Genomic DNA, 44205 nt, shown 5'->3' on the forward strand with positions numbered 1-44205 from the left:
AGACTGTGCCAGCTGCGGAGCCGTCGTCCACGAGCGCCGGATACGCCTTCACCGGCTGGCCCGCCCGCCGCGTCTCGAAGACGCGGCTGAGGGAGCCGATGGACCAGTCCGTGAGGCCCGTCCGCTCCACCGCCGAGCCGCCCGTGCGCTCGGCGGTCGCCGCGGCGGCCTGGGAGAGCGCCTTGCGGGCCTTCGGGCGGAGCTGGAGCTTCAGCGCCTCCAGGTCCTTGTCCTCGGCGAGGTTCTTGCGCCGCTCGTCGGTGATCCGGAAGGTGATCTTCAGGTGGTCCGGTACGCGGGTGAGGTCGAAGTCGTCCGGTGAGACCGGCACCCCCACCATCCGCTGGAGCTCGCGGGCCAGCGTCACGTGCAGCGGCTCCTGAAGAGGCACCGCCCGCTCCAGGAACGCCTTCGCGTAGTTGGGGGCGGGCACGTAATGCCGGCGGACGGGCTTCGGCAGGGAGCGGATCAGTTCGATCACGACCTCCTCGCGCAGGCCCGGGATCTGCCAGTCGAAGCCGTCCGCCGTGACCTGGTTGAGGACCTGCAGCGGGATGTGGACCGTGACGCCGTCCGCGTCCGCGCCCGGCTCGAACTGGTACGTCACCCTGAACTTGAGCGGCCCCTGCCGCCACGTGTCGGGGTAGTCGTCCTTGGAGACGTCCCCCGCCTTCTCGTTGATCAGCATCGACCGCTCGAAGTCGAGCAGCTCCGGTTCTTCGCGCTGCTGCTTCTTCCACCACGAGTCGAAGTGCGCGCCCGACACGACGTCCTCGGGCACCCGCTGGTCGTAGAAGTCGAAGAGCGTCTCGTCGTCGACGAGGATGTCGCGGCGCCGGGCCCGGTGCTCCAGCTCCTCGACCTCGGTGAGGAGCTTGCGGTTGGCGGCGAAGAACTTGTGGTGCGTGCGCCAGTCGCCCTCGACGAGCGCGTTGCGGATGAACAGGTCGCGGGAGACCTCGGCGTCGATGCGGCCGTAGTTCACCTTGCGCTGGGCGATGATCGGGACGCCGTACAGCGTGACCTTCTCGTACGCCATCACGGCCGCCGCGTCCTTCTCCCAGTGCGGCTCGCTGTACGTGCGCTTGAGCAGATGCTGGGCGAGCGGCTCGACCCACTCGGGCTCGATCTTCGCGTTGACGCGGGCCCAGAGCCGAGAGGTCTCCACGAGCTCGGCCGACATGATGAAGCGCGGCGGCTTCTTGAAGAGCGCGGAGCCGGGGAAGACCGCGAACTTCGCCGAACGGGCGCCCAGATACTCGTTCTTCGCGCCCTCCTTCACGTCCTTCATCCCGATGTGGGAGAGCAGACCGGCGAGGAGGGAGATGTGCACCTGCTGCTCGGGAGCGTCGTCCTCGTTGAGCTGGATGTCCATCTGCTTGGCGACCGTACGCAGCTGCGTGTAGATGTCCTGCCACTCGCGGATCCGCAGGAAGTTGAGGTACTCCGACTTGCACATCCGGCGGAACGAGGACGAGCCGCGCTCCTTCTGCTGCTCGCGGATGTAGCGCCACATGTTGAGGAAGGCCAGGAAGTCGGAGGTCTCGTCCTTGAAGCGGGCGTGCTGCTGGTCCGCCTGCGTCTGCTTCTCGGCGGGGCGCTCGCGCGGGTCCTGGATGGAGAGCGCCGCGGCGATCACCATCACCTCGCGTACGCAGCCGTTCTTGTCGGCCTCCAGGACCATGCGGGCAAGCCGCGGGTCGACCGGCAGCTGGGCCAGCTTTCGGCCCTGCGGGGTGAGGCGCTTCTTCGGGTCCTTCTGCGCGGGGTCCAGCGCCCCGAGTTCCTGGAGGAGCTGGACGCCGTCGCGGATGTTGCGGTGGTCCGGCGGGTCGATGAAGGGGAACTTCTCGATGTCGCCGAGACCGGCCGCCGTCATCTGCAGGATGACCGAGGCGAGGTTCGTGCGCAGGATCTCCGGGTCCGTGAACTCGGGGCGTGCGACGAAGTCGTCCTCGCTGTACAGGCGGATGCAGATGCCGTCCGACGTACGGCCGCAGCGGCCCTTGCGCTGGTTGGCGCTGGCCTGGCTGATCGCCTCGATGGGCAGCCGCTGCACCTTCGTACGGTGGCTGTAGCGGGAGATACGGGCGGTGCCCGGGTCGATGACGTACTTGATGCCCGGGACGGTCAGGGAGGTCTCCGCGACGTTCGTCGCGAGGACGATCCGTCTTGCTGTTCCCGCATCGGGCCGCTGGAATACGCGGTGCTGCTCGGCATGCGAGAGGCGGGCGTAGAGGGGGAGGACTTCCGTGAAGCGATAGTTCTTCTTGTTCAGCGCGTCCGCCGTGTCCCGGATCTCGCGCTCTCCGGAGAGGAAGACGAGGATGTCGCCCTTGCCCTCGCCCTGGAGCTCCTCGACGGCGTCCGTGATCGCGGTGATCTGGTCGCGGTCGATGTCTTCCGAGTCCTCTTCCAGGAGCGGGCGATAGCGCACCTCGACCGGATACGTACGGCCGCTGACCTCGACGATCGGGGCGTCCCCGAAGTGCCGGGAGAACCGCTCGGGGTCGATGGTCGCCGAGGTGATGACGACCTTCAGGTCCGGGCGCTTGGGCAGCAGCTGGGCGAGATAGCCGAGCAGGAAGTCGATGTTGAGCGACCGCTCGTGGGCCTCGTCGATGATGATCGTGTCGTACGCGCGCAGCTCGCGGTCCGTCTGGATCTCGGCCAGCAGGATGCCGTCCGTCATCAGCTTCACGTACGTGTCCTGGCCGACCTGGTCGGTGAAGCGGACCTTCCAGCCGACGGCCTCGCCGAGCGGGGTGTTCAGCTCGTCGGCCACGCGTTCGGCGACCGTGCGGGCGGCGATACGGCGGGGCTGCGTGTGCCCGATCATGCCGCGGAGGCCACGGCCGAGCTCCATGCAGATCTTGGGGATCTGCGTCGTCTTGCCGGAGCCCGTCTCGCCCGCGACGATCACGACCTGGTGGTCGCGGATCGCCGCGGCGATGTCGTCCCTCTTCTGGCTGACCGGAAGCTCTTGGGGATACGTGATCTTGGGCAGACGGCTGCCCCGCTCGGCCATCCGCGCCGAGGCCTTGTCGACGTCCGCCGCGATTTCGGCGAGGACGGCGGCCCGGGCCTCGGGCTTGCGGATCCGGCGGGCACCCTCAAGGCGGCGTCCGATCCGGTGCTCGTCGCGGAGCGAGAGCTCGGAGAGCCGGGGGGCGAGGGTGTCGAGGGTGAGGGCAGGCTGCGTAGACATACGGCGTCCAGGATCTCACCCGGCGCTCGGAGGTGGCGAACCGATTTATCCGGCGGGGCGCCCGGGCACGTACGATTCCGGGCATGTTGTCCCGTGCGCGCCTGTCGTGGTGCCCCTTCCTTGGGGTACTGCTCGTCGTGCTCGGGGCGTTCTGCGGACCGGCGGTGGCCGCGGAGCCGGTGGCCAAGCCCGCGGTGTCGGTGCAGGCCGAGGCGTCCGCCGGGGTGCCCGGCTGCGGCCAGGGCGGTCGCCTTGACGCCGCCGGTCAGGCTCCCGCGGCCCCGCCGCGCTCCGCTTCCGCATGCGAGCTGCTGCCCGCCCTGCATCAGGCCCATGCCGCTTCCGGTGCGTGGGGCGTCGGCCGGACGGTGCCGTCCCTGACGCCGGAGCGCGGGCCGCCTCCGCTCGTGTCGCCGTCCCCCGTGGATCTCTCGGTCCTGCGCGTTTAGGAAGCCCCTCTCTTCGGGGCCCCACAACGACGTACAGGAACAGAGAGAACTCCCTGATGCCCAAGAACAACAACAAAAAGAAGAACATCGCCATCGGGGCCGGAGTGGCCCTCGCCGCGCTGCTGCTCGGCGCCGCTTCCTACAGCGCCACCAAGCCCGACGAGCCCTCCTCCGTCACCGCGAAGGAGGAGTCCCCGTCCGACGTCTCCGCCGACCCGCAGGCCGGCGTCTACCCGGAGCTGGCCAAGCTCGCCAGGCGCGACGCCAAGGACCCCCTTTCCCAGGGCCGCAAGGACGCGCCCGTCGTGCTCATCGAGTACGCCGACTTCAAGTGCGGCTACTGCGGCAAGTTCGCCCGCGACACCGAGCCGGGCCTCGTGAAGAAGTACGTCGACGACGGCACCCTGCGCATCGAGTGGCGCAACTTCCCGATCTTCGGCGCGGACTCCGAGTCGGCCGCGCGGGGCGCGTGGGCCGCCGGGCGGCAGGGACGCTTCTGGCAGTTCCATGAGGCCGCCTACGCCGAGGGCTCCAAGGAGAAGGGCTTCGGCGGCGAGCGGCTGAAGGAGCTCGCGAAGGAGGCCGGGGTCAAGGACATCGGCCGCTTCTCGGACGACGCGGGGAGCGCCTCGGCCAAGGCGGCGGTGAAGAAGGACCAGGAGGAGGCGTACGGCCTGGGGGCCACGTCGACTCCGTCCTTCCTGGTCAACGGGCGGCCCATTTCGGGTGCGCAGCCCGATGAGGTGTTCGACCAGGCGATCGAGCAGGCGGCGAAGAGCGCCGGTGCGGGGGACAAGTGACCGCCGATGTCGGGTACTTCGCGGCGTTCCTCGGTGGTCTCCTCGCCCTGATCAGCCCCTGCAGCGCGCTGCTTCTGCCCGCTTTCTTCGCGTACTCGATCGACTCGACGTCACGGCTGCTCGCGCGGACCGGCATCTTCTACGCGGGCCTCGCGACGACACTCGTGCCGCTGGGCGCCGCGGGGTCGGTGGCCGGGCGGTTCTTCTTCGGCCACCGGGACCAGCTGGTGCTGGCCGCCGGGTGGCTGATCATCGCGCTCGGTGTGCTCCAGGTGGTGGGCATGGGGTTCGCCTCGCGGAAGATGTCCGAGCTCTCGGGGCGGATCCGGCCCACGACAGCGGTCTCCGTGTACGCCCTTGGCGCGGTGTACGGACTCGCCGGCTTCTGTGCGGGGCCGATCCTGGGGAGCGTCCTGACGGTGGCGGCGGTGAGCGGAAGCCCCGTCTACGGCGGGCTGCTGCTGGCCGTCTACGCGCTGGGGATGGCGGTGCCGCTGTTCGTGCTCGCGCTGCTCTGGGAGCGGTTCGACCTGGGGCGCCGGCGCTGGTTGCGGGGGCGTACGTTCCGTATCGGCCGCTTCGAGCTCCATACGACCTCGCTCCTCTCCGGGGCCTTCTTCGTGGCCCTCGGCGCGCTCTTCCTCGCGTACGACGGGACCACCGCGCTGCCGGGGCTCCTTGACGTGGACGACTCGTTCGCCGTGGAGCGGTGGGCCGGGGGCGTGGGGCGTGCCGTGCCGGACTCCGTACTGCTGGCCGGTGTGGTGGCGCTGGTGGGGGTGGGGTTCGCGGTGCGGCGGTGGCGGAGGCGGGCGCGTGGGCGTGGCCGTGGTGGGCCGGTCGAGGCCGAGCAGGGGTGAGTCCGTTTTGGGTGGTTTAGCGTATTCGTATGTCTGACGACCCTGAGCAGGGGCCCGAGCGGCCTGAGCGGCCTGAGCCTGCGGAGCATCAGCACGGCGCCCATGCGAGGACTCCTACCCGGGGTGAGCACTGGTCGGCGTTCAAGGAGTCGCCGTTCCTGCCCGCGGTCGTGCTGGTGTTCATCCTGGCGGCGGCCGCGGGCCTCTTCGCGGGCTCGTACACGTACTCCATGGCGAATCCGACGCCGCACCGCATCCCCACGGCGGTGGTCGGCGCGCAGGACGCGCCGCGGGGCAAGGCGTTCCTCGACGGCATGGAGAAGGCGCTGAACGCCTCCGTGGAGGTGCACGAGTACGGCAGTGTCGCCGCGGCGCGGGACGGGGTGGCGGAACAGAAGGTCTTCGCGATCCTCGCGGTGGCCCGCGGGGGCGGCGACAGGGTGACCTTCGACGTCTCGGGGGCGTCGGGCGCCTCGGTCGCGCAGGTGCTCGCGGAGACGGCGCCGAAGGTGGGCAAGAAGGTGGGGGTGCCGGTGACCGTGAAGGACATCAAGCCCCTCCAGGAGGGCGACCCGCGGGGCCTCGCGATCTTCTACATCTCGCTGGCGGCGGTCATCATCGGCTTCGTCGGGGCGATTCAGCTGAGCGTGCACGCGCGGGGGCTGAATCCGGCGGAGCGGATCGCCTTCACCGTCCTCTACGCGCTGCTCGGCGGGTTCGTGATCGCGGCGGTGGTGGACTGGTGGCTGGGGGCGCTGGATCTGCCGTTCGTGGAGTCGTGGCTGATCCTGGCGCTGACGATGTTCGCCTCGGGCATGGTCTTCACGATGTTCAACACGTTGTTCGGGCGCTGGGCGATGCTTCCGACGTGGGGCCTGATGGTGCTCCTGGGCAACCCGTCGTCGGGCGGGGCGGTTTCGTGGCCCCTGCTTCCCTCGGTGCTTGGCCACATCGGGAGGTGGCTGCCGCCGGGCGCGTCGGTGAACGCGCAGCACACGGCGGTGTACTTCGGCGCCGATCAGCACGCGTTCCCGTTCCTGGTGCTCGCGGGGTGGGCGGTCCTTGCGTCGGCGGTGTTCTGGGTGTGGCGCCATCGGCATCCGGGAGGGCGGGAGAGGGCGGGGGCGCATGCGGGGGTTCCGGCGGCGGGGTAGCGATGTCGCCCCCAGGAACGGCGAAGGCCCCGTCCAGGGGACGGGGCCTTCGAAGAGGTGGCTGGGGCCGGGATCGAACCGGCGACCTATCGCTTTTCAGGCGATCGCTCGTACCAACTGAGCTACCCAGCCACGCGATTCAGAGAATCGCAAGCGGTCCTGACGGGATTTGAACCCGCGGCCTCCACCTTGACAGGGTGGCGAGCACTCCAAACTGCTCCACAGGACCAAGCATTGTGCGAGCACCAGTCTCGCACAAGGTGTTGCGTGCCCCCAACGGGATTCGAACCCGTGCTACCGCCTTGAAAGGGCGGCGTCCTGGGCCACTAGACGATGAGGGCTAAGGGCCCACCTGGGCGCTTTGCAGCGCGTCGGGGACGTGAGAAGCATATGGGATGCGGGGAGCTATCGCCAAAACGGTTATCGGGGGGTCGGCGTACCGCGTCCCGATGACTGGCCCGGAGGGGGCGGCGAGGGCGTCGCGCCCGGGGCGTTCTCCTTGGGCAGATGGCGGCTGACCTCCGCCTTCGTCAGGCCGAGCCCGCCCAGCCTGATCTCGTCCCAGGCCTGGAGCCGCCGGGAGTCCCGGTCCAGGTAGAGGACCGACGCCTCCACCGGATCGGGGTACTTGCCCTCCACCGCGCGCAGCCCGCTGCCGCCCGTCGAGCCCTCGATGCGAAGCCGCGTACCGCCGTCCATGACCTCCATCTCCTGGTGGTGGACATGCCCCGCGAGGACCAGCGGCACCTCCCCGTCCGTCTCCCGCGCCGCATCCGGGTTGTGCGCGACGGCGATGTCCACAGGGGTGCCCGCCGCCCGCTGGTCGCGCAGGGCGGCGGCCAGGAGGCTGCCCGCCATCTCCTCCTCGGGCTTGCCCTCCGCCGCCACCGAGCGGTCCGGGGTGTACTGCGGGTCGCCCGTGCCCGCGAACCGCAGGCCCGCGACCGACACGGCCTTGCCCTCGTCCAGGACGTGGACGTTCTTCATGCGCTCCAGGTAGCGCTGGGTGGTGTGCGAGTCGTGGTTGCCCCTGACCCAGACGTACGGGGCGCCCAGGTCCTCGACCGGGTCGAGGAAGGCGTTCTCGGCGGCGCTGCCGTGGTCCATGGTGTCGCCGGAATCGACGATGACGTTGATCTCGTACTGCTCGACGAGCGAAGAAATGATCTTCCAGCTCGCCGGGTTGAGGTGGATGTCGGAGACGTGCAGGACGCGGATGGTGGACGGGTCCGGCTGGTAGGCCGGGAGCGTCGACGTCACGTCGTACAGCTTCGTCACGTTGGTGACCAGGCGCGCCAACTCCCGCTGGTATACGTCGAATTCGCTCACGATGCTGCGCGCGTTGCCGACCACCGACGGCGCGCTGCTGAGGAGGCCCGAGAACTTGGGTTCCAGGACCGACTTGGGGTTCCACGTCGCGTACGCCGCCGTGCCCGACGCGGCGAGCAGGGCCAGGGCGAGCCCGCCCGCCGCCAGTGCCCTGCGTGGGCGCCGGTAGACCGCGAGGCCCAGCGCGGTGGCGCCCGCGACGACGGCGGCGCAGGAACGTACGGCCAGGTCGAGCGTCCCGTGCTCCACGTCCTTCGCCACCTCGTCCTGGAGGCCCGCGATCCGCTCCGGGTGGTCGACCAGGGCCTGGGCGCGGACCGGGTCCAGGCGGTTCACGTCCACGTCCAGGCGGATGGGGGCGGTGTGCGAGCGCAGTTCGAGGGCGCCGAGCGGTGACACGTCGATCTTCGTGCCGCCGGTGAGCGAGGGGCGCAGCGTCATGCGGGTGTCCATCGGGCCCACCGGCGCGTGCACGCTGCCGACGACCAGCAGCCCGAGCCAGGCGCCGAACAGGACGACCGCGACCAGGCCCACGGCACGGCCGTAGGGGTGCGGAGGGCTCGTGAGCTCGCCGACCGGGTGCGGGTGACGTGAGCGGTAGTGGCGTACGAGGGCGGCTAGCGCACGGAAGTCGCGGGCCATTGGGCCCGTATGCCCATGGGGAGGGGCGGCTATGCGGGGCCGTGGCCGACAATGGGGGTGTGCTGGAGATGACGCGGGAAGAGTTCGAGGAACTGGTCGCCGAGGCGCTTGACCGGATTCCTCCCGAGTTGACGCGGTTGATGGACAACGTGGCGGTGTTCGTGGAGGACGAACCGCCGGCCGAGGACCCGGAGCTGCTCGGGCTCTACGAAGGCACTCCCCTGACGGACCGGGGCGAGTGGTACGCGGGCGTGCTGCCCGACCGGATCACCATCTACCGCGGGCCGACCCTGCGCATGTGCGAGTCGCGTGAGGACGTGGTCGCCGAGACCGAGATCACCGTGGTGCACGAGGTCGCACATCACTTCGGGATCGACGACCAGCGCCTGCACGCCCTGGGATACGGCTGACATGCCCCTGGGTCACGGCTGAGGGCCGGTGCCAGGAGCGCCGCGGTCCGTGTCCTCTTGCGGGGCAAGGGAGTTGGGTAGGACGTCCCGCTTCTCAGCGCCTCGGAGGTGCTCGGCCGTGCGCCAGTTGTACGTTCCTGTCCGGTGGGCCGCGGCGGCCGTGGCCGTCATGGCGACCGCGGGCTGCATGAGCATCGGCGACGACGGCGGCGGCGAGCCCGGCCCCGCGCGGTCCGCGGGGGAGCGCAGCGCGGCGGCCGCTCCCGACGGCGGTGGCGACACGACGGGCGGTGGCTCGGCCGGCGGCGGTGACGGCGAGCGTGGCGACGCCAAGGGCGGCAAGGGCAAGAAGAAGGGCCACGGCAAGGGCAAGGGGCGGGAGGCCGGGCGTGGCAAGGCCGGCTCCGGGGCGGCCCAGGCTTCGGCCGCCGCCACCGGGGGCGGTGACGACCCCGTACCGCCCACGAAGGGCGGGCCCTCGCCTACGCGCAGCAAGCCGGACCAGCCGCGCCCCACGCCGCCGCCCGATCCTCCGAAGCCGACCCCGACGCCGACTCCGGAGCCCACGCCGGAGCCTTCGTCATCGGCCCATGAGGAGCCGAAGCCGGACACGCAGCTGGGGGAGCGGTCGCAGGGGCTGCGGTCGAGGGAGCCTTCACCGGAGGCGGGGCCCGCGTAGATGTCCTGGGACAGGGACGGATTTCCCGGGTTTCCAGCCCTGTCGGAAACCCGCTTCGTCGCAGGTGAGGCGGGCTGGAAGGGGTGGAATCAAAGGTGCCCCGGACGGTGTGGTTTGCCTTCTGGGGGGTTGGGTGAGTATGGTGGTAGATCGTTTGATCCCATTTGCCCGGCGCCGAAAAAGAAGAGCGCCGCGTGGCGCGTACTCTCCCTTGCCGTGGCTGACCGCATAGAGGCGGTCCATTGCGAAATCACGGAGTTGACGGGCGCGTGCCGAGACTCCGGAAGGTTTCGCATTTCGCATGTCCATTTCTCATTCTGACCACGCCGTCCTGCCCGAGAACGAGACGAACGACGAGCTGACGGTGGACGCCGTCGTAGAGGCCGTCGAGACCGTTCAGGCCGCCGACGTCGCGGACGTCACTGACGTCACCGCTGTCACGGACGTCACTGACGTCACCGACATCGCCGACATCGCCGATGTCGTGAAGGCCGCCGAGCAGGTCGTCGAGGAGACCGAGGCTGCCGCCGAGGTCGACGAAGACGCCGAGACCGGCCCGACCTTCAGTGACCTCGGTCTGCCCGACGGCATCGTCCGCAAGCTCGCCGCGAACGGCGTGACCTCGCCCTTCCCGATCCAGGCCGCGACCATCCCGGACGCCCTGGCCGGCAAGGACATCCTCGGCCGTGGCCGTACGGGTTCCGGCAAGACCCTCTCCTTCGGTCTGCCCCTCCTGGCCACGCTGGCCGGCGGGCACACCGAGAAGAAGAAGCCCCGCGGCGTCATCCTCACGCCGACGCGTGAGCTCGCGATGCAGGTCGCGGACGCGCTCCAGCCGTACGGCGATGTCCTCGGCCTGAAGATGAAGGTCGTCTGCGGCGGTACGTCCATGGGCAACCAGATCTACGCCCTCGAGCGCGGTGTCGACGTCCTCGTCGCCACGCCGGGCCGTCTGCGCGACATCATCAGCCGCGGCGCCTGCTCGCTTGAGAACACCCAGATCGCGGTGCTCGACGAGGCCGACCAGATGTCCGACCTGGGCTTCCTGCCCGAGGTCACCGAACTGCTCGACCAGGTTCCGTCCGACGGCCAGCGCATGCTGTTCTCGGCCACGATGGAGAACGAGATCTCCACGCTGGTCAAGCGCTACCTGACCAACCCGGTGACGCACGAGGTCGACAGCGCCCAGGGCAACGTCACGACCATGTCGCACCACATCCTGATCGTGAAGCCCCGCGACAAGGCGCCCGTCACGGCCGCCATCGCCGCGCGCAAGGGCCGCACGATCATCTTCGTCCGCACCCAGCTGGGCGCCGACCGCATCGCCGAGCAGCTCTGCGAGTCCGGTGTGAAGGCCGACGCGCTGCACGGCGGCATGACGCAGGGCGCTCGTACGCGCGTTCTTGAGGACTTCAAGAAGGGCTACGTCAACGCGCTCGTCGCGACCGACGTCGCCGCGCGCGGCATCCACGTGGACGACATCGACCTGGTCCTGAACGTGGACCCGGCCGGCGACCACAAGGACTACCTGCACCGCTCCGGCCGTACCGCTCGCGCGGGCCGCTCCGGCACGGTCGTGTCCCTCTCCCTGCCGCACCAGCGCCGCCAGATCTTCCGTCTGATGGAGGACGCGGGCGTCGACGCCGGGCGTCACATCATCAACGGTGGTGGCACCTTCGACCCGGAGGTCGCCGAGATCACCGGCGCCCGTTCGATGACCGAGGTGCAGGCCGACTCCGCGGGCAACGCCGCGACCCAGGCCGAGCGTGAGGTCAAGGACCTCACCAAGGAGCTGGAGCGCGCGACCCGCCGCGCGACGGAGCTGCGCGAGGAGGCCTCGCGTCTCACCGCGCGTGCCGCCCGCGAGCGTGGCGACGACCCGGAGACCGCGGTCGCCGAGGCCGCAGCCGCTGCCGAGGCCGCGATCGAGGCCGAGGCCGCCGTCTCCGTCCCGGAGCAGCCCGCGGCCGTTCGCGAGGAGCGCCGCCCGCAGCGCGACGAGCGCGGCAACTACGAGCGTGACCGTGGCAACGACCGCGGTGGCCGTTCCTTCGAGCGTCGTGACGACCGTGCGTCGGGTGGTTTCCGTGGCGGCGACCGTCGCGAGGGTGGCGACCGTGGCGGCTTCAACCGTGACCGTGGCAACGACCGTGGCGGCCGTTCCTTCGAGCGTCGTGACGACAACCGTGGCGGTGGCTCCGGCTTCCGCGGTGGCGACCGTCCCTCGGGCGGCGGCTTCAACCGTGACCGCAACGACCGCGGTGGCTCCGGCTTCCGCCGCGACGACCGTCCCTCGGGCGGCTTCCGCGGCGGCGACCGTCCCTCGGGCGGCGACCGTCCGTCGGGTGGCGGCTTCAACCGTGACCGCAACGACCGTGGCGGCTCCGGCTTCCGTCGTGACGACCGTCCCTCGGGCGGCGACCGTGGCGGTTTCCGTGGCGGCGACCGCCGTGACGACAACCGCGGCGGTTCGAGCTTCCGTCGCGACGACCGTCCCTCGGGCGGCCACCGTGGCAGCGACCGTCCGTTCAACCGTGACCGCCGCGACGACCGCCCCGCCGGCGGCGCCCGCTCCGGTGGCCACGACCGCCCGGCGTTCAACCGCGACCGCTCCGGGACCGGCACCGGTTCCTTCGGCCGCCGCGACGACAAGCCGCGCTGGAAGCGCAACGGCTGACGCCTGCTGAACAGCTGACGCCTGCTGAACAACTGAACAGCTGAACCGAAGGGCCCACCCCGTTCGTACGGGGTGGGCCCTTCGGCGTATCCGTGTCGGTGCCCGCTGTTACCTTCATGCCTGATCGGAAGGACGGTCCGGTGGGGAGCCGGACCGCAAGGGAGGGGAACCCGTGGTTCGTCATGCTTTCGTACGTGATCATCGAGCGAGACGCATCGGCATCGCCGTAGCCGTCTCCGCCGCCGTCGCGGCAGGGCTCAGCCCGCTGCTGCCGTCGGCCTCCGCCGCGCCGACCGCCGAGGCCGTGGTGCCCGCCACCGAGCGCTCCAGCGAGCTGGCTGTTTCTCTGTTCGGCCCGGAGCAGCTGAAGGGAGCGGATGGAGCAGGCGCCAAGGGTGTCTTCCACCGTATGGAGAGCGCGGAGGACCCGCAGGCAGACCGTCTCGTCTGGACGCGTTACACGGACGGGAAGACCTTCCCCGTCCCCGAGGCCATGACGTCGATCGCCGCGAACCCCACGGGAAGCGACACCCTTGCCAGGCGGCCCGGCGACGGCACGGTGGAGCTGTGGGACGCCGTGGAGCGTACGTCGCGCACGGTGCGGGTGCCGGAAGGACAGAACCACCTGGTGACCTACGGGTCCACGGTCGTCACCAACGTGAAGACGACCGCCGACGACGGGACCGTCGTCAACACCCTGCATCTGCTGGCCCCGGAAACGGACGGTGCGACGCGTGACGTGACCGTACGCGGGCTGCCGACCGGCGCTGTGTTCGGTATACCGCTGGGCGGCGACGAGACGTCCGTGTTCTTCCTGGGCAAGGTGGACGGAACCGCCCGGGTCATCGACGCCGACGCGCGGACCGGTCAGGTCCGGGGCTGGTCGGCCGCTTTGCCGGCCGGCTACAACATGGCCGCTGTCTCGGCCGACCGCGTGGCGATGTACAACCGCTCCGCCGCGGACGTCCTGGTCCTCGACCGCGCCCACCTGTCCGCCGCTCCCGTGAGCGCCCGCCTCGACGGGGGTGCCGTCCAGCCGCGCGAGGACCTCGCGGTGGTCGGTGACTGGCTGGTGTACCGCCCCCGCACCGGTGGTTCCGCCGGTGCGGTGAAGGCGGCGCCGATCGCGGGCGGTGACCCGGTGACGCTCCTCGCGAAAATGAACCGGCCCGGCATCTCCGCCGGGCCCGGCGGCACGGCGGTCGTCATCGGCGCGGCCGACGGAGGGCAGGCCATCCAGCGCATCTCCGCCGACAGCACCGGACGGCCGGCCGTCGCCGTCGCCAAGCCGCTGCCCCGGCCGAAGTCCGAGATCCGCGGAGTGGCGCTCGCCCAGGGAAGGCTGCTGGTCACCGACACATCGAGCGGCCGCCGTGAGGACTACGCCCGCACGGTCAGCGCCCAGTCCACGACCGACACCCCGTACTTCGGCGAGCGCTCGGCGTTCACACCGCGAACGGACGTGCTGATCGGCAGCGACTGCCCGGCGAAGGACGTCGCCTGCTCCCAGATCCACGGCACCACCGACGGCCGGATGGCCTGGCTGGAGCACCAGCAGATGGACGACCGGATTCGCGTGAATGGGCCGGGCCCGACCGACCTCGACGAGATCACCGTCCCGTCGGGCGGGACCATCACCGACATCTCCGGTGACTATGTGATCCACACGACGGACACCAAGCAGAACGTCTACCGTCTCGACAACCACCCGTCACCCACGCTGACCCGCGCTCCCAGCGCCGCGACCCTCTGGGGCGACCTCCTGTGGACACCGGGCAGCACTCCGGGCACGCTCACGGGCTACGACCTGACGGCGAAGAAGACGGTGCACGAGGTCTCCACCGGAGCCTCCTGCGACCCCGCCGAGCTGCAGGCCTTCGGACGCTGGCTGTACTGGAGCTGCGGTGCCGACGGCCCGGCGGGGGTGTACGACCGTACGGAGAAGAAGGCGGCCTCCGTACCCACGGGCGAGGCGCTGCTCGGTGACGGCTATGTGGTCACCCACGACAAGAAGGCCGGGAAGCTCGCGCTGACCACCGTCTCGGGCGCCACCCGTGACATCGGGGAGCTGCCCGATACGGGTGTCTCCCAGCGCCATGTGCGCTGGACCGTCGACGAGTCCGGCGGCAACGTCGCCTACGTCGACGCGCAGGAGCGCGTGCACCTCGTGCCGTCGGGCCAGCCGACGCAGCCGCTGGCGCTGATGGGCCCGGCCGACAACGCCACGTCGGTCCGTGCCACGACGTGGGACGCCGTACCGGACACGCTCACCACGCTGCTGCTCTCCAAGCCCGCGGCGGGCTGGAAGCTGACCGTCCGAGCCCGGAGCACCGGTGCGGTCGTGGACACCGAGGAAGGGGGCGCCGACCGGGGCGAACTGGCCGTGGGCTGGCACGGAGCCGACCCCTCGGCCGTGGGCGACAAGTTCTTCCCCAACGGCACGTACGACTGGACGCTGGCCGTGCGCCCCGCGGATGGACCGGGAGCACCCCTGGAGGTGCGGGGCACGGTCGGGCTGCGCAGGGCGGACGCCGTGCGCCACGACCACGTGGGGGCGTCCGCCGACCCCGACGGGACGGGCGACCTGCTCACCCTCAACTCCTCGGGCGGGCTGACCTTCCAGCAGGGCGACGGCAAGGGCGCGTTCTCCGGGAAGGTGTCGGCGAGCGGCTGGTCCACGAAGACGCTCGCCGTGCCCTTCGGCGACCTGAACAAGGACCGCTGCAACGACGTCCTGGTCCGTATGACCGACGGCTCCCTGCGCGGATACCGGCCGGAGTGCGGGCAGCCGCCGGCCCCGTCGGCGCCGTACACCGGGCTCGGCACCGGCTGGAACGCCTACGACGTCCTCACCTCGCCCGGCGATCTGACTGGTGACGGCCGCGCCGACCTCGTCGCCCGCAAGGCCTCGACCGGCGACATCCATGTCTTCGCCGCCAAGAGCGACGGCACGCTCGCGGCGGGCAAGAAGATCCGCTCCGCCTGGACGACGTACACGCAGATCGTCGGGGCCGGTGACCTGAACGGCGACGGGATCGGGGACGTCCTGGCCCGGCGCGAGGACGGGACGCTGTTCCGGTACGAGGGCAAGGGCGACGGCACCCTTGAGGACCGGGCCACGGTCTTCACCGACTGGGGCGCCTCGTACAACGCCGTGGTCGGCGTCGGCGACATCACCGGTGACGGCAAGGCCGACCTGGTCACGCGCGACACGTCCGGGAACCTCTACCGCAACGACGGCAAGGGGAACGGCTCGTTCACCGCGCGGACGAAGATCGCAAGCGGGTGGGGCAGCTACAAGGGCCTTTACTAGCCCGTGAGTTGAGCGCTTTTTGGCCAGCGCAGGCGCATGTCGTGCCCCCGGCGAGGGAATCGCTGGGGGCATGACAAGTGACCCCAGAGAGCGGAAGCAGTCACCACCAGTCGCACCCGCCGCCGGCTCCGACGAGGAACGCCTCGCTCAGCTCGGCTACACCCAGGTCCTGGCGCGCCGCATGTCGGCGTTCTCCAACTACGCGGTCTCGTTCACGATCATCTCGGTCCTGTCCGGCTGCCTCACCATGTATCTGTTCGGCATGAACACCGGCGGTCCCGCCCTCATCACCTGGGGCTGGGTCGGGGTCGGGCTCATGACGCTGTTCGTCGGCCTCGCGATGGCGGAGATCTGTTCCGCCTACCCGACGTCCGCCGGGCTCTACTTCTGGGCGTACCGCCTCGCGCCCACCCGTACGGCGGCGGCCTGGGCCTGGTTCACGGGGTGGTTCAACGTGCTCGGGCAGGTCGCCGTCACCGCCGGGATCGACTTCGGTGCCGCGTCGTTCCTGGGGGCGTACCTCAATCTGCAGTTCGACTTCCGCGTCACCGAGGAGCGCACGATCCTGCTCTTCGCCGCGATCCTCGTACTGCACGGCCTGCTCAACACCTTCGGCGTACGCATCGTCGGGCTGCTCAACAGCGTCAGCGTGTGGTGGCATGTCGTCGGGGTCGCCGTCATCGTCGGCGCGCTGGCCTTCTCGCCGGACTCGCATCAGTCGGCGTCCTTCGTCTTCACCGAGTTCGTGAACAACACCGGGTGGGGCAGCGGGCTGTACGTGGCCCTCATCGGCCTCCTGATGGCCCAGTACACCTTCACCGGGTACGACGCCTCCGCGCACATGACGGAGGAGACCCACGACGCCTCCACGGCCGGGCCGCGCGGCATCGTCCGGTCGATCTGGACGTCCTGGATCGCGGGCTTCGTGCTGCTTCTGGGTTTCACGTTCGCCATCCAGTCGTACGACGGGGCACGTGAGTCGGCGACGGGGGCGCCGCCCGCACAGATTCTTCTCGACGCGCTCGGCGCGACCACGGGCAAGCTGCTCCTGCTCGTCGTCATCGGCGCACAGCTCTTCTGCGGCATGGCGTCCGTCACCGCCAACTCCCGCATGATCTACGCCTTCTCGCGGGACGGAGCGCTGCCGTTCTCGCACATCTGGCACTCGGTCAACCCGCGTACGCGCACACCCGTCGCGGCGGTCTGGCTCGCCGCCCTCGGCGCGCTCGTCCTCGGTCTGCCCTACCTGATCAATGTCACGGCGTACGCGGCCGTCACGTCGATCGCCGTCATCGGCCTCTACATCGCCTACGTCATCCCGACCCTCCTGCGGCTGCGCAAGGGCGAGGAGTTTGAGCGCGGGCCCTGGCACCTGGGCCGCTGGTCACGCCCGATCGGCATCGTCGCGGTGGCCTGGGTCGGCGTGATCACGGTCCTGTTCATGCTGCCGCAGGTCTCGCCGCTCACCTGGGAGACCTTCAACTACGCCCCGATCGCGGTCCTTGCCGTCCTCGGCTTCGCCGCGACCTGGTGGCTCGTGTCGGCCAGGCACTGGTTCCTCAACCCGGACCACGAGCGCACGGCGGCCCGCGAGGCGGCCCGCTCCGGGGCCCCGGACCCGGTCGATCCCTGACCGTCCCGGCGGCCGCCGGAGGCCCGCGCCGGGCCCGTCGCGGGAAGCGCGACGGGCCAAGGAGGCAATACCCGATCGGATGGCGGACCCTGTCCGGCTATGCTCGGGGGGTGCATCGGCGCGGACCGTTAGCTCAATTGGCAGAGCAGTGGACTTTTAATCCATTGGTTGTGGGTTCGAGTCCCACACGGTCTACCGAGAAGGCCCAGGTCGGGGGGTTCCCCGGACTGGGCCTTCGGTGCTTTTCGGGGGGCTTCTTCAGCCGCCGGCGGGCGACCCGTCGTTTCGGTGGGTCTCCAGGCCGTCGAGGATTCGGGCCAGGCCGTAAGTGAAGTTGTCCTCGCGGGTCTGCGATGCCTGGCTCTCGCGTTGTGCCGCGTACAGGGTGCGCAGGCGCGGGTAGGCCTCCACGGACTTCTCGACCGCGGGCCGCAGTTGGTCCACCCACTCCTGCTCGCTCCTGCCGCTGCGGGCGAGCGAGGTGAGCCAGGCGGCCTCCGCGGTCGTCATGCCGATGACGTACGAGAAAAGCGTCGTCACCGCGCGGTCCGCCTCTTCGAGGGTGAAGCCGCCGGCCTCCAGCATTCCGAGCATGCCGTCCGAGAGCCGCATCATGTTCGGGCCGAGATAGGCCACGCCCACCTCGCCGAGCACCGAGACGATCCAGGGGTGCGCGAGGATCGTCGAGCGGATGGTGTGCGCGCAGGCGACCGTGGCCGCGCGCCAGTCCGCGGGGTCCGTCGGCTCCGGGACGCGCATCTCGCCGTAGACCGCGTCCACGACCAGCTCGATCAGCTCGTCCTTGTTGGCCACGTGCGTGTAGAGCGAGGTGGCGCCCGCGTTCAGGCGGGTGCCGAGCTTGCGCATGCTGAGGGCGTCGATTCCCTCCGCGTCGAGCAGCTGGACGGCCTCGGAGACGATCTGCGCGCGGCTCAGCGACGGCTGCTCCCGTCGGCGGCGCTCGGGGCGGGTCCATACCGACAGGACCTGCTTCTCGTCTGCGGCGGGCATCGGCGGCCTCCGGGTAAGAAAGAACTCTGGGTGCGGGTTGGCATTCTAGGCGCCTCTGCGCACAGTGTGCGACCTTGCGTACGGTGTTCGTTCCCTCGCCCGAACGGCCCCGCCGCACCTGCGCCCCCACGGCCCCTGAGTGACGCTGAGCCTGCCAGATGGGCGATCCGGAGGTGCAGCATGGGTTCCGTACGACGGGCTCTCGTGATGGTGCTCGTGCCGTTGCTCGCCGGGGTCTCGGCGGCCTGCGGCGGATCGTCGGGGAGCGGCACCGACGGGGTGACCCAGCGGGCGCGGCCTGCCGAGCGGGCCTTCGAGCACCCCGGAGTGCTCGTCAGCAAGGCGCAGTTGGACCGCGTACGCACGCACGTCGAGGCGCGCGAGCAGCCCTGGCTGTCGGCGTTCGAACAGATGCGGGACAGCAAGTACGGGGCTGCCGACTACCAGGCCAAGCCGTACGCCGTCGTCGAGTGCCCGCCCGGCAACCACCCAGGCCGGGGCTGCGTCGAAGAGCGCGAGGACGCCATCGCCGCGTACACCCAGGCCCTGCTCTGGAACATCACCGGCGACCGCGCGCACGCCCAGAAGGCCGTGCAGATCATGGACGCCTGGTCGGGCGTGATCACCCGGCACACGGAGGCCAACGCGGGCCTGCAGACGGCCTGGGCCGCCTCCTCATGGGCGCGCGCGGCCGAAGCCGTCCGCTACACCTACGACGGCTGGAGCGACGGCGAACTCCTGCGCTTCGAGCGGATGCTGCGCACCGCCTACCTGCCCCAGGTCCTGGAGGGCTCCGTCGAGTCCAACGGGAACTGGGACCTGGTGATGGCCGACGCGACGATGGGGATGGCGGTCTTCCTCGACGACCACGAGTCCTTCGAGAAGGCGGTGACGCACTTCAGGACCCGCGTGCCCGCCTACTTCTATCTGGAGTCCGACGGAGCGCTGCCCGTCTCGCCCGCGGGCAGCGGCATCGACACCGAGGCACAGCTCCAGAAGTTCTGGTTCGGGCAGAAGACCTTCGCCGACGGGCTCTCGCAGGAGACCTGCCGGAACTTCAAGCACGCCAGCTACTCCCTCGCCGCCACCGCGCACATCGCCGAGACCGCCTGGCACCAGGGCGTCGACCTGTACGGCGAGGTCAAGGACCGGCTGCGGGCCGCGTTCGAGTTCCACGCCAAGTACCAGCTCGGCGCCAAGGCCCCGGGCTGGCTGTGCGGCGGCAAGGTGCAGCGCGACATGGGGCCCGACACCGAGGTCGGCCTCAACCATCTGCGGGACCGGCTGAAGATGGAGCTGCCGGAGACGGAGAAGCTCACACGGGGGCAGCGGCCCGAGGGGACGGACGATCTGTTCGTGGCCTGGGAGACGCTGACGCACGCCGGGAATGGGTGAGGGGCGTACGCCGGAATGTGTGAGGGCCCCTTGAGCTGCGGGGTCCGTTCGGTCGTGGTTCCGGGCCGGTTCGCTTTCACTCCCCCTGATGGCGTAGAGTTGCATTCAACGGCGCGGGGTGGAGCAGCTCGGTAGCTCGCTGGGCTCATAACCCAGAGGTCGCAGGTTCAAATCCTGTCCCCGCTACTGAAGACCGAAGGCCCGGATCCAAAAATGGATCCGGGCCTTCGGTGTTTTCCGCGTCCGCCCCCGCCGCGGCCAACCCGCCCGGCTAACCCGGTCGGCTCACACCGGTCGCCCCGCGCCGCCGCTCCGGGAAACCTGGATGAGCGTGGTCCGGATCTGGTCCTGACCGCGGATCCGGCAGGAGAAGAGCGGTGGGGCAGCGAGGAGGAAGCGGCGGGGGCGTCGGGCGCGGGAAGGGGGCGGAGGGCGTGCAGTCGGGCAAGGGGCTCGGTAAGAGCGTCACTCATGAGCGGGCCCTCGTGCGCGCTCTCCCTCTGCTGCTCATCGTCGCCGGAGTCGTGTACGACGTCTCGACCCCGCCCGCGTTCACCGCGGCGCCCCTCTTCACCGCCGCCCCGCTCATCGCCGCCCCCTTCTACTCGCTGCTCAGCACCGCCCTCATCGGCGTCGGCAGCAGCGTCGCCGTGCTCGCCCTGCACTTCAGGAGCGGCACCACCGCCGACGTCGAGAGCATCACCGAACTGCTGACCGTGGTGACCGTCGCCGTCCTGGCCACGCTCATCAACCGCGTCGTATGCCGCAGCGACGAACAGCTGGCCTCCGCGCGCAACATCGCCGCCGCCGCCCAGCGCGCCGTACTGCCGCAGCCGGACCCCCGGATCGGCGGACTGGATGTCGCGGCGCGGTACGAGGCGGCGGAGGCCGACGCGTTCATCGGGGGTGATCTGTACGTCGTGCAGGACACCCCGCACGGCGTACGCCTCATCGTCGGCGACGTACGCGGGAAGGGCATGGGCGCGGTGGCGGCCGTCGCCGTCGTCATCGGGGCGTTCCGTGAGGCGGCCGAGCAGGAGGCCACGCTGGAGGCGGTGGCGCAGCGGCTCGAACGGGCGCTCGCGCGGGAGGGGATGCGCAGGGACGGGCTCGACGCCTTCGAGGGGTTCACCACCGCCGTCCTCGCGGAGATCCCGCATGGCGACGGTGTCGTACGCATCGTGAACCGGGGGCACCCCGAGCCGCTGCTGCTGCGTGGCGACGGGCGGCTGTGTGTCCTGTCCGCGACGGAGCCCGCGCTGCCGCTCGGGATGGGCGACCTCGGGGCATGGCCGGACCGCGCGGACGAGACGGAGTTCCCGCCGGGAGCGATGCTGCTGATCTACACCGACGGGCTCTCCGAGGCGCGGGACATCCGGGGCGAGTTCTACGACCCGGCCGCAAGGCTCGGCGGCCGGATCTTCCCGGGGCCCGGCGGCCCGGACGCGCTCCTGGCCACGCTCACCGAGGAGGTGCGGCGGCACACCGGGGGCGGAACGACGGACGACATGGCGCTGCTCGCGGTGCGCAGGCCGCCGGGGGCGGATGACGCCACCGGATGACGCCGCCGGATGACGCGACGGATGAGCCGCCGGATGACGCGACCGGCGGCGAGGTCACGGGCCGTGACTGAAGGACACCACTCCGCATAACAACTGACGTACTGTCAAGGAGATGTGAAGCTCCGGTGTGTGAAGAAGTGGCGTCAACTCGCCCCGTTCCGCCCCTCGGTGTCCCCATAAGTACAGGCCAAAGTCGTTAACGATCAGTTGGAACAGCTTGGAATACGACCCCGCTGTCTATTAACGTTCGATAACGCAGCGCGGTCGTCCCAGCCGGCACTCGAGTCGGCTCCGTGCGCACGCGCCTAATCCCGCAAGGGAGCCGGGGAACCATCTACTTGGGGTGAATCGGGCATCTGCGCATCCGTGCCAGATGTTCGTAGGAGACCTTCCTGCTCCGAACCCGTCAGCTAACCCGGTAGGCGAGAAGGAAGGAAAGGAGTGCGCCCCAGTGGCGTCCAACCGCCCTGCCCCCCAAGGCGTTTACGTACAGAATGACGACGATTTCGGTGGGTACGAGGACCAGTCCTGGGAGGAATGGAACCCCACCGAGGAGTCCATCCGTCCCGTCCGCGGCAGGCATCGTGTCCACAAGAAGGGCGGCGGCGGGCTCGCCCGCAGCTCCACCGTCCTCGGCGTAGGCGTCATCGCCGCAGTCGGCGCGGGCGGCATCGCCACCGCGCAGGGCGGCAAGCCCCCCGTCTCCATCGAGATGCCGGACATGTCGGCCGTCACGGACTCGCTGCCGGAGGCCAAGTCGCTTCCCGGCGTGGGGTCTTTGATATCCGACGGCTCCGACGACTCCGCTTCCGCGGACAACGGCGTCACGACCGCCGCCGCGCCCCTCAGCGCCGCAGGACTCAGCACCGCGGACGCCGAGCAGGGCACCACGGACGCGGGCGAGGCACTGCGGGCCCGCATCATGGAGCAGGCCGAGAACCAGCAGGACCAGGCGGACGACGCGGTCCAGAAGGCGGCCGAAGAAGCCGCCGTCAAGCAGGCCGCGGAACAGGCCGCCGCCAAGCAGTCCGCGGCCGAGAAGAAGATCGCCGCCGACAAGGCTGCCGCGAAGAAGAAGGCCGAGGCGGAGGCCAAGCGCAAGGCGGAGGCGGAGCGCCTCGCCAAGCTCGCCAAGAGCTTCACCCTCCCCGTCGCCTCGTACACCCTCACCGGCACCTTCGGTCAGCCCGGCTCGATGTGGTCCTCCGGCTACCACACAGGCCTGGACTTCGCGGCGCCGACGGGTACGCCCATCAAGGCGATCCACTCCGCCACCGTCAAGGAGGCCGGCTGGGCGGGGGCGTACGGCTACCGCACGGTCCTCGAGCTCGACGACGGCACCGAGCTGTGGTTCTGCCACCAGTCCTCGATGAACGTCAGCGTCGGCCAGAAGGTCACCACCGGCGAGGTCATCGGCCGCGTCGGCGCGACCGGCAACGTCACCGGGGCACACCTCCACCTGGAGGTCCACCCGGGCGGCGACGCCACCGGGGTGGACCCGGCGGCGTGGCTGCGCGGCAAGGGCCAGTCGCTCTGAGGTAACCCAGAACCCCGGCGGTCCTGGCGACAACCCCCCGACGTCAGGGCTGCCGGTTCGGCGTGCCCGCCTCCTGCCGGACTCGCGGCGCCCTACGGAATGCCGCGGTCCGTATGGGCGTTGATGCCCTTATGACTTCTCTCCGCAAGCTTGGCTCGTCCGACCTCGAGGTCTTCCCGCTCTCCCTCGGCGGCAACGTCTTCGGCTGGACCGCCGACGAGGCGCAGTCCTTCGCCGTGCTCGACGCCTACACTGCCGCGGGCGGCAACTTCATCGACACCGCCGACGTCTACTCGGCCTGGGTGCCCGGCAACAAGGGCGGTGAGTCCGAGACCGTCATCGGCAATTGGCTCGTCTCGCGCGGCAGGCGCTCCGACGTCGTGCTCGCCACCAAGGTCGGCGCCCACCCCGACTACAAGGGCCTGACCGCCGGCACCATCAAGTCCGGCGTCGAGGAGTCGCTGCGCCGCCTGCGCACCGACTACATCGACCTCTACTACACGCACTACGACGACCCGACCGTCCCGGTCGAGGAGATCATCGGCGCCCTCGACGACCTGGTGACGTCCGGCAAGGTGCGCGCCATCGCCGCCTCCAACGTGACCCCCGAGCGGCTCCAGGAGTTCCTCGACTTCTCCGACCGGGAGGGCCTCGCGCGGTACGCGGCGCTCCAGCCGCACTACAACCTCGTCTCGCGCGACACCTACGAGGGCCCGCTCCAGGAGGTCGCCTCGCGCTCCGGCCTGGCCGCCGTCCCGTACTACGCGCTCGCCTCCGGCTTCCTGACCGGGAAGTACCGCCCGGGTACGCAGGTCGACAGCGCGCGGGCCGAAGGCGCCGGCAAGCACCTTCAGACCGAGCGGGGCCTGCGGGTGCTCGCCGCCCTCGACGTGATCGCCCAGGAGCGCGGCGCCGAGATCGCGACCGTCGCCCTCGCCTGGCTCGCGGCGCAGCCGACGGTGGCGGCGCCCATCGCCTCGGCCCGTACGGTCGAGCAGCTGCCCGCGCTGCTCGCGGTGGGGGAGCTGGAGCTGACGGAGTCCGAGGTTTCGGCGCTCACCGCGGCTTCCGCCTAGCCGCGGTAGGGGTTGTACGCGCTGTACGCGGGGTGGGGCGTCGCGGGTTGCGCGTACGGATATCCGTACGGGTGCTGCTGCTGCGGGTAGGGATGCTGCTGCGGGTAGGGCTGTTGATACGGCTGCTGGTACGCCCGTGGGTACCCGTACGGGGGCGGCACCGGTACGAGCACCGGTGCCGTGGCGCGCGCCGCGTACGCGAGGGCGGGCCGTGCCGCCTCGCGGCGCTCCCACAGTGCCTGCAGCAACTCCCGCTCCCGTACGACGAAGTCGGCCCCCGCCCGGCCCCTGCGCCCCCGGTGGCGCAGGAGCGCGAGGGACGTCGCGTACGTCTCGTACTGCGCGACCGTGCGCGCCGCCGCCTTGCCCTGCGTGTACGAGGCATAGTCGCGGGCCAGGGTGCGGGCGCGCATCGTGCCGAGCGCGTACGGCTCGGGGGCGGTGAGCCAGCCCGCCAGCGCGTACGCGGGCAGCTCGGCCCGCACGATGCGCAGGCCGCGCTGTCTGATCCAGATCACCAGCCAGGTGAGCAGGCCGAACGCGGGGAGCATGAAGACCGCGTACACGGCGAAGAAGCCGTACTCCCCGAAGCTCGCCGAGCCGTTCCACAGGGCGTGCATGCCCATCGCCAGGAGGAGACCGCCGAGGGGGAGGAGCGCCCGGCGCAGGTGCCGGCGGTCGGCGCTGAGCGCGGCGATGCCGAAGCCGATGCCGGTGAGCACGGTGAAGAGCGGGTGCGCGAAGGGCGACATCACGACGCGTACGAAGAAGGTCGCCGCCGTCACGGAGGCGAGCCCGGTCCCGCCGTTGAGCTGGTCGGTGCCGAAGGCGCTGCCGATGTAGAGGATGTTCTCGGTGAACGCGAAGCCGGTGGCGGTCACTCCGGCTATCACCACGCCGTCGACGATGCCGGTGAACTCGCGTCTGCGGAAGAGGAAGACGAGCAGCACGGCCGCCGCCTTCGCGCTCTCCTCGACGATCGGCGCTATGACGGTCGCGCCGAGGGTGTCGGCGCTGGTGGGGTCGGCGGTGGCGGTGGCTATCCAGCGGGTCGCGAAGCTGTTCGCGACGATCGCTATGAGCGCGGCGGCGCAGGCGCCCCAGGCGAAGGCGAAGAGCAGGTTCCGCCAGGGGCCGGGCTGGACGCGCTGCAGCCAGCGGAAGGCGGCCACCAGGAGCGGCACGGGCAGCGTCGCGAGGCCGAGCCCGACCAGGAAGCCCTCGGTGCCGGTCTGTTCCCGCACCAGGGCGAGGATCACCAGGCCCGACAGGGCGAGCAGGGTGACAAGGGCGGCGGCGCGTATCGCCCGCCGCTGCCACCAGCGCGGGTGCCGCAGCCCGGCGGGCCCGGCTGGGGGCATGGGGTGCGGGTACGGAGAACTGGTGGCCACGCGTTGACCCTAACGAGGGACGGGGTCCTGGCGCGACGGTGTCTCGGGCCGATTCAGGCCGTCTGTCCTAGTCCTCGTGGCCGGATGTACGACGGAACAGCAGGTCGTGGACCACGTGCCCCTTGTCCAGACCCTGGCCCTCGAAGCGGGTGAGGGGGCGGAAGGAGGGGCGGGGCGCGTAGCCGCCGTCGGCCTGGGTGTTCTCGAAGGCGGGGTGCGCGGTGAGCACTTCCAGCATCTGCTCGGCGTACGGCTCCCAGTCGGTCGCGCAGTGCAGCACGGCGCCGGGCTTGAGGCGCGGTGCGGCGAGGTCGAGGAAGTCGGGCTGGATGATGCGGCGCTTGTGGTGGCGGGCCTTGGGCCAGGGGTCGGGGAAGTAGACGCGCAGGCCGTCGAGGGAGGCGGGCGGGAGCATCTCGCGGAGCAGGATGACGGCGTCGCCGTTCGCGACGCGGATGTTCGTCAGGCTGTTCCGTTCGGCGAGACCGAGGAGGTTTCCCTGCCCCGGCGTGTGTACGTCGACGGCGAGGATGCCGGTGTCCGGGTCGTCGGCGGCCATCTGGGCGGTGGCCTCACCCATGCCGAACCCGATCTCCAGTACGACGGGAAGCGCGCTGCGTCCGCCGTGTTCGCCGTGTTCGCCGCGCTCGTCGTGCCCGTCGTGCTCGCCGCCGAAGAGTTCGGCGAGGTCCAGGGTGCGCTGCCCGTCGATGTCCAGGCCCCACTTGGGCCACAGCCGCTGCAGCGCGTCCGCCTGGCCCGCGGTGACGCGGCTCCTGCGGGGCTGGAAGCTGCGGATTCGCCGCTCGAAGTGTGAGCCGGCGGGGTCGGGGGCTGGGCCGTGGGGGAAACGGGGTTCGCCCTTGGGGCGGGGGGCTTGGGGGCGCTGGGGGGTGGCGGCTGACTCAGACACAGTGCGGCGATTTTATCTTCCCCGCCCCCCGGCTCTGTCTTTCCCGCCCCCGGCTTCATCTTCCCCGCCCCCCCTGGCTCTGCTTTCCCGCCCCGGCGGAATCCGTTCGGCCCGTCCGGCGCTTGAGCCCGCAGGACCGCCCCTACAGAGCCCCGCAGGGGCCGCCGCTACAGCACCGCGAGCACCCGCCGAGCCACTTCCCTCCCGATCGGCAGCGAAGCCGTCGCCGCAGGTGAAGGCGCGTTCAGTACGTGCACCGCCCGCACCCCCTCCTGGATCAGGAAGTCATCGGCCAAGGACCCGTCCCGCAGGACCGCCTGCGCCCGCACCCCCGCAGCCGCCGGTACAAGGTCATCCGAGGTCACCGCGGGCAGCAGCCTCCGCACCGCCGAGGTGAACGCCCCCTTCGAAAGGGAGCGCCGAAGCTCCCCCGCCCCATACCGCCAGTGCTGCCGGGCCATCCGCCACGACCCCGGCCACCCCAGCGTCCCGGCGACCTCGCCAGGCCGCACCACACCCCATCCGTACCCCTCACGGGCAAGCGCCGGCACCGCGTTGGGCCCCACATGGACCCCGCCCCCGATGCCGCGCGTCAGATGCACCCCGAGGAAGGGGAACGCCGGATCCGGCACCGGATAGACCAGGCCCCGCACCAGCTCGGGCCGCACCAGGTCGAAGTACTCCCCACGGAAGGGCACGATCCGCATGCCGGGGTCGTCACCGGCCAGCATCGCCACCCGGTCGCACTGCAACCCCGCGCAGTTGACAAGGACCTTCCCCCGCACCACCGAGCCGTCCGCCATGCGCGCGGCCACTCCGAGCGAGGGGCGCCGGTCGATGCGGACGACCTCCGCGCCGTACCGCACGTCGGCGCCCGAGGCGTTCGCGAGGCGGCCCGCCACCGCGCCGTAGTCACAGATCCCCGTCGTGCCGACCTGGATCGCGGCGAGACCCCGCACCTCCGGTTCGTACTCGGCGATCTGCGCGGGGCCCAGCTCCCGCACCGGGATGCCGTTCTCCCGGCCGCGCTGCACGAGCGCGTGCAGGCGGGGCAGCTCGTCCCGCTCCGTGGCGACGATCAGCTTGCCGGTGACCTCGTGGGGTATGTCGTACTCCGCGCAGAACTTGATCATCTCGGCGGCGCCGCGCACCGCGTACCGCGCCTTCAGTGAACCCGGGCGGTAGTAGATCCCGCTGTGGATCACCCCGCTGTTGCGTCCCGTCTGGTGCCGGGCGGGGCCCTGCTCCTTCTCCAGGACGGTGACCCGCGTGCCCGGAGCGGCCCGCGTGAGGGCATACGCCGTCGACAGACCGACGATCCCGCCGCCGATCACCAGAACATCGCAGTCGTACGTCACGGCCCGGACCATCCCGCATCACCTCCCACCCCGATAGTGCACTGCGCCACTGACAACGCCCCCAAACCCCGCGAGGGCCGCGGGGTTACAGGGTGCGTAACTGCTGTTGCCGATCCGGCGCCGCGTGGGGGACTGATGACGGGCATCCCGCTGGACTACGCGGGAGCGACCAGCAGCGGACGGGCCCGTTCGCGCAGCTCCACCACCCGCGGCTCGTCCCCGTAGGGCTCCAGGCGGTGCAGCAGGTCCTTCACGTACTCCGTCGTCCGTGCGGAGGAGATGCGTCCGGCGACCTCCAGGGCGCGCGTGCCCTGCTCGCACGCCGCGTCGAGGTTGCCCGACTCCAGTTCGGCGACCGCCGACACCACGAGCCGTAAGCCGTGCGAGCGCACGAACTCCTCCGTGGGCCGCGAGAGCGCCTGCTCCGTGAAGCGGCGCACCTGGCGGGGCGCCTTCAGGTCGCGGTAGCACTCGGCGGCGTCGGCCGCGAAGCGGTCGTATCCGTAGAAACCGAGCCACGACGGGTCGTTGTCCCCGTCCCTGGCCCGCTCGAGCCATCCCTCGGCGGCCCGCAGCGCCGCTCCGGCCGCCTGCGCGTCATTGGCGCGTGCGTGCGCGCGTGCCTCGACGAGGCAGAAGAAGCTCATCGTGCGCGCGGTGGCCAGACCGCGGTTGCGCTCCAGGGCGGCCTGCGCGAGGTCGACGCCCTCGTCGCCGAAGCCGCGGTAGGTCGCCTGGAGGGACATGGAGGCCAGGACGTACCCACCGAGGGGGACGTCCGCCGCGGCGCGGGCCAGGCGCAGGGCCTGGATGTAGTAGCGCTGGGCGGCCTCCTGCTGGCCGGTGTCGAAGGCCATCCAGCCGGCGAGGCGCGTCAGCTCGGCCGACGCCCCGAAGAGTGAACGGCCCACCTCGTCCGAGTACGAGCCGAGCAGCAGGGGAGCCGCCTCGACGCGCAGGCACTCCGGGACCATCGACGAACGCCAGTCCCCGCCGCCGTACTTGGAGTCCCAGCGCCGGGCGTCCTCGGCGGCCTCGCGCAGTTTCACCACGTCGCTGTGGCCGACCTTCATCGGCTGTCCGCTGTCATCGGAGTGACCCACTTCGCGGGGCACGTCCAAGGTGACGTCGCGGGCGACCGAACTGTCGGCCGGGGTTATCAGCCAGCGTGAGGCAGGTGTCGCGTAGGCGCTCACCGCGAAGGAGCCGGCCAGGGACTGCCAGATGCCGCCGCTGCCGGCGCGCCTGCCCGCGAGGTCCAGGCGGTAGAGCTCGGTCGCCGACTTCACCGCGGCGCCCACGTCGCGCGGGAAGGCGAGACCCACCTCAGGCGCGGGATCGGCGTCCGCGAGCCCGATCTCGTGCAGCGGGACGGGGCGGCCGAGCTTCTGCCCGATGGCGGCGGCGATGAGGTGCGGGGCGGCGCCCTGCGGCACCATGCCCTTGGACACCCACCGGGCCACCGATGTCTTGTCGTATCGAAGCGTCAACCCGCGTTGGGCGCCGAGGTCGTTGACCCGGCGCGCGAGTCCCGCATTGCTGATTCCCGCGAGGGCGAGAACGGTGCCGAGTTTCTCGTTCGGCCCGCGTTGCTCCCTGGACATGCGCCACCCCTCGACACAGACGGCTGCCGTGCAGTGGCTTGACCGCGCGGCATTCGTGCTGCGTTCCCCCAGGGGCAGCGGCGTCCGCGACTACGACCGCCGTGGCCTGGAACCTCGGCCGCAAGAGCATTTGGCCGAGCCCCCAGGAATATGCCTCCGCGAAAACATCAGCACACACAGCGTAGTTCGCCGAATCCCAAGCGTTAAGAGGCGCAGTTCCGGATGGCGAGATTGTTGCCGGTAGGGAAGCGCGTGGGGGCAGGGGCGTGCTCCGGGTGTGTGGCCGTGCGCCCACGTGTGCGCTCTTCACCGGCCATAAGGGGAGCGCTTCCATGGATGGTGCGTGGGTCGGCCCGCTGCGCTGGAGTCAGTGGGCTGGGGGACACCGCCGCCTCAATCCCCGCGGGCGGCGGACCGGTCCGGGGGGCGAACACCGCCTCCCGGACTGTGTGTTGCCGCTGACCGTTCCCGCACGCATGTGCCATCCGCTGATTTGGCCGAAAATCGACCCGGCGCAGACCGGGTGAATGCGCCCCCGCGCTAGGAGAAGGGCATGGTTGCGCCCTTCAAGTACCGCTCCCCCGGGGCGCAAGTACCGCTCCCCCGGGGCACATTAACGGGAGCGTGAGCACCACCGTAGCCACTCCCGCGCGCCTCCTTCGTGGCAGCATGGGACCCCAGTTCTTCGAGGCACTGGGTGTCCACAGCATGTGGAGGCAACGATGCGGTGGTTGGTGGGGTGGAGCAGCACTGCCGCGAAGCCTTCGGTGGTGGGCTCGGCCGGGGCCACCGGTGAGAACGGCGAGACCCTCCACCCCGTGGGCTCCCAACTCCTGTGGGGCGACCCGGATCCGCTGTGGGCGGTGGGTGACTGGCGTGCCGACGAGGTGCGCACGGTGCAGGCCGACGAGCAGACGCGCATCGCGGTCCTCGGCACCTGCGGGGCGAGCGACGAGCAGCTCAGGGTCGGCCTCTTCGCGGCCCGCGGCGGCGCCCTGCGGCACCTGACCGCCTGGTCCGGCAGCTATACGGCGGTTGTCCAGGTCGGGCGCCGCCTCATGATCGCCGGAGACCTCGCGGGCGCGCGCCCCGTCTTCTACACCCCGTGGGCCGACGGCACGGCCTACGCGACGGCCGCGCTGCCCCTGGCCGACCTCATCGAGGCCCACCTGGACATCGGCCACCTCGCGGCGCTGCTCGCCGCGCCCGACGTGCCGGAGGCGCTGCAGGACTCGACGCCCTACCAGGGCGTGCGGCGCGTACCACCGGGGCACGCGCTGATCCTGCGCGCGGGCGCACGGGAGATCGCCGGGTACGAACAGGTGGCGTCCCTCGCCGTCGCCGCGCCGGCGGCCGACGCGACCAGCGCGGTGGACGGCGTCCGTGACGCCCTCGTAGAGGCGGTACGCACACGCCTCGGCGCCCCACGCCACGTCCCCGGAGCGGACATCGACCCGGGCCCCGTCCCCGGCATGGGCCCGGCCGAGCGCCGCGCGGCCCGGGGGATGCCGGTGCCGGGCATCGGCGCCGACCTCTCCGGAGGGCCCGCGTCCGGCACTCTCGCGCTGCTCGCGGCCGGCCTCCCCGGGATGCCCGGCACGGTCCTCGGCCACGGCACGGGCGCGGGGGAGCGGCTCCTGGCCGTCACCTTCAACGACCTCGCGGTCAACGGCCGTGAGGCCGAGCTGGAGCGGGCCGGCGCCATCGCCGCCAACCCGCGCCTGCACCACGTGGTGGTCGCGGCCGGCGAAGAGGCCCTGCCCTACGCCGACCTGGACGGCCCTCTGACGGACGAACCGAGCGCCACCCTCGTCACGGCCCAGCGCCACCGCGCGCGGCTCTCCTCGGGCAGCGCGGACCACTTCACGGGGTACGGCGCACGGCAGGTGCTCGACGCGCACCCGGCCCGCCTCGCCGATCTCCTGATGGACCGCAGACGGCGCCATCTGGTGCGCCCCGTCGCGGCGTTGGCGAAGGCGGACGGCTCGGTCATGGTCCCCGCGCGCGTGTACGGCGCCGCGCGCAAGCTCGCCCGGATGTCCTACCGCGCGGGCGTCGACTCACTCGCCGACCGCCTACTCCAGCGCCGCTTCGACGAGCCGGGCGGTGCCGTGGGGGCGTCGCTCGCCGCCCTCGCGTGGGCCAGACCTGGCCCCGCGGCGCGCTGGCTGACGGGCGAGGCCCTCGCTGAAGTATCGGTTCGCCTCCAGGACACGACCGGGCGCCCCGGCGCAGGGCCCGGCCAGCGCCCGGGGGAGTTCCGCGCCCGCGCCGCACTCGCCCGGCACGCGGCCGACCTGCGCATCCTGGAGCAGGCCGCCGAGGTCCGCTTCCAGCGCCTGCACGCGCCCTTCCTGGACAACCAGGTGGTCCGGGCCTGCCGCGCGCTCCCCGTCGACCTGCGCGTCCAGCCGGGGGCCCGCGCCGCGATCCTGCGTACGGTCCTGGAAGGCGCCGGAGTGGCCGAACTGCCGTCCGGCTGGGGTGCGCCCTCCCACGCCTCGTCCGCGGCAGCCGCCCGGACGGGCCTGCGGGTGGCGGTGGAGGACCTGCTGGCCCTCTTCGAAACGCCTCTCCTCGCCCAGGCGGGCCTGGTGGAGGCCCGGGTGGTCCGCAAGGCGCTGCGCGCGGCGGCGGAGGGCGAGCCGCTGCCGCTGGACGGCCTGGCCGACCTGGTCTCCACGGAGCTGTGGCTCCGCCGCCTGCTCTCCCGCCGGGGCACCTGCTGGACCGGGACTCCTGCCCGCCAGCGAGCGGTCCCTACGGGGAGTGTGGTTCCGCAGCGGGGGGCGTTGGGGGCGGGGCGCTGACTTTCCGGAGGGCGACGACTTTCCGGAGGGCGACGACTTCTGGCGGGCTTCGGCGGGTTTCGGGGGGCTTCGGCGGGCTTCGGCGGGCGGAGTCCATGGTTCCGGGAGGCGGCAGGGCCGAGGAAAGGAAAACCCTCGCGCCCGGACCCGGCCCACCGGCGAGAATGACCCCGTGCGGTACAGAATTCTGGGCGCCACGGAGGCGTACGACGACGAAGGGGCGCCCCTGCCCGTAGGCGGGCGCCGCCTGCGCTCGCTGCTGGCCGCCCTCGCGCTGAACCCGGGCCGCACCGTCCTCACGGAAACCCTCATCGCCGAGGTATGGGCGTCGGACGAGCCCCCGGCGGACGCCCCCGCCGCCCTCCAGGCCCTGATCGGCCGCCTCCGCCGAGCCCTCGGCAAGGACGCCGTCACCTCGGCCCCGGGCGGCTACTCCCTCGACGCCACCCCCGAAGACATCGATCTGCACCGCTTCGAACGCCTCGTACGCGAGGGCAAGGCCGCCCTGACCCGCCACGACCCCGCGGCAGCCACCCGCACCCTGCGCGAAGCGCTCACCCTCTGGCGCGGCCCCGCCCTGGCCGACCTGCCCGACCGCAGCGCGGCGGCCCGCCCCGAAGCGCTGCTCGCCGAGGCCACACGCGTGCGGGTCGAGGCGGACCTGCTGCTGGGCCACGCATCCGACGTCGTACCGGAACTGAGGGAGCTCACCGCCGCCCAGCCGTACGACGAGGCGCTGCACGCCCTGCTGATCCGCGCCCTGCGTGACGCGGGGCGCGGCGCCGAAGCCCTCGCCGCGTACGAGACCGCGCGCCGCACGCTCGCCGAGGCCCTCGGGACGGATCCAGGGCCGGAACTGCGAGCGCTGTACGCGGAGTTGCTCGATCCGGAGGCGGGCGTGGCGGGCGTGGCGGACACGCCGGCCACCGCCGCGCCGCCGGGGCGACCGTCCAGAGCGGACAGGCCCGAGCGCACGGGCAACCTCCGCCCCCGCCTGACCTCTTTCGTCGGCAGGGAACCCGAACTCGCCGCGATCCGTTCAGACATACAACGAGCACGCCTGGTCACCCTCACCGGACCCGGCGGCTCCGGCAAGACCCGCCTCGCCGAGGAAGCCGCCGCCGGGCATCCACAGGCATGGCTGGCCGAGCTCGCCCCGCTCGACCATCCGGAGGCGGTGCCAGGCGCTGTCGTCAGCGCGCTCGGTCTGCGCGAGACCGTGCTGATGACCAGCGAGCTTTCGGTGCCGCAGGACGATCCGGCCGCCCTGCTCATCGAGTACTGCGCCCCGCGCAGGCTGCTCCTGCTCCTTGACAACTGCGAGCATGTCATCGGCGCCGCCGCCGACCTCGCCCATACACTCCTCACGCACTGCCCGGACCTCACCGTCGTCGCCACGAGCCGCGAACCCCTGGGCGTGCCCGGCGAGTTCGTCCGCCCCGTCGAGCCGCTCCCGCCCGACCCGGCACACCGTCTGTTCAGCGAGCGGGCCACGGCGGTGCGCCCCGACTTCGACCCCGACTTCGACCCCGCCGCCGTCGCCGAGATCTGCCGCCGCCTCGACGGCCTGCCCCTCGCCATCGAGCTGGCGGCGGCCCGGCTGCGCCTGCTCACCCCGCGGCAGATCGCCGACCGCCTCGACGACCGCTTCCGCCTCCTCACCAGCGGCAGCCGCACGGTCCTGCCCCGCCAGCAGACCCTGCGCGCCGTCGTCGACTGGTCCTGGGAGCTGCTCGACGAACCCGAGCGGACGGTCCTGCGCGAGGTGTCCCTCTTCGCGGGCGGCTGGGACCTCGCGGCGGCCGAGGCGGTCTGCACCGGCCCCGCCGCCGACCTCATCGGCGCCCTCGTGGACAAGTCCCTGCTCATCGCCGAACCCACGGCCAGGGGCGGCATGCGCTACCGCATGCTGGAGACCATCCACGAGTACGCGACCGAGCGGGCCGAGGAGCGGCCCGAGCTCCGCACGGCCGCGGCCCGCCGCCACACCGCGTACTTCCGCGCGCTGGTCGAACAGGCCGAACCCCTGCTCCGCTCGGGCGAGCAACTCCCCTGGATCCAGCGCCTGGAGACCGAGCTGGACAACATCCGCGCGGCCCTGCAGCGCACCATCGAGTCCCGCGCGGAGGACGACGCCCTGGCGATGGTCCTGGGCATGGGCTGGTTCTGGTGGCTTCGGAACTACCGCAGGGAGGCCATGGAATGGGTGGCCCGCCTCCTGGGCACCGCCCCGCCGATGCCGCCCACTGACGGGGTTCCCGACGCCCCCGAGGGCCCCCTCCGCTGGTCCTGGATGAGCCTGCACCTGCTGCACATCTTCCTGGAGGTGGACTCCAGGCCGTCGGACGCGATGAGCGGGGAGGGCTATCGCGCGTACGTCGCGCAGGTGCGGGACGCCTTCGCGCGGTCGGTGCCGGCGGCGGCCCGCTTCCCCGGAATCATCTGGCCGTTCACCACCTTCTTCCTCGACGGCCCCGATGCCGCGAGGCCCGCCATGGACGAGGTGGTCGCCAACTGCCGCAGGTACGGCGGGGATTGGGAGGTCGGCGTCAGCCTGATGTTCCGTACGCATCTGGCCGTCGACGCCCCGGGCAACCTCTCCGGAGTCGACGAGGACCTCGCCGAACTGCGCGTGCTGAGCGGGCGCGCGGGCGACCGCTGGATGCGCGCCCAGGTGTCCAGCGCGGCGGGCGAGGCCGCGATGGCGCGCAGCCGGCACGACGAGGCGCGCGTGGAGTACGACGAGGCGCTGCGCCTCGCCTACGAGGTGGGTGCCTACGCCGAGACGCCGTTCCTGCTCGTCCGGCTCGCCGAGATCTCCTACCGCGAGGGCGACCGTGCGGTGGCGGCGAAGATCCTGCACGAGGCGGGGATCGAGGCCGACCGCTATGGGGTGGCGGACTCCCGCGCGTTCATGCGGCTGCTGCAGACGCTGATGGCGCTTGACGACGGGGATACCGTCCAGGCCCGTGTCCTGTACGAGGCGGCCCGCACCGATGCCGCGCGGGGCACACCGCCCCCGCAGTTCGGCGCGGCCCTGAGGGGCGTGGAGTCCAGGATCGTGGCCGCCGAGTCCGGGCCCCTGGAGGCGCTTCCGCTGCTCGCCGAAGGCCTGCGGGAGGCCTTGGACCACCGGTGCGCGGAGGTGATCATCGCGGGCCTCGTGGACGGCGGGGCCGTTCTCACGAGCAGGATCGGCGATCATCCGCGCGCCGCTCGCCTGCTCGCCTTCGGCACCCGGCTGCGGAGCGGCCATCCACGCCCGATGCCGGAGCGGGCCGAGGCAGCGGCGACCGAGACCGCGGCGCTGGCCGCCCTTGGCCCCCACCGGTACGAGGCCGAGCGCGCGGCAGGCGCCGAATTCACCGCCGACCAGGCACTCGCCGAGCTGAGCCGAACGGCCCCGGACTGACCTGAGCCGATCTGAGCCGACCTGAGAGGCCCCGCCCCGGCCTACGTACAGCGATCAGCAATCTACGTACAGCGGAAGCGCGACTGCGCCCAGTCCGCGAGCGCGACCGAGTCGAACGGCGAGTGCGGCTCGACGGCCAGGCGGATCGTCTTGCGCCCGGTCAGGTTCACCTGCACCGGCACCGCCGGGTCCCCGCCCTCCATCAGCGGCGACTGCCACAGGCGTGCCCCGTCCCCGAACACCGAGAACCGCACCTTGCCGAGGCCCATCGTCATGTCGTCGACACCCACGACCGCGTCGTACGACGAGCACGCGCGGTTCAGGTCGATGGTGACGGAGGACTGGCCGTGCACCGTCACGCCGTGTCCGTACTGCCGGTCCGCGATGGACAGGCCGTCGCGCTGCCAGACCCAGCTGCTCTCGCCGAGCCGCATCTCGGGCTTGGTGCCGTCACCGACCACGCCGTACTGCAGCTCGCTCCACTGGTAGACGGTCGGGGCGGGCGGCGGAGGAGGCGGAGGCGGTGGCTTGGGCTTCGGCTTGGGAGGCGTGGGAGTCGGCTTCGGCTTCGGCTTCGGCTCGGGCGGCGGCTTGGGCTTCGGAGTGGGCGTCGGGGTCGGCTTCGGCTTGGGAGCGGGCTTCGGAGGGTCCGGCTTCGGCTCGGCGGCCTGCGGTGGCTTGGGCCCCGGCTTCGGGGGCGGCGGCTTGCTCGGGACGACGGGCTCCACTGCCGCCGGCTTCTCGGCGCTCGGCAGGTCCTTGGGCTTGTCCCCGCCCCCGGCGGTGAGGGCGATCGCAGCCGCGGCCGCGGCGACGACCACGGCCGCGGCGATACCGGCCTTCGCGGGGGCGCCCAGGCCCTCGGAGGCGGCCGCACCGCCCGCCGCTCCACCGGACGCGCCGCCGCTCGCCGCTGCCGCTCCCGCCGCACCGGCGCCCGCGGCACCCGCCGCGCCACCGCCGACGAGCGCGGCCACCTTCGCGTACCCGGCGGCACCGAACCAGCCGATGACCGCGATCGGCACGACCCCGGGAATGCCGCTCGCGACTTCCTTGATCTGGCCCGCGGCCAGCCGGCACTTGGCGCACTCCTCCAGGTGCTTGCGAAGGCCGCGCTCGGCCCGCGTACGCAGGCTGCCGCGCGCGTAGGCGCCGAGGCGGTCCGCGTAGCGCGCGCACTCCTCGTTCTCGGTGAGGGTGGTGCTCACATGGGCCTGGAGGTACGCCTCCTTCAGGCCTTCGCGCGCCCGCTTGGCCAGGACCCGCGTCCCGTTGGCGTCAAGGCCGAAGAGCGTGGCGACGTCGCTCGGGGACTCGTCCTCGATCTCCGTGTGCCACAGCACCGCCTGCCAGCGCTCCGGAAGGCTCCGGAACGCCTGCATGGCCATGGACTGCTCGGCCACCTGCATCGCGCGCACGTCCGCGCCCAGGTCCAGCGTGTCGTCGTCGGAGACCTCGGAACTGCGCGCGGCCTGCGCCGCGAACACCGCGAAGTCCTCGACCAGTTGCTCCCGCTTCGCGGACTTCGTCCACCCGGCGGCGACGCGGCGCACCGTGGTGAGCAGATACGCGCGCACCGCGTGCTCGGGCCCGCTGCCGCCCCGGACCGCCTGCAGCATCCGCGCGAAGACCTCGGCCGTGAGGTCGTCGGCGGTGTGCGCGTCCCGGCAGCACGTGCGTGCGTACCGGCGGACCGCTTCGGCGTGCCTTCGGTACAGCTCCTCGTACGCGGTGTCGTCGCCCGCCCGCATCCGGGTGATCAGATCGCTGTCGGACGGCGGACCGTCACCGGGCGCCGAAGCCCCGCCGCGGACGCCTTCCCGCTGCTGCGGAACGCTGGGATCCGCACCGTCCGGGCTGCCGCCGACACCACCGCCGACACCGCCGTCGGCCCCCGGCCCACCCTGGCTCGGCACCTGCCGAGAGGGCAGCCCGCCGGCCTCCTCGCCGAAGGCGGGGGACGACTCGTCCCGCCCGTCACCACTCATCGCGGAAAGCCCCCGCCTGCACACTCAGACCCGAACACCGGAAAAGAGTGTCATACGGTCGTGCCGCGCCGGACAGTGATGACGGTCAACCACCCTTCCGTGGAGACTTCCCGCAAACGAGCACTACTTTTCACTCATTCGGGGAAGGCTCAACTGCCATGTGTTTACGGCCAGTTGAGCCCACCGGGCGACGAGCCGCCTCATGCCACGTCACACCGTGGGGCGCGAGCGCAGCCCCTCCAGCAGGATGTCGAGCAGCCGCGAGGAAGCCGCCGCCTGCTGCGCCGCGTCCGGCAGCGAGGGCGCCGCCGTGGCTATCACCAGGAGCACGTCCGACACCGTCACGTCCGGGCGCAGCTCGCCCGCCGCACGCGCCCGGTCCACCAGGCGCCCGACGACTTCGAGGAGCGCCACCGCCCCCGGATCGTCCGCCGCCGACTCCTCGGCAGGGCTCGGGCGCTGCTCGACGAGCCGCAGCTCGGGACCGGTCGAAGCCGCCTGCCGCTGCTGCGGCACACGCGCCTCGTCGTCCCGCGAGCCCGCGATTTCGTCGGCCACGCCCACCCGCAGCACCTGCGGCGGCAGAAGCCGCCCCGCGCCCGACGCGACGGAGGTCCGCAGGAAGCGCGAGAGCGCCGACCATGGCTCGTCCTCCTGCCCGAGCGCCGAACGTGCCTGGTCGGTCAGCCGGGAGGTCTCCTCCTCGGCTATGCGCCGCACCAGCACGTCCTTGCTCGGGAACCGGCGGTAGACCGTGCCCACCCCGACCCGGGCGCGGCGCGCCACGTCTTCCATCGGCGCGCCGTAACCCAGCTCGCCGAATACCTCGCGCGCCGCGCGAAGGACATGCTCGAGATTGCGCTGTGCGTCCACACGCAGCGGCGTCGAACGCGGTCCGTCCCCCATGTCGCGTCCGTTCCCGCTGGTGGCGACGGCTGATGCCGACGCCGTGCCAGAAGTCCAGTGAGAGTCCTGAATATGCATACGCGTTCCCCCGGTAATGACGTCTCCCCCCGGAGACACTCCCCGTCATTGACACCCGGAGTGTGAGGATTGTGCACCGACCCCGGGTCCGGAATCCGGACCCGACGAGCGCATCCCCCGACACCCCGACGACTCACGAACATAGTTGAGGCAGAGTCAATTCAGAAGGGGTGGGTTCCGCACGGTGCGCCCCCCGATCGGAGTACGCACCGTTTCTGACCCGATTGCACCCCCTGACTTCCCCCCTATTTCACCAGCTGACCTGCGCGTCTTTCCCGCGCCGGCCCCGAACACGGGCGGCGCGTCGCCGACCGCCGACGGTCACACAAATTGCTGAGCCTGTGGACAAACGCCAGAGCTGGGTGCGTCATGGGATGGTGAAGGAACCTGTGCGCATTCTCGTTGTGGGCGGCGGCTACGTCGGCATGTACACCGCGCTGCGCCTCCAGCGGCAGCTCAAACCGGAGCTGAAGCGGGGCGAAGCGGAGATCGTGGTGGTGACGCCCGACCCGTATATGACCTATCAGCCGTTCCTGCCCGAAGCGGCGGCCGGCTCCATCTCGCCGCGGCACGTGGTGGTCCCGCTCCGCCGCGTCCTGGACAGATGCCGGATCGTCATCGGCGAGGTCAAGGCGGTCGACCACGCCAAGCGCACGGCGTCCTTCACCACGCTCGCCACCGAGGACGAGGGCACGGGCGCCGTCGACATCACGTACGACGAACTCGTCCTGGCCCCCGGCTCCATCTCGCGCACCCTGCCCGTCCCGGGGCTGGCCGAGCACGGCGTCGGCTTCAAGACCGTCGAAGAGGCCATCGGCCTGCGCAACCACGTCATCGAACAGATGGACATCGCCTCCTCGACGCGCGACCCGGCGATCCGTGACGCCGCCCTGACCTTCGTCTTCGTAGGCGGCGGTTACGCGGGCGTCGAGGCGCTCGGCGAGCTGGAGGACATGGCCCGCTACGCCTCGCGGTACTACCACAACGTCAAGGCCGAGGACATGAAGTGGATCCTCGTCGAGGCCTCCGGGCGGATCCTCCCCGAGGTCGGCGAGGAGATGGGCAAGTACACGGTCCGTGAGCTGCGGCGCCGCAACATCGACGTACGCCTGGAGACCCGCCTCGACACCTGCGAGGACCGCGTCGCCGTCCTGAGTGACGGCTCGCGCTTCCCCACCCGCACGCTTGTGTGGACCGCCGGCGTCAAACCGCATCCGGTGCTCGCCGCGACGGACCTTCCGCTCAACGAACGCGGTCGCCTCGACTGCACCGCCCAGCTGACCGTGAACGGCGCCACGCACGCGTGGGGCGCGGGGGACGCCGCCGCCGTCCCCGATGTCACCGCGGACGAGCCCGGCAAGGAGTGCGCCCCCAACGCTCAGCACGCGGTGCGCCAGGCCAGGACACTCGGCGACAACATCGCCGCCTCCCTGCGCGGGCAGCCCCTCAAGGAGTACACGCACAAGTACGTGGGCTCGGTCGCCTCCCTGGGGCTGCACAAAGGCGTCGCCCATGTCTACGGACGGAAGCTGAAGGGCTACCCTGCCTGGTTCATGCACCGCGTCTACCACCTGAGCCGGGTGCCCACCGTCAACCGCAAGTCCCGGGTGCTCGCCGAATGGACCCTGTCAGGCCTGTTCAAACGCGAGATCGTCTCCCTGGGCTCGCTCGAACATCCGCGTGCGGAGTTCGAACTCGCGGCCGGTGGCAGAGGCCCGAAGGAGTCCTCCTGACCGGAGGCAGGAACTCCCCGCGTGACACCGGCGTCTGACGGATGTCAGTCCGGTCGGCCAGACTGTTCGTGTGACCATGGGCGGGCCAGGACCGCCGGAATTCCCCGCCCGATCCAGAAGCGACATCACGAGGCCTACCGCAGTGAACTTCACGCGCTGGAGCGCCCGGCTCCCCGGAACGCAGCGCCGCGCCGCAGCGCGGACCGACCTGGGGATCTCCCCGCCACAGCGAGCAGAGAGCGCCGTCCCCGCCGCCCGCGCCGAAGGGAGCCAGGACGGCTCCACCGCCCTCACCCCCGCCGCCGGTGTCGACGAACTGCCGACCCGTGAGGTGCTCGACCGCATTCCGGCCCTCGTCGCCCTGGTGCACGGTCCCGAGCACCGGCTCGCGTACGTCAACGACGCGTACGCCACCGCGTTCGGCGAACGCCCCGTGGGCGAACCCGCAGGCGAGGCGCTGCCGGAGCTGGACGAGCTGGGCCTGCTGCCGCTCCTCGACCAGGTCCTGCGCAGCTCGAAGCCGCGTACGGTCAAGTCCCGCAAGGCGGCGAGCGGCCGTTCGTACACGTTCACCTGCACCCCCGTGACGCTGCCCGTGAGCGGCTCCGCCGGGCACAAGGAAGAGGGCGTCCTCGTCTTCGCCGCCGACGTCACCGACCACGCGGAGGCCGCCGAGCGCCTGCGGGCCAGCGAGCGCACCCAGCGCGAGACGGCCGTCACCCTGCAACGCTCGCTCCTGCCCCAGGAGTTGGAACAGCCCGACGACCTGCGCATCGCCGCCACGTATCAGCCGGGCGGCACGGAGGCAGCGGTCGGCGGCGACTGGTACGACGTGATCACCCTCGGCGGCGGCCGTACGGCCCTGGTCATCGGCGACGTCATGGGCCGCGGGGTCCGCGCCGCGGCGGTCATGGGCCAGCTCCGCACGGCCGTGCGCGCCTACGCCCGCCTCGACCTGCCCCCGCACGAGGTCCTCCAGCTCCTGGACGGCCTCGCAGCCGAGATCGACGCCACCCAGATCGCGACGATGGTCTACGCGGTGCACGACCCGAACGAGGGCAGCCTCCTGTACGCCTCCGCAGGGCACCTGCCGATCCTCGTACGCGACGAGAGCGGCACGATCCACCGCGCGGAGGAGCCCACGGGCCCGCCCCTTGGCACCGGTGGCTGGCTGCACACCTCGGGCTCGGTCCCGCTCGGCCCAGGATCGACCGCCGTCCTCTACACGGACGGCCTGGTGGAGCGGCGCAGCGAGGACATCGACGAAGGCGTCGCCTCCCTGGAGCGCGCCCTCGCGGGCGCCACCGGCACACCCCAGGTGGTCTGCGACCGCCTGATCCGCGCGCTGGGAGTGACCGCCGACCACGACGACGACGTGGCGGTCCTGGTCCTCCAGCACCCCGCGCGCACCGGCCTCGACGCCGAGCTGTTCCGCAACGCCGCCCTGGAGCTGCTCGGTGGTGTGGAAGCGGCTCCACGCGCGCGTGCCTTCGCCACCGGAGTCCTCGCCAGCTGGCGCTTCGCGCCGGAACTGCACGACCTGGGGGTGCTCGCCGCCAGCGAGCTGGTCGCGAACTCCCTCCAGCACGGCACCCCGCCGATGCGCCTGCGCCTGCGCCGCACGGACCGCCGGCTGATCATCGAGGTCACCGACGGCGACGACCACCTGCCCCGGCGCCGCCGCGCCGAGCCCGCGGACGAGGCGGGCCGAGGCATCGCCATCGTCGCCACGATCGCCTCGAACTGGGGCTCACGGCGCACACCGGGCGGCGGCAAGGCGGTCTGGTGCGAATTCGCACTCCCGCGCGCGTAGTGCCCTAGGAGTTGGCGGGCAGTGGCTCCACGGGCTCCGGGGTGCCCTGAGCGACCACCCGGCTCTTGGCCACGTACGGCTGGTTCTGCAGCGGAGTGAGCTGGCGTCCCAGTCGTACGGCGAGCACCGTGATGCCGAGCGAGAACAGCAGGAACGTCACGATGTACGGCCCGTGCAGCGCGGCCCCCATCGGACCGCCCACCGCGGGGCCGACCGCGAGAGCCAGCTGCTTCACCAGGGCGAAGGCCGAGTTGTACTGACCGACCATCCCGGCCGGAGCCAGATCGGCGACCAGCGGGGCGACGGTCGGCGACAGCATCGCCTCACCGAGCCCGAAGAGGGCGTACGTGGAGATGAACGCGGCGGTCGCCATGGCCTGGCTGCCGTGTCCGAGCCCCGCGTACCCGGCCGCGATCCACGCGACGGCCCAGATCAGACCGACGGCGGCGATCACCCGGGACCGCTTGCGCCGCTCGACGAACTTCAGGACGGCGAACTGCGCGATGACGATCACGGCCGTGTTGGCGGCGAGCGCGATGCCCAGCGTCGACGGCGAGATCCCGGCCGCCTCCACGCCGTACGCGGAGAGACCCGACTCGAACTGTCCGTAGCAGGCGAAGAAGAGCACGAAGCCGAGCACACACAGCTGCACCATCGCCTTGTGCCGAAGCAGCGCCCGCAGACCGCCCCGCGGCGCGGACCCGTCCTTGGGCATGGCGTCCTGAATGGAGGGCGCGTGCGGAAGGCGCACGGAGATGACGATCGCGGCGAGCACCAGGAACATCACGGCCTCGACGGAGAACAGCGTCGTGAAGCTGCCCGGGTCGTGCTCGTCGACGATCTGGCCGCCGATGAGTCCACCGATGCCGAGGCCCAGGTTCTGCAGGAAGAACTGCGTGGCGAAGGCGCGCGTACGCGTGGTGGGCGTCGAGCACCAGACGATCATCGTCGCGAGCGCCGGCTGCATCACCGCGGTGCCCGCGCCGAGCAGGGCCGCCGAGACGATCGCCGTCGGCTCACTGTTCGCGAAGCCCAGGGCGAGGGCACCCACCGCGGCGGTCAGCGCGGCTCCCATGAGTACGGGGAGCGGGCCGCGGCGGTCGATCACACGCCCGGTGACGGGCAGGACGATCAGCGCGGCCATGGCGAACGCGGCGAGCACGATGCCCGCCGTACTGGCCCCCAGATCCCGCACCTGTGCCACGTAGACATAGAGGAACGGAACCGTGAACCCGACGCCGAACGCGCTCAGCGCGCTGCCGACCTGGATACGACGCATCGCTGCGCCCATCGCCCTGGTCACTTTCACCTGCCTTAGGAGTTAGGCGTGAAGACTTCGAAGCTAAAGTTAGAAGCTAAACAATACACACAGAAGGACTTCAACGCCAAGTGAGGGCGTGCCATACTGCGGCCATGGGTGACACTCCCGGCCCCAGTGAGCCGACTCTCGAAGAGCAGATCGCCGCCTACCAGCGGGAGTTCCAGGATCTCGACCCCCAGGTCGAGGAGATCGTCTCGGCCCTCGGCCGCCTCAACCGGCGGATGAGCGTCGCCTACGGGCGGCAGACCGCGACCCTCGGCATCAGCAACGCCGAGTGGGAGGTCCTCAAGGCCCTCGTCCTCTCCGGCGCCCCGTACCAAATGGGCCCCGGCGAGCTCGCCAAGGGACTCGGCCTCACGCCGGCGGCCATGACCCACCGCATCGACCGCATGGTGGCGGAGGGTCTGGTGACCCGGGACCGCGACGAGTCCAACCGCGTACGGGTGATCGTCGAGCTCACCGCGGAGGGACGCGAGAAGTGGCTGGAGGCGATGCGGCTGGCCACGGTGTTCGAGGAGGACCTCCTCCAGGACCTGTCGCAGGAGGAGCGGGGTGCGCTGGGCGAGGTACTGACCCGCCTTCTACGCCGGGTGGAACACGCCCAGCCGGACGCGGGCGGACGCCTCACCGACCTGGATTGAGCGCGCCACCACCGCGTTTGACAGTCACCCGGCCGATCCGTAGAGTTCTTCGGGTTGCCACGGAGCCGTAACGGTTCTGCGACAGCACCTCCCGCCGCTGAAACGCGGCAAAACAAACTCTGCACGACATCCCAACGGGAACGATTTCGGCATGCCCGAATTCAATTCCAAGACTCGATTATGAGTCGCAGGGAAGACCCGCTAGAGTTTGAGACGTCGGAACGGCCCAACAGCCGGGAAGACAAAGGCCCGCTGACTGGGAATCAGGCCCGAAAGGATCTGATAGAGTCGGAACCGCCGGAAAGGGAAACGCGAAAGCCGAAAGGCAGGAGCGGGAACCGGAAAGGCGCCGAGGAAATCGGACACGAAAGAGTCTGATAGAGTCGGAAACGCAAGAACAGCAAGATAAAAGAAACACCGAAGGGAAGCGCCCGGAGGAAAGCCCGAGAGGGTGAGTACAAAGGAAGCGTCCGTTCCTTGAGAACTCAACAGCGTGCCAAAA

At 71.3% G+C, this 44205-nt stretch carries 29 protein-coding genes, 5 tRNA genes and 1 riboswitch (1 of these 35 only partly in view); of the genes, 20 read left to right on the forward strand and 14 right to left on the reverse strand.

All coding sequences use genetic code 11. The features are described 5' to 3' along the window. A protein-coding gene (hrpA, locus tag ACGFX9_RS34455; protein ID WP_393482420.1) for an ATP-dependent RNA helicase HrpA crosses the window boundary here: on the reverse strand, positions 1–3208 show its 5' portion. It extends 752 nt beyond the left edge of the window; 3208 of the gene's 3960 nt are visible here — the first part of the coding sequence; its start codon is at positions 3206–3208; its stop codon lies beyond the left edge, outside the window. Between the two features lie 83 nt (positions 3209–3291). Here hrpA and ACGFX9_RS34460 point away from each other — a divergent pair, with 83 nt between their 5' ends. From ACGFX9_RS34460 to ACGFX9_RS34475, 4 genes are read left to right on the forward strand one after another with little or no spacing between them, the layout of a single operon-like run. Continuing rightward, complete coding sequence (locus tag ACGFX9_RS34460; RefSeq protein ID WP_393482423.1) at positions 3292–3657, forward strand: hypothetical protein; 366 nt, start codon at positions 3292–3294, stop codon at positions 3655–3657. A gap of 56 nt (positions 3658–3713) precedes the next feature. Continuing rightward, positions 3714–4457 carry a DsbA family protein gene (locus tag ACGFX9_RS34465; RefSeq protein ID WP_393482426.1) on the forward strand — a complete coding sequence of 248 codons (744 nt, stop codon included), beginning with the start codon at positions 3714–3716 and terminating at the stop codon, positions 4455–4457. Continuing rightward, complete coding sequence (locus ACGFX9_RS34470) at positions 4454–5317, forward strand: cytochrome c biogenesis CcdA family protein (RefSeq protein WP_393482428.1); 864 nt, start codon at positions 4454–4456, stop codon at positions 5315–5317. The genes ACGFX9_RS34465 and ACGFX9_RS34470 overlap by 4 nt, the downstream gene beginning before the upstream one ends. 29 nt (positions 5318–5346) lie before the next feature. Continuing rightward, positions 5347–6471 (forward strand): ABC transporter permease, encoded by a 1125-nt coding sequence (locus tag ACGFX9_RS34475; protein WP_393482431.1) that lies wholly within the window; start codon positions 5347–5349, stop codon positions 6469–6471. 58 nt (positions 6472–6529) lie between these two features. Here the strand turns inward: ACGFX9_RS34475 and ACGFX9_RS34480 are convergent. From ACGFX9_RS34480 to ACGFX9_RS34495, 4 genes are all read right to left on the reverse strand, one after another. Beyond that, a tRNA-Phe gene (locus ACGFX9_RS34480) sits at positions 6530–6603 on the reverse strand. Positions 6604–6625: 22 nt separating this feature from the next. Continuing rightward, a tRNA-Asp gene (locus ACGFX9_RS34485) sits at positions 6626–6700 on the reverse strand. A gap of 39 nt (positions 6701–6739) precedes the next feature. Then, positions 6740–6812: transfer RNA gene (locus ACGFX9_RS34490), tRNA-Glu, on the reverse strand. Between the two features lie 79 nt (positions 6813–6891). Then, positions 6892–8442, reverse strand: coding sequence for a metallophosphoesterase (locus tag ACGFX9_RS34495; RefSeq protein WP_393482434.1), 1551 nt, complete (start codon positions 8440–8442; stop codon positions 6892–6894). 59 nt (positions 8443–8501) lie between these two features. On the opposite strand from ACGFX9_RS34495, the gene ACGFX9_RS34500 reads away from it, so the two are divergent. From ACGFX9_RS34500 to ACGFX9_RS34525, 6 genes are all read left to right on the forward strand, one after another. Next, the gene (locus tag ACGFX9_RS34500; protein ID WP_393482436.1) at positions 8502–8852 is read left to right on the forward strand and encodes a metallopeptidase family protein; all 351 of its coding nucleotides are present in this window, start codon (positions 8502–8504) and stop codon (positions 8850–8852) included. Between the two features lie 118 nt (positions 8853–8970). Continuing rightward, positions 8971–9531, forward strand: coding sequence for a hypothetical protein (locus tag ACGFX9_RS34505; RefSeq protein WP_393482439.1), 561 nt, complete (start codon positions 8971–8973; stop codon positions 9529–9531). A gap of 301 nt (positions 9532–9832) precedes the next feature. Beyond that, entirely contained in the window at positions 9833–12208 is a 2376-nt protein-coding gene (locus tag ACGFX9_RS34510) for a DEAD/DEAH box helicase (protein ID WP_393482442.1), read from the forward strand. 172 nt (positions 12209–12380) lie between these two features. After that, positions 12381–15521, forward strand: a complete 3141-nt coding sequence (locus tag ACGFX9_RS34515) for an FG-GAP repeat domain-containing protein (RefSeq protein ID WP_393482445.1) — start codon at positions 12381–12383, stop codon at positions 15519–15521. 70 nt (positions 15522–15591) lie between these two features. Then, on the forward strand, positions 15592–17154 hold the full coding sequence (locus tag ACGFX9_RS34520) for an amino acid permease (protein WP_393482448.1): 1563 nt from the start codon (positions 15592–15594) through the stop codon (positions 17152–17154). A 122-nt stretch (positions 17155–17276) separates the two neighbouring features. After that, positions 17277–17349, forward strand: a tRNA-Lys gene (locus ACGFX9_RS34525). A 63-nt stretch (positions 17350–17412) separates the two neighbouring features. Here ACGFX9_RS34525 and ACGFX9_RS34530 read toward each other — a convergent pair. Further along, positions 17413–18165, reverse strand: coding sequence for a TetR/AcrR family transcriptional regulator (locus ACGFX9_RS34530; RefSeq protein WP_393482450.1), 753 nt, complete (start codon positions 18163–18165; stop codon positions 17413–17415). A 180-nt stretch (positions 18166–18345) separates the two neighbouring features. Here ACGFX9_RS34530 and ACGFX9_RS34535 point away from each other — a divergent pair, with 180 nt between their 5' ends. The 5 genes from ACGFX9_RS34535 to ACGFX9_RS34555 all read left to right on the forward strand — a co-directional run bounded on the left by ACGFX9_RS34535 (position 18346) and on the right by ACGFX9_RS34555 (position 23735). Next, entirely contained in the window at positions 18346–19560 is a 1215-nt protein-coding gene (locus tag ACGFX9_RS34535) for an alginate lyase family protein (RefSeq protein WP_393482453.1), read from the forward strand. Positions 19561–19672: 112 nt separating this feature from the next. Then, a tRNA-Met gene (locus ACGFX9_RS34540) sits at positions 19673–19746 on the forward strand. A gap of 248 nt (positions 19747–19994) precedes the next feature. Continuing rightward, positions 19995–21122, forward strand: a complete 1128-nt coding sequence (locus tag ACGFX9_RS34545) for a PP2C family protein-serine/threonine phosphatase (RefSeq protein ID WP_393482456.1) — start codon at positions 19995–19997, stop codon at positions 21120–21122. A gap of 292 nt (positions 21123–21414) precedes the next feature. Beyond that, positions 21415–21562: riboswitch (cyclic di-AMP (ydaO/yuaA leader) on the forward strand. An 11-nt stretch (positions 21563–21573) separates the two neighbouring features. Further along, positions 21574–22659, forward strand: a complete 1086-nt coding sequence (locus tag ACGFX9_RS34550; protein ID WP_393482459.1) for a M23 family metallopeptidase — start codon at positions 21574–21576, stop codon at positions 22657–22659. 131 nt (positions 22660–22790) lie between these two features. After that, the gene (locus ACGFX9_RS34555; protein WP_393482462.1) at positions 22791–23735 is read left to right on the forward strand and encodes an aldo/keto reductase; all 945 of its coding nucleotides are present in this window, start codon (positions 22791–22793) and stop codon (positions 23733–23735) included. Here the strand turns inward: ACGFX9_RS34555 and ACGFX9_RS34560 are convergent. The 4 genes from ACGFX9_RS34560 to ACGFX9_RS34575 form a co-directional block, all read right to left on the reverse strand. Further along, positions 23732–25126 carry a PrsW family intramembrane metalloprotease gene (locus ACGFX9_RS34560; RefSeq protein ID WP_393482465.1) on the reverse strand — a complete coding sequence of 465 codons (1395 nt, stop codon included), beginning with the start codon at positions 25124–25126 and terminating at the stop codon, positions 23732–23734. The two genes, ACGFX9_RS34555 and ACGFX9_RS34560, sit on opposite strands and share 4 nt — an antisense overlap. Before the next feature lie 67 nt (positions 25127–25193). Then, the gene (trmB, locus tag ACGFX9_RS34565; protein ID WP_393482467.1) at positions 25194–26039 is read right to left on the reverse strand and encodes a tRNA (guanosine(46)-N7)-methyltransferase TrmB; all 846 of its coding nucleotides are present in this window, start codon (positions 26037–26039) and stop codon (positions 25194–25196) included. 167 nt (positions 26040–26206) lie between these two features. Next, the gene (gene lhgO, locus ACGFX9_RS34570) at positions 26207–27409 is read right to left on the reverse strand and encodes an L-2-hydroxyglutarate oxidase (RefSeq protein WP_393482470.1); all 1203 of its coding nucleotides are present in this window, start codon (positions 27407–27409) and stop codon (positions 26207–26209) included. Between the two features lie 143 nt (positions 27410–27552). Beyond that, positions 27553–29001 (reverse strand): MFS transporter, encoded by a 1449-nt coding sequence (locus ACGFX9_RS34575; RefSeq protein ID WP_393482472.1) that lies wholly within the window; start codon positions 28999–29001, stop codon positions 27553–27555. A 722-nt stretch (positions 29002–29723) separates the two neighbouring features. On the opposite strand from ACGFX9_RS34575, the gene ACGFX9_RS34580 reads away from it, so the two are divergent. Continuing rightward, entirely contained in the window at positions 29724–31811 is a 2088-nt protein-coding gene (locus ACGFX9_RS34580; protein WP_393482475.1) for an asparagine synthase-related protein, read from the forward strand. Positions 31812–31983: 172 nt separating this feature from the next. After that, positions 31984–35223 (forward strand): BTAD domain-containing putative transcriptional regulator, encoded by a 3240-nt coding sequence (locus ACGFX9_RS34585; RefSeq protein WP_393482478.1) that lies wholly within the window; start codon positions 31984–31986, stop codon positions 35221–35223. 62 nt (positions 35224–35285) lie between these two features. Here the strand turns inward: ACGFX9_RS34585 and ACGFX9_RS34590 are convergent, their stop codons facing one another. Together ACGFX9_RS34590 and ACGFX9_RS34595 are read right to left on the reverse strand one after the other, a co-directional pair. Then, positions 35286–37211 (reverse strand): sigma-70 family RNA polymerase sigma factor, encoded by a 1926-nt coding sequence (locus ACGFX9_RS34590; RefSeq protein WP_393482481.1) that lies wholly within the window; start codon positions 37209–37211, stop codon positions 35286–35288. Between the two features lie 210 nt (positions 37212–37421). Then, positions 37422–38195, reverse strand: a complete 774-nt coding sequence (locus ACGFX9_RS34595; RefSeq protein ID WP_393482484.1) for a TetR/AcrR family transcriptional regulator — start codon at positions 38193–38195, stop codon at positions 37422–37424. Positions 38196–38569: 374 nt separating this feature from the next. On the opposite strand from ACGFX9_RS34595, the gene ACGFX9_RS34600 reads away from it, so the two are divergent. Continuing rightward, positions 38570–39928: an NAD(P)/FAD-dependent oxidoreductase gene (locus ACGFX9_RS34600; protein ID WP_393482487.1), complete on the forward strand. Its 1359-nt coding sequence runs from the start codon at positions 38570–38572 to the stop codon at positions 39926–39928. A 142-nt stretch (positions 39929–40070) separates the two neighbouring features. Next, positions 40071–41741: a SpoIIE family protein phosphatase gene (locus ACGFX9_RS34605; RefSeq protein ID WP_393482490.1), complete on the forward strand. Its 1671-nt coding sequence runs from the start codon at positions 40071–40073 to the stop codon at positions 41739–41741. A 4-nt stretch (positions 41742–41745) separates the two neighbouring features. Here ACGFX9_RS34605 and ACGFX9_RS34610 read toward each other — a convergent pair whose 3' ends face one another. Beyond that, the gene (locus ACGFX9_RS34610; RefSeq protein WP_393482493.1) at positions 41746–43032 is read right to left on the reverse strand and encodes an MDR family MFS transporter; all 1287 of its coding nucleotides are present in this window, start codon (positions 43030–43032) and stop codon (positions 41746–41748) included. Between the two features lie 122 nt (positions 43033–43154). Between ACGFX9_RS34610 and ACGFX9_RS34615 the strand changes: the two genes are divergently transcribed. Next, on the forward strand, positions 43155–43703 hold the full coding sequence (locus tag ACGFX9_RS34615; protein WP_393482496.1) for a MarR family winged helix-turn-helix transcriptional regulator: 549 nt from the start codon (positions 43155–43157) through the stop codon (positions 43701–43703). 201 nt (positions 43704–43904) lie between these two features. Here ACGFX9_RS34615 and ACGFX9_RS34620 read toward each other — a convergent pair. Next, positions 43905–44205: hypothetical protein (locus ACGFX9_RS34620; protein ID WP_393482498.1), on the reverse strand; the 301-nt coding region annotated here is incomplete at its 5' end.

The sequence above is a fragment of the Streptomyces sp. NPDC048436 genome (assembly GCF_043200355.1).
In the GTDB taxonomy this organism is placed as follows: Bacteria; Actinomycetota; Actinomycetes; order Streptomycetales; family Streptomycetaceae; genus Streptomyces.

Bases quoted from the DNA above. Each gene is read 5' to 3' on its own strand.
- ACGFX9_RS34460 (WP_393482423.1), top strand. From the start codon at position 3,292: ATGTTGTCCCGTGCGCGCCTGTCGTGGTGCCCCTTCCTTGGGGTACTG.
- ACGFX9_RS34465 (WP_393482426.1), top strand. From the start codon at position 3,714: ATGCCCAAGAACAACAACAAAAAGAAGAACATCGCCATCGGGGCCGGA.
- ACGFX9_RS34475 (WP_393482431.1), top strand. From the start codon at position 5,347: ATGTCTGACGACCCTGAGCAGGGGCCCGAGCGGCCTGAGCGGCCTGAG.
- ACGFX9_RS34495 (WP_393482434.1), bottom strand. From the start codon at position 8,442: ATGGCCCGCGACTTCCGTGCGCTAGCCGCCCTCGTACGCCACTACCGC.
- ACGFX9_RS34510 (WP_393482442.1), top strand. From the start codon at position 9,833: ATGTCCATTTCTCATTCTGACCACGCCGTCCTGCCCGAGAACGAGACG.
- ACGFX9_RS34520 (WP_393482448.1), top strand. From the start codon at position 15,592: ATGACAAGTGACCCCAGAGAGCGGAAGCAGTCACCACCAGTCGCACCC.
- ACGFX9_RS34530 (WP_393482450.1), bottom strand. From the start codon at position 18,165: ATGCCCGCCGCAGACGAGAAGCAGGTCCTGTCGGTATGGACCCGCCCC.
- ACGFX9_RS34535 (WP_393482453.1), top strand. From the start codon at position 18,346: ATGGGTTCCGTACGACGGGCTCTCGTGATGGTGCTCGTGCCGTTGCTC.
- ACGFX9_RS34555 (WP_393482462.1), top strand. From the start codon at position 22,791: ATGACTTCTCTCCGCAAGCTTGGCTCGTCCGACCTCGAGGTCTTCCCG.
- lhgO (WP_393482470.1), bottom strand. From the start codon at position 27,409: ATGGTCCGGGCCGTGACGTACGACTGCGATGTTCTGGTGATCGGCGGC.
- ACGFX9_RS34575 (WP_393482472.1), bottom strand. From the start codon at position 29,001: ATGTCCAGGGAGCAACGCGGGCCGAACGAGAAACTCGGCACCGTTCTC.
- ACGFX9_RS34580 (WP_393482475.1), top strand. From the start codon at position 29,724: ATGCGGTGGTTGGTGGGGTGGAGCAGCACTGCCGCGAAGCCTTCGGTG.
- ACGFX9_RS34590 (WP_393482481.1), bottom strand. From the start codon at position 37,211: ATGAGTGGTGACGGGCGGGACGAGTCGTCCCCCGCCTTCGGCGAGGAG.
- ACGFX9_RS34595 (WP_393482484.1), bottom strand. From the start codon at position 38,195: ATGCATATTCAGGACTCTCACTGGACTTCTGGCACGGCGTCGGCATCA.
- ACGFX9_RS34600 (WP_393482487.1), top strand. From the start codon at position 38,570: ATGGTGAAGGAACCTGTGCGCATTCTCGTTGTGGGCGGCGGCTACGTC.
- ACGFX9_RS34610 (WP_393482493.1), bottom strand. From the start codon at position 43,032: ATGGGCGCAGCGATGCGTCGTATCCAGGTCGGCAGCGCGCTGAGCGCG.
- ACGFX9_RS34615 (WP_393482496.1), top strand. From the start codon at position 43,155: ATGGGTGACACTCCCGGCCCCAGTGAGCCGACTCTCGAAGAGCAGATC.